The sequence below is a fragment of the Streptomyces sp. SID13726 genome, from assembly GCF_010548375.1.
Classification (GTDB): Bacteria; Actinomycetota; Actinomycetes; order Streptomycetales; family Streptomycetaceae; genus Streptomyces.
On sequence record NZ_JAAGLY010000018.1, the window covers coordinates 57,672 to 115,342 of the forward strand.

Below are 57,671 nucleotides of genomic sequence, written 5' to 3' on the forward strand. Positions count from 1 at the left end.
GACGTCATCGTCACCGCCACCGGACTGAAGATGCTCCCGTTCGGCGGGATCGCCCTGCAGGTCGACGGGCGACCGGTGGACCTCACCGACCGCCTCATGTACAAGTCGATGATGGTCAGCGGCGTACCCAACTTCGCTTTCGTCATCGGCTACACCAACAACGCGTGGACGCTGAAGGTCGACCTGGTCGCCGATCACGTGTGCCGGCTGCTCGCCCACATGGACCGGCACGGCTACGCCACCGTCACACCGGTCACCGACGACCCGTCGCTCATCCGGCGGCCGTTCCTCGACATGGACACGGGATACGTCAACCGGGGAGCGCACCTGTTCCCGAAGCAGGGCTCGCACGGGCCCTGGACGGTGGACCAGAGCTACACCAAGGACCGGGCCAGGCTGCGCACCGTCGAGGACGCCGCTCTGAAGTTCACCGCCGCCGTGGTGAACACGACGGCACCCCCCAGAAAAGCGGCGGCATGAGCACTCCCGCCTTCGTCTCCGTCAACGGCCGGCTCACGCGCGTCCGCGTCGAGGGCGACCCCGCCGACCCACCCGTGCTCCTGTTGCACGGCATCGGCCGCAGTCTCGAGGACTGGGCACCGCAGTACCCTCTCCTGTCCCGCGCCCACCGGGTGATCGCCCTCGACCTTCCCGGCTTCGGGTTCTCCGCCCGCGCCGTCGAGCCCACCACGCTGGAGGTGCTCGCCCGCGGAGTGATCGAGACTCTGGATGTGCTGGGCGAGCGGCGGCCGCTGTACGCGGTCGGCAACTCCCTCGGTGGCGCGATCGCCCAGCAGTTGCTCGTCCTCGCTCCGGAACGAGTGGCCGGGCTGGTGCTGGTCAACAGCGCCGGGTTCGGCCCCGAGGTCGCGCTGCCGCTGCGGCTGCTCGCCGTCCCCGCCCTCGGCCGCCTCGCCACCCGACGCACCACCCGCGCCGGTGCACGGATGGCCGAGCGCCTGCTCGTCGTCGACCCGGCACTAGCCACCAAGGAACGGATCGACCACGCCTTGGCCATCGCCCGCCGACCCGATCCGGGCGCCGTGATGCTCGAGACCCTGCGAGCACTCGCCACCGCGCGCGGCACCAAGCCCGGCTGGCAGGCGGAGCTGTCCGCCGCCGTGGTGAAGCACCCCCGCCCCACTCTGGTCATCTGGGGCGACCGCGACCGGGTCCTGCCTGTCCATCATCTGGAGGCCGCACGCCGACTCCTCCCCCACGCCGAATCCCAGCTCTTCACCGGGATCGGTCACATGCCGCAGATCGAGTGCCCCGACGAGTTCGCCTCCCGTGTCCTGACGTTTCTCGCCGATTCGGAACGTGTCGTCAGCACCTCGCCCCAGAGCTCGGCGACCACGCCCTGATCGCTCCGATCACCACACGAGAAATGGAGGACCTTTCATGGTTTTCGCCAGCCCGTTCCCGGACGTGCACATTCCCCAGGTGAATGTGTTCGACCTCCTGTTCAGAGACTTCAGCCAGACGGATCTGGACCGGGTCGCGCTCCTCGATACCGCCGACGGCACCCGGACCACCTACCGGGAGCTGATCGGACGGATCAACGTGACGGCCGGCGCGCTGGCCGCTCGCGGTATCGGCGCCGGGGGCGTGGTGGGCCTCCTGGCACCGAACTCGTCCCTGTTCGCCGTGGCCTTTCACGGCATTCTGCGGGCCGGCGCCACCGCGACCACCATCAACGCGTTGTTCACCGCGCAGGACATCGCCAAGCAGCTCACCGACGCGAACGCGAAGATGCTGATCACCGTCAAGGCGCTGCTGCCGCAGGCGCAGGAGGCGGCGCAGACCGTAGGGATAGCGCAGGAGAACCTCATCGTCCTGGACGGCGACGGGCAGGCCGCGACCGGCCACGCGAACGCCGACGACCTGTTCGCCCTGAACGCCCCGGCACCCGAGGTCGACTTCGATCCCGCCACGCACCTGGCGGTACTGCCCTACAGTTCCGGAACCACCGGCAACCCCAAGGGCGTCATGCTCACCCACCAAAACCTGGTGGCCAACATGGCGCAGATCCGCCCGCTGTTCGCGATGAGCCCCGAGGACAAGATCCTCGCGGTGCTGCCGTTCTTCCACATCTACGGCATGACCGTGCTGCTCAACGCCGCCTTGCAGGCGCGAGCCACACTGGTCATCATGCCCCGATTCGATCTGACCGCGTTCCTGGACACCATTCAGGGACACCGGATCACCTACGGCTTCATCGCCCCGCCGGTCGCGCTGGCGCTGGCCAAGCATCCTCTGGTCGACCAGTACGACCTGTCGTCACTGCGCGTCATCCTGTCCGGCGCCGCACCGCTGGACGCCGAACTCGGGGCCGCCGTGGCCGAGCGGTTGGACGTGCGGGTGACCCAGGGCTTCGGCATGAGTGAGCTGAGCCCGGTCAGCCACTGCATGCCCGTGGACGGCGGCCAGGAACAGTTCGGTGAGGCCGCGCCGCTCAACTCCTGTGGATGGCCCGTCCCCAACACGATCAACAAGATCGTCGACCCCTCGACCGGAAACGAAGTCCCCTACCCCACAGAAGGGCTGAGCGAGCCCGGCGAGTTGTGGGTCAAGGGACCGAACGTCATGACCGGCTATCTGGGCAACCAGGAAGCGACCATTGCCACCATCGACGCCGAGGGGTTCCTGCACACGGGCGACCTCGCTCAAGTCGACGCCGCCGGCCGGGTGTTCATCGTCGACCGGCTCAAGGAACTGATCAAGTACAAGGGCTACCAGGTCCCGCCCGCCGAACTCGAAGCCCTGCTGCTGACCCACCCGGCCATCACCGACACCGCGGTCATCGGGGTCACCGACGACGACGGCGAGGAAATCCCCAAGGCCTTCGTCGTCCGCCGGCCCGGCACCGATCTCACCGCGGACGAGGTCATCGAGTTCGTCGCGCGCCGGGTCGCCCCGTACAAGAAGGTCCGACGGGTCGAGTTCATCGACGTCATCCCCAAGTCCGCGTCGGGCAAGATCCTCCGCAAGGACCTGCGCTCCCCGACCGGGTGACACACGGTCGGGGACCAGAGGGGACGGGGCTCACTGCGCGGCTCTGTGGCGGGCCGCCCCGAAGTGTCGTCCCCCGAGCGCGGCGACAGGCCGGGAAGTGCCTTGCCGGTGCTCTGCTCAAACCGCAGATCAGGCGTTGCCGCCCCGGGGCAGAAGCGCCTCGCCGAGCAGGCGCCAGTACGGCATCGCGGACTCGCCCGGCTCGATCCCGATCACCTGCACCGCGACGTGATCGGCGCCGGCCTCGACATGAGCTCGGAGCTTCTCGACGATGGTGTCCAGGTCGCCCCAGAACACAAGGTCGTCGACGATGCGGTCGGCGCCACCGGCGATCTCCTCCTCCGAGTAGCCCAGCCGGAGGAACTTCGCGACGTTGTAGGGGGTGTTCAGATAGATGTGCAGATGTTGCCGGGCGATCGCGCGGGCCTTGTCGGGGTCGGACTCGAACAGCACCGCGTGCTCGACGGCCAGGAAGGCGTCCGGTCCGAGGATCTCCCGCGCCTGTGCGGTGTGCGCCACGTTGACGTGATAGGTCTGCGCGCCGGCGGTGCGTTCGCCGGCCAGTTCGAGCATTTTGGGCCCGTACGCGGCCATGATGCGGCGCATCGGAGTCTTCGGCAGGGGGTTGGGCGTCCGGGTCTGGAGTGCGTCCATCTCGTCGAGGTACGCGGTCATAGCCGCCAGCGGCTTGGTCCCCGGCCCCTGTCCGCCGCCGAATCCCAGACCGAGCACATGCCGGTCGGGGTAGGCGTCGGCCAGCAGGAGGCCGGCGCCGTACGCCCATTGGGCTCCGCGTGACCAGATCTGCGCAATGCCGTTGACGACACGCAGCTGATCGGTGCAGGAGAGCAGATAGCCCGCGTGCGTGAACGCGTCGCGCCCGAGCAGCTCGGGAATCCACAGCGCCCGCCAGCCCTGCTCCTCGAGTTCCTGGACCGACTCGCGTATCCGCGCCGCCGGCTGGACCTCGAAGTCGAAGGTGTAGACCCCGAACTTCCCGAGATCCAGACCGTCAATGCTGCCCATAAACATCTCCTCGTGTACGCGGTCGAGCACATCGTCCGCTTGCAGTAGACAGACCTGTCTGTTAACTTACATCCCATGAACACCACGGCCAAGCGACGCCCGGCCCGGGATCGCATTCTCGAAACCGCCAGCAAGCTGTTCTACGCCCATGGCATCCATGCCGTGGGAGTGGACCGGCTGGTCGCCGAGTCGGGAGTCGCCAAGGCCACGCTGTACGCGCACTTCCCCAGCAAGGACGACGTGGTCGCCGCCTACCTGCGAGGGATGGACGACGACTGGCGGCGCCACCTGCGCTCCGCGGCGCTCGCGGCCGGAGAGGACCCGCGTGAACAGCTCTTCGGCATCTTCGTCGCGCTGGAAAAGACGGCACGAGAGGGCCGGCTGGGCTGTGCGTTCATCAGCGCGGTGGCGGAATACGAGCCCGGCAGCGCCGTTCACGACGTCGCCGCCGAGCACAAGCGCACCGTCCGGGCCTGGGTGCGCGGCCTGGCCGCCGCGGCCGGGGCCGCGGATCCCGACACGCTCTCATTCCAGCTGACGCTGCTCATCGACGGCACACTGGCGGCGACACGCGTCGAACACGCCGGCGTCACCGCCGAGGCCGCCAAGCAGGCGGCACGCGCCCTGCTCGACGCCGCCTGCCCCCGATAGTTCCTGGAGCTGGTCGTTCGCGGCTCGCTCCCGCACCTGCAAACAGACTTCTGCGTTCACTAAACAGACCTTTCTGTACACCATACCCGGAGCACCACCTCCCCACCGAAGGGACTTGATCCACATGTCCGAGCAGACCCTGCCCACCACCGCACGCGCCTGGCACCTGGACGCCCGTCCGGCGGGCATACCGGTCCCGTCCGACTTCTCGCTGCGTGAGGTGGAGCTCCCCACGCCCGGCCCGGGGCAGCTCCTGGTCGCCAACGAGTACCTCTCGGTCGACCCCTACATGCGCGGCCGGATGAGCGACAAGAAGTCCTACATCGAGCCCTACGAGGTCGATGCACCGCTGGACGGCCCCGCGGTCGGCCGCGTCCTGGCGTCCAACGCTGAGGGTTTCGCGCCCGGCGACCACGTGGTGCACGTCCTGGGCTGGCGCGACCACGCGGTCCTCGACGCGGCGACCGCCCAGAAGGTTGACCCGAATCTGGCGCCCCTCACCGCCTACCTGGGCGTGCTCGGCGTCACCGGCCTCACCGCGTACATCGGGCTCGAACGGTTCGCGAAGATCAAGGAGGGCGACACAGTCTTCGTCTCCGGCGCGGCCGGCGCGGTCGGCAGCGTGGCCGGCCAGATCGCCAAGCTGAAGGGCGCCGGACGCGTGATCGGCAGCGCGGGCTCGGACGACAAGGTCAAGCTGCTGGTCCAGGAGTACGGCTACGACGCGGCGTTCAACTACAAGAACGGGCCGGTCGCCGAGCAGCTGGCCCAGGCGGCGCCCGACGGCATCGACGTCTTCTTCGACAACGTCGGCGGCGAGCACCTGGAGGCGGCGATCGGCGCACTCAAGCTGCACGCACGGATCGTCCTGAGCGGCATGGTCTCCCAGTACAACGACGAGAAGGTCGTGGGACCGCGCAACCTGTGGAACCTGTCCGTGACGCGTTCGGACATCCTGGCGTTCATGTTCAGCGAGGAGCTGGATCTCCAGCCGGACTTCGTCCGCGAGGTCGGCGGCTGGCTTGCCACGGGCAAGCTCCACTACCGCGAGACCGTGAAGGAAGGCCTCGACAACACCCTCGACGCCTTCCTCGCGATGATGCGGGGCGAGAACGTCGGAAAGATGATCGTCAAGCTCTGAACCTGCCGCCCAGGCAGCTGACCGAGGGCCCACCGAGCACACGGCGGGCCCCTCCACGGCCACGAGCTCCCGCTCGGGCCCAGCGCGTCGTGCCGCAGTCCCGTTCGTCGCCCACCGCACCGCTTCCGACCCGACGGATCCCGCCTGTCCCCCGCCTCGCCGGCCCTGGCGCATCGTCCTCGGCAGAGCACGGACTGCGGCGGGCGACCGGGCACGGGCCTCGCCGGCCTCACGGGTGCGGTCGGCCCGAGATCCTTCCTTCCCACTGAGTGACCTGCTACCGGCCCGGCCCGGTTCTCGTACCGGCGCGACGACCAGACGCGCGCGAATCACCTCCCGTCCGCCCTTCCCGGCACAGGAAGCAGTGAGAAATGACAGGCAACACCGACAGTGACAGCGCCATCCGCCCGTTCCGCATCGACATCGCGCAGGCCGACCTGGACGACCTCCGCGACCGTCTCGGCCGCATCCGGCTGCCCGACGCGATCCCCGGCACGGGATGGGAGATGGGCGTCCCGGTCGACTATCTGACCGAGTTGGCCGCGTACTGGCGCACCACCTACGACTGGCGCGTCTGGGAGCGGCGGCTGAACAAACTGCCGCAGTTCACCACCACGATCGACGGCCAGAACATCCACTTCCTGCACGTACGCTCCCCCGAGGCCGACGCGACCCCGCTGGTCCTCACTCACGGCTGGCCCGGCTCGTTCCTCGAGTTCCTGGACGTCATCGGCCCCCTCACCGACCCTCGCGCGCACGGTGGCGACCCCGCCGACGCCTTCCACCTGGTCATCCCGTCCATCCCCGGCTTCGGGTTCTCCAACCCGGTCACCGAACGCGGCTGGGACCCCACCCGGGTGGCCGGTGCCTGGGCGCAGCTGATGGCCCGCCTCGGCTACGACCGCTACGGCGCCCAGGGCGGCGACTGGGGCTCGTTCGTCTCCAGGGCACTCGGCCTCGTCGACGCCGGCCACGTCATCGGCGTGCACGTCAACTTCCTGGAGACCGCCCCCTCCGGTATGCCCGGGGAGCTGGATCGCCTCAGTCCCGAGGAGCAGGCCCGGCTCGACCGCAACCTCCCACTCCAGGCCGACGGCGGCGGCTACTTCGCCCTCCAGGCGACCCGGCCGCAGACCATCGGGTTCGCGCTGGCCGACTCTCCGGCCGGGCAGCTCGCCTGGATCGCCGAGAAGTTCCAGGAATGGACCGACAATCCCACCGGTCGACCCGGGGGCGCAGTCGACCGCGACCGTGTGCTCACCGACGTCATGCTGTACTGGCTGACCAACAGCGCCGCCTCTTCGGCCCGCTTCTACTACGAGGTCACCCACTCCACGGTCTCCCCGGAGCGGTCACCCACCCCGCTGGGCGTCGCGGTCTTCCCGCACGACGTCCTGCCCATCCGCACCTTCGCCGAAAGCGCCGCCCACATCGTGCACTGGACCGAGTTCGACCGCGGCGGCCACTTCGCCGCCATGGAACAGCCCGAACTCCTCGTCGGCGACATCCGCGCCTTCTTCCGAGAACTGCCCCGCTGATCGACTCGACGACGCCTCCCGCCCGCGGACCATGGGCAGCTTCGAACCCTGTCCACAACAGCGTTTCTCCGGCGCAGCCCGCTTGCGATCACCGAGCCATCCCTCTTAAGATTATGACCATACTTCAATGACTCACTTCACCGGGAACCGTCCATGGACCTCTCCACCAGCACCGCCCTAGTGACCGGAGCCAACCGGGGCTTCGGCCGAGCCCTCGCCGCCGAACTTCTCAGCCGCGGCGCCACCGTCTACGCCGGCGCCCGCAACCCCGGTCAGGTCGACCTGCCCGGCGCGAAACCGATCGCGCTCGACATCACCGACCCCGCCTCCGTCGTCGCCGCCGCGGAGGCCACCGGCGACGTGACCGTCCTCATCAACAACGCGGGATCCTCCACCGGCGCCGACCTGCTCGCCGCCGACCTGGACGACATCCGCCTGGAGATGGACACGCACTACTTCGGCACCCTGTCGGTGGTCCGTGCGTTCGCACCCCAGATCGCGGCCAACGGCGGCGGAACGATCCTCAACATCCTGTCCGGCCTGTCCTGGGTCAGCTTCCCGGAGCTCGGCGCCTACAGCGCCGCCAAGTCCGCCGAGTGGTCGCTCACCAACGCCATGCGTGTGCAGCTCGCCGACCAGAACATCCGAGTCGCGGGACTGCACGTCGGCTACATGGACACCGACATGGTCCGTGACGTCGACGCCGCCAAGTCCGATCCGGCCGACATCGCCCGGATCGCCGTCGACGGCATCGCCGCCGGCGCCTACGAGATCCTCGCGGACAACGCCGCCCGCCAGGCGCAGGCGGCGCTGTCCGGAGGCGTCTCCGTGCTCTACCCGCAGCTCCCCTGAGGGCCGGCCACACAGCAATCCGCACCGAGCCGGTGGATGCCGGTGATCGCCACCGCACACCGTGCCCTCGCCCGCCGGCATCCGCGTCCATTGATCCATCGCCCAGCACGTCTGCCAAGGAAACGTCATGAACCAGCACAGCAAGCAACCGGCTCGGCGCGGCAACGCGGTATGGGCCGTGGTCATCACCAGCATCGCCGGATTCATCACCGCGCTCGACAACCTGATCGTCACCACCGCCCTCCCCTCCATCCGCAAGGACCTCGGCGGCGGCCTCGAAGACCTCGAATGGACCGTGAGCGCCTACACCCTCACCTTCGCGGTCCTGCTCATGTTCGGCGCCTCCCTCGGCGACCGCTTCGGCCGCCGCAGACTCTTCGCCATCGGACTCGCGATCTTCACTGCCGCCTCGGCCGCGGCCGCACTCGCCCCCGGCATGGGTGAACTGATCGCCGCCCGCGCCGCGCAGGGCGTGGGGGCCGCGATCGTGACGCCGCTGACGCTCACCCTGCTGGCAGCGGCCGTCCCCGCCGAGCGACGCGGCGCAGCCTTCGGCATCTGGGGCGCGGCCAGCGGCATAGCCGTCGCCACCGGACCGCTCATCGGCGGCACGCTCACCGAGCACCTCTCCTGGCAGTGGATCTTCTGGGTGAACGTCCCGATCGGCCTGGCGCTGATTCCCCTCGCCCTGCTGAGGCTGGACGAGAGCCACGGCCCGAACCCGAGCCTCGACCTGGCCGGAACAGTCCTGGCCAGCGGCGGCCTGTTCGGCATCGTGTACGCCCTGGTGCGCGGCAACGCCGACGGCTGGACCAGCACCCTGGTGCTGGGCGGCTTTATCGCGGGTACGGCTCTGCTCGTCGGCTTCGTCCTGTTCGAACTGCGGGCCGAGCACCCGATGCTGCCGATGAGGCTCTTCCGCCACCGTTCCTTCAGCGCCATCAACGCCGCCAGTCTGCTGATGTTCCTGGGCATGTTCGGGGCGATCTTCCTGCTCAGCCAGTACCTGCAGACCGTGGGCGGCTACTCGCCAATGGAGGCCGGCGTACGGATGCTGCCCTGGACCGCCATGCCCATGATCGCCGGACCGCTGGCCGGGGCCCTGTCCGACCGCATCGGCGGCGCTCCCGTCGTCACGGTGGGCATGGCCCTGAACGCGATAGGCCTCGGGCTCTGGGCACTGGCGGTCGAACCGCAGGTGTCGTACACCTCTCTGCTTCCGGCGCTGATCGTCTGCGGCATCGGCATGGGCATGTTCTTCGCCCCCAGCGCCAACCTCGTCATGAGCACCGTCCGCCCTCAGGAACAGGGCATCGCCTCCGGCGCCAACAACGCGATCCGCGAGGTCGGCGGCGCCGTCGGCGTCGCGTCGCTGGCGGCCGTCTTCTCCGCCCAGGGCGGCTACGGCTCCGCGTCGCTGTTCGTGGACGGACTGAGGCCCGCGCTCTGGGTCGGGGCCGGTGCCGTCGCCCTGGCCGCGGCCCTGGCGTTGCTGATGCCCCGACAGCACAAGGCCGATGAATCGGCCTCCGACCTCGGCGGCGAAATCCCGGCCGCCGTCTGATCCCGCGCCAGATTTCGAGGTTCGGGTGGCTTGTCGGTGGCGCCCCTGCCGATCCCGCCCACTGAGTCCCGGACGTCACCAACACCGCAGCAGTGATCGGCCTCGACCTACCGCACCAATTCACCGACGGACGACCAGAAGGAGTAGAGCGATGAGAGGCACAGTCACCATCATCGACAAGGGCAACGTGCGGGTGCACAGCTACATGGCTCCCGACACCGCCCTGAACGTAACCACCCAGCTGATCGAGACCCCGAGCCGGCTCATCGCGGTGGACGGCCAGGTCACGGTCGCGGACGCCGACGAGGTCGTCGAATACGCCAACGGGCTCGGCAAGCCGCTGGACCGGCTCATCATCACCCACGCGCACCCGGACCACTACCAGGGCGCACACCGCTTCAACGCACCCATCCACGCGCTGGCGGTCACCCGTGATGAGATGGCGGCACGGGGCGACCTCAAGGACCCGACCGGCATCCCGGTCCCGGCAGCAGAGACAGCCCCCACCGACCTGATCACCCCCGGCACCGAGGTCATCGACGGTGTCCCTTTCGTCTTCGAAGCCGTTTCCGGCGGTGAGACCACCGACCAGTTGCTGATCCGGCTGCCCGAACACGGCGTGCTGGTGGCACAGGACCTCATCTACCACCACACTCATGTGTTCGTCGGAAACAACGACATCGCCCGCTGGCAGGACATCCTGCAGGAGCTCGTCGACCCGGCTTACGACACGGTCCTGCCCGGACACGGGCTGCCCGCAGGACAGGCTGTTTTCGCCGAGATGGCCGAGTACCTGGAGGCCGCCCGCGAGCTCCTCGGCGACGACGGCGAGGCCTACAAGCAGGCCATCATCGAGCGCTTCCCCTCCTACGGAAGCCCATTCGTGATCGACATCGGCAACTACTACCTGTTCGGCACCCCCTTCTAGACCGGTGCAGATCGCGGGCCGTCGGCGGGCTACCGAAGAGTGCCGCAGCGCGGTAGTCCTCGATAGCCCGCCGCCCTCCCTGTTCGTGGACGGGCTCGTCCCCGCACTCTGGGTCAGAGCCGCGGTCGCCCGGTCGCGGCCCTGGCGCTGCTGATGCCCCGACAGCACACGCCGATAACCCGGCAACAGGCCTCGCCGCAGGGGACGCTCCGGCCGACGCCCTGATTGCTTTTGTGTCCGTCCTCAGGGTGAGCTCGACCGAAACCAACCCGCACTCGTGGGCACCTGATCGGTGCTCGGCCACTGGTGTCCGTCGGCCTTCGCTCCGGCGTTTTTGACCTGATTCCTCCCGCTTGGCGGGGTATCGGAGTCGCCGCCGGCGCAACTATGGCGGCGCTTGCCGCACTGGCGGAGGGTGCCTGTGCCCATGCCACCTCCCGGCCTCCCGCGGAGACACAACGGTTGTCACATGACACATCGAAGCCCTCGGGCCAGGGTCTCCGCCGTTCAGTCCCGCATCCGGAAGAGACGGGGCATTACGGTGATCGCGTGGACATCCGCGCTCTCGTATTCGATGTGTTCGGCACCGTCGTGGACTGGCGCTCCGGCGTCGCGCGCGACATCCGTCAGCTGGGATCCGGCGTGGACGCCGAGGCGTTCGCCGACGCCTGGCGCAGCCGGTACCTCCCGTCGATGGATCGGGTACGGGGTGGCGAGCTGCCCTGGACGAATCTCGACGACTTGCACCGGGCGTCACTCGACGAGCTGCTCGTCGAGTTCGAGGTGCCAGATGTGCCCGAGGACATGCGCACCGACCTTGTGCTCGCCTGGCACCGGCTCGATCCCTGGCCAGACTCAGTCCCTGGCCTGGAACAGCTGAAGAGGCGGTTCATCATTGCGTCGCTGTCCAATGGCAACGTCGCACTACTCGTGGACATGGCCAAGCACGGCAGGCTGCCCTGGGACACGGTGCTGTCCGCAGAGCTCTTCGGGCACTACAAGGGGGACCCCGAGGTCTATCTGGGCGCCGCGCGGCTGCTTGGACTCCAGCCTCAGCAGGTCATGATGGTCGCCGCGCACATCGACGACCTCGCCGCGGCTCGGGCGTGCGGCCTGCGCACCGCCTACGTACACCGTCCGCAGGAGTACGGCCCGGCGGCTGCCCCGCCACCGGTTACCGATCCGGAGGCCGACATCTCTGTGGACTCGATGACGGAACTGGCCGAGCGCCTGGACACCTGAAGGTCTTGCCGCAGACCAACCGGCACAACGGCACTGCAGGCTCAGTCCGTTGTCGCTCTCCAGTCGTTGCCACCCGTCAACAGGGTAGGCCCATCCCGGGTCAAGCTACCGGCAGGAAGGAGCAGTCACGCTGGGGCGGCTCCCTGGTCCAGGACCTTGCGAGGACGTGCAGACCAGCCGAACAGTCGCACCGGGTTGGCGCACAGGATCCGCTGAGCTTCGGTGGAGCTGACTTCCGCCGTGAGCCATGCCAAGGCCGTGCCGTAGTCACGGCCCTCCTCGTGCCGGGTCCAGGGCCAGTCACTCCCCCACAGCATCCGCTCGCCGCCTCTGGCGCGTAGCAGGTTTCGCAACATTGCGGTGGCCGCCTGCGGTGCCGAACGGTACGGTGCGGCCGCCTTCACCCACACATGCTGCGCGGCCAGCAGTCGGGAGAGCGCGGCGGAGCCGGGGTAGGACAGCGACGCGGCCGCAGGCAGGCCCAGGTGATCGACGACCACCGCGCCGGGCCAGCGGAGCAGCCACGATTCCAGCTCCTCCCACTGTCGTTGTTGTGCCTGCACTTCCAAGTGGAGTCCACGGGCGGCGAGTTCGTGTGCCAGTCGCTGCCAGAGCCGCCCGCCCAGCGGGGGCACCGGGCGGCTTATCAGGTTGAGGCGGATCCCGCACACGCCTGACTCCGCGAGCTGGTCGAGTTCCTCTCCCGTCGTCCGGGGGTCGATGACGGCCACGCCACGGAGGCGTTCCGGCGCCTTGCCGAGAGCTTCCAGCAGGTAGGAGTTGTCCGTGCCGAGGAAGCTCGGCTGCACCAGAACCCCCGCCGCAAGGCCATGCGCGTCCAGCAGAGAGAGATAGGCGTCTACCGCGGCGTCGTAATCCGGGCTGTACCTCCGCTCGCGCGCCAGCCGCAGTCCTTGCCTGAAGACGTGGGCGTGGGTGTCGAAGGCCGCGGTCGGCTGCTGAGGGTCGATGGAAGTCACGAACTAAAGAATAGTCCTATGAAGGACTAGACGTCAGTAGGAATCGCGGCCATGCTTTCTCGCCATGCAGTCCATCTCGCCCACGCCAGAGAGTCCTGGAGCGGCCGACCTTGCTCGGACCGACCCGCGCCTACCGCTGCACGCCCGGCTCCGGGAGGTGCTCGCCGAGCGCATCCGCTCCGGGGAGTGGTCTCCCGATCAGCCACTGCCCGCCGAGTCCGCCCTGGTCGAGCACTACGGGGTGTCCCTGGGGACGATGAGGCGCGTGTTCCGCGATCTCGTGGACGAGGGCCTGCTCGAGCGACGCCAGGGAACCGGGACGTTCGTCCGGAGGGCGTCCCTGGACGCCTCTCTCTTCCGCTTCTTCCGGTTCGGGACCGCGGGGAGCGGCTTTCCCCAGAGCCGCATCCTCTCCGCCGCCCGGCAGGTGAGTACGCCGGCCATCGCGTCCGCCCTCCGCATCACCACCGGAAGCGAGGTCCTTCACTTGCACCGGCTGCGGCTCTACGAGGAGCAGCCCGTCCTCGTCGAGGACATCTGGCTTCCGCTGCCCCTGTTCGAGCCGCTCGAGGGGATCAGCACCGACGACCTCGGTGACCTGCTGTATCCGACGTACGAACGCTGCTGCGGACAGATCGTCGCAGCCGCCACGGAGGAACTCACCATCGAGACCGCCACCGCGGCCGACGCACTGCTCCTCGGCTGCGGACGCTCCGAGCCCGTGGTCGTGGTCGAACGAGTTGCCCGCTCCCACGACGCGAGCCCGCTGGAGTACCGCCGCTCACGCGGCCTCGCGCACACCTTCCGCTACCGCATCGACATCCGCTGACCCGCCAGCGTTCCCCGCACACGAAGAGAGCCGCTTCATGTTCGCTTGGTACAAGGACACCGACAAACCGCAGAAACGAGCGTTCTGGGCCGCCTTTGGAGGCTGGACTCTCGAAGCCGCCGACGCCCAGATGTTCGGGCTCGTCCTGCCGACCCTGCTGGCCACCTGGCACCTGAGTAACGGAGCCGCCGGCACGCTCGCCTCCGTCACCCTCATCTTCACCGCGTTCGGCGGCTGGCTCGCGGGCTGGGCCTCCGACCGCTACGGACGCGTCCGGGTCCTGCAGTGGACGATCATCGTCTACTCCACCGCCACCGTCCTCATAGGGTTCACCACCGACTACTCCCAGCTGATGGTGCTGCGCAGCATTCAGGGCTTCGGTTTCGGCGGCGAGTGGGCAGCCGGAGCCGTCCTGGTCAGCGAGTACATGGGGACCCGCAACCGCGGCCGGGCGCTGGGCACCGTACAGAGCGGGTGGGCGCTGGGCTGGGGTCTCGCCCTGGCGACGTACACCGTCCTGTTCAGCCTGTTCCCGGAGGAGTGGGCCTGGCGGTCGATGTTCTGGCTCGGCGCGCTGCCCGCCGCCCTGGTCATCGTCATCCGCCGCAAGGTCACCGATCCGCCGCTCTACCGGCAGCGGGCCGCGAAGGCCGAGAACCGGGTGTCCCTGCTGCGGATCTTCAAGCCGGACCTGCTGCGGGTCACCCTGCTCGGCGCCCTGCTGGGCCTGGGCAGCCACGGCGGCTACTACGCGCTGACCACCTTCCTGCCCACGTACCTGCGCACCACCCACGGCCTGTCGGTCCTCAAGACCAGCGGCTATCTGGCCGTCTTCATCGTGGCCGCGTTCTTCGGGTACCTCACCTCGGGCCTCCTGGCCGACCGGATCGGCCGCCGGAGGAACATCATGTTCTTCGCGGTGATGTGCCTGGCCTCGGTCGTGACCTACCTGTTCCTGCCGATCAGCGACACCCAGATGTTCTTCCTCGGCATTCCGCTCGGTTTCTTCTCCGCCGGTATCCCCGCCGGACTCGGCTCGCTCTTCGCCGAGCTGTACCCGACCGCGATCCGGGGCACCGGGCAGGGCTTCTGCTACAACTTCGGCCGCATCGTCGCGGCGGCGTTCCCCGCCCTCGTCGGCTTCCTCAGCGACAGGCTCGGCATGGGCGCAAGCATCGGCCTGTTCGCGGGAAGCGCCTACGGCATCGCCGTCCTCGCCGTCGCCCTTCTCCCCGAGACCTCGCACAAGGAACTTGACACCCCCGTACTCCCCACGGACGAAGAGACCGCGCCGTCGGTCACATCGGCTCGCTGAACCAGTCCGCCTCGGTATGACCCGCACGCCTGGTCGCTGCTGCTGATCCCGACAGTGGTGATCATGGCGTTGATCGCTCTGCTCAACTCCCGACTTCGCACCCATCCGTTCATCGCGCTGGTCGTCGTCACCGTCGGCGGTGCCATGTTGCACCGGGAGCCATGCTCGCCCGCCCGCTGTCCGACTCGGGCGCGACCGTGCGATGACCAGGGATGTGAACAGCGACCTTTCTGAGCAGGTCGACGGGCTGACCGCGCGCTACAGGTGTCGGAAGTCGCAGTTCCGGTGCTTGTTGAGCACGATCGCGGTGGCCCTGGCCGGCCGGACCGGAGAGCGCCCCGCGGCCGGCTGCCGGTGCCGTGGATGCTCGCCAAGGCGATCGCCGATGCGCTCACGGACCGAACCCGCGCTAACCAGCCCTCCCGTCAGCCAGGAAAGGCCGCAGATGCGCCAGCATCGCGGTCGGCTGCTCCTCCGGGATGAAATGGCCGCACTCCGGGATCTCGGCGCCGGTGACGTCGTCCGCGTACTCGCGCCAGATTCCCAGCGTCGGCAGGCGGGAGGGCAGCCCCACGGAACCCCACAGCGCCAGGACCGGCATGGTGAGGCGCCGGCCCTCGGCAGCATCGATATCGTCGAGGGCGACGTCCTGCTCCATGGCGCGGTAGTCGTCGAAACTCGCGCGCAGGGCACCCGGACGGGAGAACGCTCGGACATAGCCGTCGACCGCTTCGGGGGTCAGTCCGTGGCGGTTGTAGGTCCACCGCTCGAAGAAGTACTCGAGGTATCCGCGGATGTCGCGTCCCACGAGGCGCTCCGGAAGGTCGGGTTGCATCTGGAACAGCCAGTGCCAGTACCCGGAGGCGAGGGAGGCGTCCAGGCGGCGGAACATCTCCCGGGTGGGCACGATGTCGAGTACGGCCAACCGCTCCACCTGCTCCGGGCGGTCCAGCGCCCACCGGTGTGCCACACGGGCGCCGCGGTCGTGCCCCACGACCGCGGCCTTCTCGAAGCCGAGCGCTTCGACGAGACCGGCGATGTCGGCAGCCATCCGACGCTTGTCGTAGCCGGTCGTGGGCTTGTCACTCAGGCCGTAGCCGCGCAGGTCCGGGGCTACGACGGTGTGGTCGGCCGCGAGATCCGCCAGCACCGGCCGCCAGCAGTCGGAGGTCTGCGGCCAGCCGTGCAGCAGCACGAGCAGGGGGCCGGATCCCGCTCGGGTGTAGTGCAGGCGAACCCCATCCACCTGCGTCACCCCGGTCGTCACTGTCGGCAGTCCCATAGATGCGCCTCCCCGGCATGACTAACCGTCTTAGGCAGTTAAGTTAACGTGCAGAATGGAGGCGTGGCAACGGACAACATGTGGATCTGGGACGGCGGGCGGGTGTGCCTGGACTTCACCAACACCCTCCGCTACCGGTGGCGGACCGCTCCGGAGGAGACTCTCCGGGATCCGGGCGACCTGGTTCTCTGGCTTCAGCGGGCCGGCCTGCTCGCACCGGGCATCCCGGACCCCGGCACTGCCGCGGTCCTGGCGTCGGGCCGACGACTGCGCGAGACGGTCGACCGGGCCGTACTCGCGGTCGCCGACGGCCGAGTGCCCTTGTCCGGCGACGTCACCACGCTCAACCGATCAGCGGCGGAGGCTCCCCGGCCCGCCTTACAGATCGCCGTCTCGGAAGGGCGCCTGGAGCCCGCCGGAACCGCGAGCGTCGCCGCCGATGCCTCAGCCGCGCTGGCGCTGATCGCCCAGGACGCCGTGGAGCTGCTTCTGTCCGCCGAGATCCGGCGCGTCCGCGTCTGCGGGGCGGACCACTGCGCCCTGCGCTTCGTGGACCGCTCCCCCGCCCGCAACCGCCGCTGGTGCTCCATGTCCCGCTGCGGCAACCGCACAAAGGCCCGCCTCCACCAGGCCCGAGCCCGGCGTAGTGAGCGCCTCTTGGACGACTGACGGAGGAGTTCGTGCGGCTCATACGGAACGACAACGCTCCGCCTGCTCGGCGGACTTCACACGAAACGCAGGGCCTGAGTCAGCCTCGATGCCCTGCACCCGCGCAGGGTGACCGGATGGCCACCGCATTCCACCCGGCACGCGGCAATTCCGTCGAGCGGGCACTCAGACGCAACGGCCATACGACGGACCGTCCGGTATGACGGGCAGCCAACCGGCCACGTCTGACCCGGCGGCGAACCGTCAAGCTGGCTGCTGCGACCGTGCACCACCAAGGCATCAATGCCGACTTACGACGGGGTCCCGCCAAGACGCGCGTTCACCGCACCGTCGACCTAGCCATCGACAGGTCAACCCGCCAGCTCCCGACTGTCCTACGCCGCGCTCACAGTGCCGGAATCGGGAGAGGCACGGACATCGCCCCCGATTCCCGAACCGGCGCGAGGCTCATGGCCCGCACGGCGGTCCGGGGGCGGCCACCGGCGAAGACGAACAGGCGCAGCACCAGGAAACGCCCGATACCAGCGAGCCCGGCGGCGCCAAGGTAAACGGCCTGCTCGGAGAGCAGGCCGGCCGACGGCTGCATCATGTGCAGGGCGAGCATCGCGACAGAGGTCGCAGCGTAGGCGGCCACAGCCGACCCGGCGGACTGCCAATGCTGGCGCCATCCGGCACGCCCCGTTCCAAAGGTGAAGCGTGAGTGGAGTTCCGTGCCGACGGCAGTTGCGATGCCGGTGATGAGCGCGTTCGCCGCGATCCAGGGCATGGGTCCGGTGAGCAGCGACACGGCACCGCTGGAAATGACCCCGACACCGCCGCCGAACAGAACGAACCGAGCGAATGAGGCAAGCGGCTCGGGAACACCCGGAGTCCGTCGCACCGCGGCCGTATCCGCCTGCGCCCGTTCCGCATCCGGCACCTCGTCCACCGTCGCCGACTTCGGCGAGAGCAGCGGCTTCATGGGAGGCCCTTTCGAATGAGCGATGACCTGTCGGGCGGCAGGGATCACAGAGCGCCGGCGCCCACTCTCAGGATTTAAATTATGACCATATGACAATAGACAGAGGGGTGACGTCCGGGCAAGGAGTCTCGCCAGTTTTAGATTATGACCGTACTCACATAGTCGCGGGAGCTGTGGCCCACGATGACGCCTCTACCCTCGGGGCCGACAACCGCCCAGTTGCTTGTGGGCGGGACTGCGGCGCGGCCAGGCGGCGCAGCGATGTAACGACTGCTGCCGGACTCCCAGGCGCCGGGCTGCGATCATCCGGGCGCCCACATACATGTGCGGCGTCGGGCGAACGTGAATGAGGCCTGGTCGAAGTCGCGGCAGGCTTGGGTGGGGCCGCTGGACTTGCTGACGGCTTCACCGTTTCACCGGGGCCGCCGGTGGTCGTCGGAGCCACGCAGAGGCTCGCCAACCAGCGCCTCCAGCATCCGGCATAACCCGCGCATTCCTTTACCGCCGCTGTGATCGGCTCGCCCTGGTTCACGCCGCCGGCTCTGATTCGAGCAGACAGGGCTCCGCGGAAGAGAACCCGGCGAGTCGGTCCAACCCCAGGTGGACCCTGCCGGTGCTCAGCCCGCGACACATGCTGGCTCCAGAACCCGATCACCTGCGAGCCGTGATCAACCTCCGCGTTCCCTGCTCGCTCACGACTCAGCCGACTCCGACATATACGCCGCCGCAAACTGATGTTCCAACGCCTTGATCACACCACCGCGCCAGCTCTCCGCCACTGATTGAGAAAGGGGATCGGGGAAGATGTCCTCGTCCCCGGCCTCCACTCCGTCGAAGATGCTTTGCGCGGCGGCCTCTGGGGTCTGCTTCGGTATGTCGAAGGTGCTGGTCATGTCCGTGTCCACGGGGCCGGGCAGGACGGCGTGTACGCTCACGCCCCGTTGTGCCAAGAGCGCTCGCCACGACTGCGACAGCGAGAACAGGGCCGCCTTGGAGATCGAGTAGCCCGCGGAGGCGGGCACGGCGGCCCAAGCCGCCATGGACGCGATATTGACGATGGCACCCCGGGAAAGGGTCAGCATCGGCAGGAAGACCTGGGTCACGTCGTACGTGCCGAAGAGGTTGACGGCGAGATGCTGTTCGAGCAGGCCGCGATCGCTCAGGTCGTCGGCGAGCCCGATGCCTGCGTTGTTGACGAGGACATCGAGAGACGCGACCTCCTCGGCGGCCGCGCGTATCTGCACTGGGTCGGTCACGTCCAGGACCAAGGGCCTGACCCGCTCGTCTTCGTGGGCGATGGGTCGGCGCGTCCCGGCGTACACGCGCTTCGCGCCCCTCCGCAACGCCTCCTCGACCAGTGCCTGTCCGATACCTCGATTGGCCCCGGTGACCAGAACCGTCGCGTCTGCGATTTTGGACATGCGATCTCCTCACTTGAGTGTGTATGCGAGCTGGGTGTCGCCCCGAGCCCCGAGCCCCGGTCGACGAGCCGGCAGGCTGGCACGGTGGCCCCGGCGTTCCGGCGGAGCACCGTCGGTGAATTCGGCGGCGCCGGTCGGTTCGGGGCGGGCGCGGCGGACGGCCTGTGGCCGAGAGGCGAAACCGCGGGGCCCTTATCGCGCCATCAGGTCTCGAAGCTCGGCCAGTCGCTGACGGTACGTCTCGACGTTGCCGAGCTTGATGTGCTCGTAGCCGCGCACCAGGTCGGGCAACTCGGCGATCTGTACGGCCAGTTCGTGGTTTGCCGGGGTCAGGGTGCTGATGAGTTCCTCGATCACCGTGGTGTACTCGGCGATCAGGTCGCGTTCGACGCGGCGGACCTTGGCGTAGCCGAAGAGGTCCAGCTTGGTGCCCCGGGTCCACTTCGCCCAGCGCAGGATGACGTAGAAGACGGTGAACCAGCGGCCGAGGGAGAGCTTGTTCTTCATGCCCATGGCCCGCAGTACGGGCGGGTGCAGCTTCCACCGGACCTTGGCGCCCTCGCCGAACTCCGCGGTGATGCGGGCGCGCTCGGTCTTGTCCAGCGAGAGCCGGGCGACCTCGTACTCGTCCTTGTAGGCCATCAGCTTGTGCAGGCAGAAGGCGACGGCCTCCGCGAAGCCGGTCCGGCCCGCAACGGCCTTCTGCTCCGCCCGGTGTGCCTTGGCGACGAGGTCGGTGTAGCGGGCGGCGTAGATCTCGTTCTGGTAGTCGATCAGGTCGGGTACCCGCACCTTCAGCGACGCTGCCAGCTCGCTGTCCGTCCCGGCGCCGACCGCCTCGATCAACTCGGCTGCACGCCCGGTCGGTTCAGGGGCCGCGGCCGGCCTGGGCCGCAAATCCTCGAGTGCGGTGGCCAGCGCCTCCGGGTCGGCGACGGCCTGACGGCCGCGCCGGAAGGCTTGGATGTTGGCCTCGACCGCGACGCCGTTGAGCTCGATGGCGCGCTCGATCGCCTCCTCCGTCAGCGGCAGGGCGCCGGCCTGATACGCGGCTCCGACGAGGAGCATGTTGGCGAACTGGTCGCCGCCGAGCAGTGCTGCGGCGAGGGCCTTGGCGTCGACGTAGGCGTTGCGTCCGGGGCGGGTCTTGGCGTCGATGGCCGCGGTGATCGGGTCGTGGTCCGGGAAGGCGGTCTCGGGCCGGCGGACCATCGCCCCGCTGGGCACGTCCGCAGTGGACACGATCGCCACGGTGCGGTCGCGATGCGCGGTCGCGAGGTTCTTCGGGTCGCCGCCCACGAGCACGTCGCAGCCCAGGTAGAGGTCACAGCCGGCGGTGCTGAGCTTCGGCGACAACGGCCGCTCCCCCACCGCGAACCTGAGGTCGGACACCACCGGACCGGCCTTCTGCGAGAGGCCGACCTGGTCGAGCCCGCGGGGGCTGAGTCCGTCGACGAAGCCGGCGGTGGCCAGCACCTGGGCGACGGTGACGATGCCGGTACCGCCGATTCCGGTGATCCGGACGGTGAATCCGTCCGGGGCGAACATCTGCCGGGGCTCGGGCAGCGCCGACGACTCCAGCGCGGGCGCGCGCCTGGCCTTGCGCTTGGTGACCGGGCCCGGGATGACCTCCATGAAGGACGGACAGTCTCCCTTGAGGCAGCTGTAGTCCTTGTTGCAGGACGCCTGGTCGATATGGGTCTTGCGGCCGAAGACGGTCTCCACCGGGGTCACCGACAGGCAGTTGGACTTCTGCCCGCAGTCACCGCAGCCCTCGCACACCCGCTCGTTGATCATCACCCGCATCGCCGGGTCCGGGGCCTGGCCGCGCTTGCGCTTGCGCCGGAGTTCGGCCGCGCACGGCTGGTCGTGGATCAGCACCGTGGTGCCCTTGATCGTCCGCAACTCCTCCTGCGCGGTCATGAGCGCGTCCCGGTCGTGCACCGAGGCGACCTTGGGCAGCCGCACCCCGCGGTAGTTCTCCGGGTGGTCGGAGGTGATGACGATCTTCCTGACGCCTTCGGCCTCCAGCGTCCGGGCCAGTTGCGGCACGGTGTAGCCGCCGACCGCGTCCTGTCCGCCGGTCATCGCCACCGCGGAGTTGTAGAGGATCTTGTAGGTGATGTCGGTACCCGCCGCGACGCTGGCCCGGATGGCCAGCAGCCCGGAGTGGGCGAGGGTGCCGTCGCCCAGGTTCTGGAAGCTGTGTCCGTCCGTGACGTAGTCCTGCTGGCCGATCCACTGGGCGCCCTCCCCGCCCATCTGCGTCAGCCCGGTGACCGTTCCGGTCTGGCTGGGCTCCATGAAAACGGTCATGGCGTGGCAGCCGATGCCGCCGCCCATCAGCGAGCCCTCCGGCGCCTTGGTGGAGGTGTTGTGCGGGCAGCCAGAACAGAAGTACGGCGTGCGCTTCACCGGCGTCAGCGTCAGTGTCAGCGGGCTGCGCGTGGGCGCGGTCAGCACGTCCAGCCGGGCCCGTACCGACGGCCGGTCGCCCAGCGCCAGCAGCCGGGGCGCGACCGCCTTGGTGATCGCGTCGGCGTCCACCGCCCCGAAGCTGGGCAGCAGCGGGGCACCGTCGGTGTCCCGGGTGCCGACCACGGCCGGCCGACGGGCCGAGTTGAACAGTTCGTCCTTGACCAGCTGCTCCAGGAACGGACCCTTGTCCTCGACCACGACGATCTCGTCGAGCCCGTCGGCGAACGCACGGACGATCTGCGGCTCCAGCGGCCACACCAGGCCGACCTTGAGCACCCGTACCCCGGCGGCGGCGAGCTCGTCGTCAGTGACGAGACCCATGTCGGCCAAGGCCTGCCGCACCTCCAGGTAGGGCTCGCCGGTGGCCACGATGCCGATCCGGTCCTGCGGCCCGCGCGCCACGATCCGGTTCAGTCCGTTCAGGCGGGCGTACTCCAGCACCAGCGGCATCCGCACCTGGTGCAGGTTCTGCTCCATCGCCTCGGCCAGGGCCGCGCCCAGCTTGGTCGCCACCTGGTGCTCGTAGGGCCTACCTTCGTGCAGCGGCTGCCGGGGAGCGAACCCGTCGACGTCAAGGTGCACCACGCTGGAACCGTCGGCCACGTTCGTGGCGATCTTGACGGCCGTCCACAGCCCTGACGCGCGGGACATGGCGATCCCGTGCAGGCCGTAGTCCAGCACGTCCTGGCTGTCCGCCGGGGCGAGGGTCGGGATCAGCGCGGCACGCAGCACCGTCTCCGAGCCGCACGGCACGGTCGAGGACTTCGCCGTCGCATCGTCACCGCAGAAGGCCACTACGCCGCCGCTGGCGTGTGTGCCCATCAGGTTGCCGTGCCGGATGGCGTCCAGTGCCTGGTCGACGCCCGGCGCCTTGCCGTACCAGAAACCGGCGACACCGTGCAGTTCGGAGCCGAGCTGCGTCACCGCCTGGGTGCCCAGTACGGCCGTGGCGGCCATCATCTCGTTCATCCCGGGCCGGAAGTCGACGCCGTGGGACTCCAGCAGCTTGGTGATCGGCCGCATGGCGAAGTCCACCGTGCCCAGCGGTGAGCCCTGATAGCCGGTCATGAACGCCCGGGTGTCGAGGCCCCGGCGCTCGTCGACCCGCCGCACGTCCAGCGGGACCCGGCACACCGCCTGTACTCCGGTGAGCAGGGCGGGTCCGTGGGTTGCGGTGTAGCGCTCCTCGAGCCGGAACTCCCGCCGTGGGACCGGACGTTCGCTGGCGATGGTCATTTCTGGTGTCCTCCGGCGGTTTCGGGAACGGGCGTGAGGAGGGACCCGTCGGTCAGGTAGCTGTCGAGATTGCGCAGCGCGAGCTCGAGCATCGCCGTGCGGGTCTCGGTGGTGGCGCTGCCGATGTGCGGGAGCAGCACGACGTTGTCCGACTTGCGCAGTGCCTCGGGCACGTGTGGCTCGTCGGCGTAAACGTCCAGGCCCGCGCCGGCCAGCCCGCCGCCGGACAGCAGGTCGATCAGTGCCTGTTCGTCGACGACGCTGCCGCGGGCGACGTTGATCAGATAGCCCTGCGGCCCGAGTGCCTCGATGACCGCCCGGTCGACCAGGTTCTCGGTGCCGGCGCCGCCGGACACGGCGACCACCAGCACTTCGACCGCCCGCGCGAGGGCGAGCGGCGATTCTGCGTAGGTGTAGGGCACGTCCGGAACCGGGCTGCGGGAGTGGTAGGTGATCGGGCAGCCGAAAGCGGTGAGCCGGGTGGCGATCGCCGCGCCGATCCGGCCCAGGCCGAGGATGCCGACGCGGCGGCCGCTGACCTTGGTGGCCGGCGGGAACTGCGGCTGCCTGGGCCAGAGCCCGTCGCGTACGAACCGGTCGGCGGCCGGGACGCGGCGCAGGGTGTCGATGAGCAGGCCGACGGCGGTGTCGGCGACACAGTCGGTGACCACATCAGGGGTGTTGCTCACGACGATGCCGTGCTCGGTCGCGTAGCCGACGTCGATGGCGTCGTAGCCGACGCCGATGTTGATCACCGCGCCCAGCGTGGGCAGCCTGGCCATCAGCGTGGCGTCGAGACCCGACACGCTCGTCGTCACCGCGGCCGTCACCGTCTCGGCGTGCTCGGCCAGGAAGCCGTCACGATCCGGGCCGCCGGGCAGTTCGACCACGTCGTAGCGGCTGCGCAGAACCTGCACGGCTGCGCTCGGCAGCCCGGCGGTGAGAACCCGTCCCGTCACGTCTCCTCCACCAGTTCCTCGGGCCAGACCAGGGCGCCGCTGTGCGTGACCGCCCCCTGATGGGCGGGCCGGACGAGCCTGGCGTACTTCTCGGCGGCCCCGGCCAGCGGAACAGGACGCTCGGGCGGCTTCCACGCGTCACGCCTGCGGGCCAGCTCCGCCTCGTCGACCAGCAGGTCGACGGTGCCGGCGTCGGCGTCGATCCGGATGCGGTCGCCGTCCCGCACCAGGGCGATCGGGCCGCCGTCGGCCGCCTCCGGGCAGACGTGCCCGACGCACAGCCCGCGCGTGCCGCCGGAGAACCGGCCGTCGGTGACCAGAGCGACCTTGTCGCCCATTCCCTGCCCGACGATCGCCGAGGTGGTGGACAGCATCTCGCGCATGCCCGGCCCGCCCCGCGGCCCCTCGTTACGGATGACGATCACGTCACCCTCGGTGTACTGCCGCCTGCGCACCGCGCGGAACGCGTCCTGCTCGGTGTCGAACACCCGCGCCGCGCCTTCGAACTGCCGGACGGCGGCCGCCGACACCTTGATCACCGCGCCGTCCGGAGCCAGGCTGCCCCGCAGGACCACCAGTCCGCCACTGGCGCTGATCGGGTCGGCCGTGGGCCGGACGACCTCGCCGTCCGGGGCCGGGGTGTCCGCGAGCGCCTCGGCCAAGGTGCGCCCGTCGAAGCTCAGCGCGTCACCGTGCAGGTAGCCGCCGTCCAGCAACGCCTTGAGCACCACCGGGGTGCCGCCCACCTGGTGCAGGTGGTGCGGTACGTAGGGGCCGCCCGGGGCGAGCGCCGCGATGTACGGAGTGCGGGCGAACACCTCGCCCAGGTCGGTGAGGGTGAACTCGACGCCCGCCTCATGTGCGATGGCCGGCAGGTGCAGCGCGGCGTTGGTCGAGCCGCCCGTCGCCGCCACCACCGCCGCGGCGTTCTCCAGGCTGCGCCGGGTGACCAGCTCACGGGGCAGCGGCCCTCCGCGTTCCAGGTTGACCATCAGCTGCTCGGCCGCCGAGCGGGCCACGGCCTGCCGCTGCGAGTAGGGCGCGGGAATCGTGGCGCTGCCCAGCGGCGCCAGCCCCAGCGTTTCCGCGTAGGCGCCACCGGTGCCGGAGGAGAACTGTCCCGGACACGAGCCGAGCGTGCTCGTCATGTGCCGGGCGAAGTCCTCCAGTTCCGCCTCACTCATCTCTCCGGCCTGGACCTTGCCGACCGCCTCCAGCACGCCCAGCGGGTTGGTCTCCTTGCCCTGCCAGAAGGGCAGCAGCATGGTGCCGCCGTGCAGGAACAGGCTGGGCACGTTGAGCCGCACGATCGCCATCAACAGTCCGGGGATGGTCTTGTCGCACGCGCCGACGCCTACCAGCGCGTCATAGTTCTGGGCGCGCATCACGATCTCGACCGAGTCCGCGATCGCCTCCCGTGACATCAGCGAGAACCGCATGCCCTCGTGGGCCTGGGTCAGCAGATCCGACACCGAGATGGTGGAGAACTCCCGCGCGGTGCCACCGCCCACCTCCACGCCGACTTTCGCCGCCGCCACCTGCGGCTGCAGCGACTGCGAGCACGGGGAGACCTCGCCGTAGGTGTGCGCCACGCCCACGAACGGACGCTCGATGGCGGCATCGGTCAGGCCGGTCGCGCGCAACTGCCAGCGGTGAATGGTCCGGTGCAGGCCGGTGGTCACGATGCGGGACCGACGGTCAACCACTGCGGCCTCCAGTTTCGATAGGAAAATCTATCGGATAGGAAAAAGTATTGGATGCTAAAGTGGGCTCGTCAAGGGAGGAATCTCAAATGCCGAAGGGGCCCACGAAGCGGCGACCGCAGACGAGGGCACGGCTGCTCGAGGCGGCAATGGACGCGTTCGCCGAGGCCGGCTTCGGCGCGACCTCGATCGACGAGATCTGCCGCCGCGCCGGCTATACGACCGGCGCCTACTACTCCAACTTCTCCAGCAAGGACGAGTTGTTCTTCGCCCTCTTCGACGAGCATGCCGCCCAGGCCCTGGACCGGCTCGTCAGCAAGGTGGCCGGCCTGGCCGACGGGAACCTCACACCGGAGGAGATAGCCGGCATCCTGGCCGACCTCAGTCCGGAGGAGCGCCGCTGGTACCTGGTCAGCACCGAGTTCACCCTCTACGCGATGCGCAACCCCGAGGCCGCCGGGCTTCTCGCCGACCACGATGCCAGGGCCCGCGCCGAACTCGTCCGGATTCTGACTGCCTACCTCACGCGCATGGGACGCGAATCCGCTGTCGACCTTGACCTGCTCGCACGTCTGATCATTGCCATCCGCGAGGGCGCACTCCTGCAAAGCCTGGTCGAACCCGACGCCCTGCCCACCGGAACGCTCGAAGCGGCCTTCCTGCCCACCCTGCTCCGATCCCTCTTCCACGCGTAGGAATGCCGGTCTGAGCCACCCCGGGTTCGCGAAGTCCGCTGATCTTGTTTCAGGCGGACTGAGGGGTTTGCTCCTCGGTCCGCCGGGAGGCTTCCTCGTACTCGGCCGGCGATATGCGGCCGAGGGCGGAGTGGAAGCGTTCTTCGGTGTACCACGTCATCCTGGAAGAGCGCCCGCTCGACCTGGTCGACGTCCTTCCAGGGACCTGCGTCTCGATCAGCTCGGCCGTGAAGCTGCCGTTCAGCGCTTTGGCCATGGCGTCGTCGTACGAGTCCGCCGCGGAACCGACCGACGCAAAGGCGCTGACGTCGGCGAGCCGGTCGGCATACCGAATGGACAGGTTTTGCGACTCGCGGACGCTGCTGTGATGAATGAGCCCGGAATCCTCCACAGCTCCATCTCCAGGGCATCCGGCGGGAGTTCGGTCCTCATGTGGCCGGCGATCTGCCAGCCGGCGATCATCAGCGAGTACACGTCCAGGACAAAGGCCATAGGCCCATCTCGACCAGGTGCGGCGGGCGCTGGGCCGAGGGCTGCGGGACCGTCGCGCGGTGGCGCAGCCCTCGGATGACGGCCGCCTCTGCACCCCTTGCGCCTGAGCGCGCGGGCGATCCGGCGCGCCCCATAGGCGCCGCCGGACTCGGCGTGGATCTCCTCGATCACCGGCATGAGCTGTTCGTCGCGCAGCCGGCGGGTCGGCTCCGGCCGCTTCTTGCGGTGACCACGCCATCCTGGATCCGCGCTGGGGAGGGTCCTCCCCAGCGGCGGTGTCAGCTGTTCGCCTTGCCGGCCAGGAAGTCGCGCAGATGAGCCAGCAGTGCCGCCGGCTGCTCCTCCGCGATGAAGTGGCCGCATTCGGGGATCTCGGCGCCGGTGACGTCGTCCGCGTACTCGCGCCAGATCTCCATGGCGGGAAGCCTGGCCGGTCCTCCTGCGGAACCCCACAGCGCCAGCACCGGCATGGTCAGACGCCGGCCCTCGACGGCGTCCGTCTCATCGAGCGCGATGTCCTCTTCCATGGCGCGGTAGTCGTCAAGGCTGGCACGCAGGGCGCCGGGGCGGGTGAAGGCACGAACGTAGCCGTCGACCGCTTCAGGTGGCAGACCGTGACGGTTGTAGGTCCACCGCTCGAAGAAGTACTCGAGATACCCGCGGATGTTCGGCCCCACAAGGAGTTCGGGCAGGTCGGGCTGCATCTGGAACAGCCAGTGCCAGTACCCCGAGGCGAGCGATGCGTTCATCCGGAGGAACATCTCCCGGGTCGGCACGATGTCGAGCACCGCCAGCCGCTCCACCTGGTCCGGACGGTCCAGTCCCCAGCGATGCGCCACCCGGCCGCCGCGGTCGTGACCCACGACCGTGGCCTTCTCAAAGCCCAGTGCCTCGACAAGCCCAGCCATGTCAGCAGCCATCCGCCGCTTGTCGTACCCCGCGGTCGGCTTGTCACTCAGCCCGTACCCACGCAGATCAGGAGCCACCACCGTGAACTCTGCGGCAAGCTCCGTCAGCACCGGCCGCCAACAGTCCGAGGTCTGCGGCCACCCATGCAGCAGCACCATCAGCGGCCCAGACCCCGCTCGGAGATAGTGCAGGCGAACCCCATCCACCTGCACAACCCCCGTCCCCACCGTCGGCTGTCCCATGATGTCTCCTCGTCACATGAGCTAACCATCTCAGATGGTTAAGCTAGCCTGCGGAATGGACGCGTGGCAACGGACGGCCTGCGGCTCTGAGATGGCAGCCGGGTCACCCTCGGCTTCGTCAACACCTGCCGCTACCGGTGGAAAACCGCCGCGCGAGTCGTTCTGGGAACCGGACGGCGTGGTGACCCGCAACCATGCGGCGCTCGCCAGGACCGCAGACGCCGAGATCCGTCAGAAAGGTCCTGTTGTGTGTGCGCCTGCACCCGCTGCTCGCGCAGGCAGTACTTCCGTACGACCTCAAACGCGCACCCCACACGTCAGGCGGAATGCGCCCGGCCCAAGCAGGCCACCCGGTCAATTCCGGGAGGCCGCCGGTCACCCCATGAAATGCGAACCGCCACCGGAGTCGAGGCGCGCGAGGCCGACGCACAAGACGATCCCGCTGCAGGGGAAAGGTCCAGGGCCAGCCTGATGTCAGCGGTTGTCGGGCGCCATCGACACCACGACCTTGCCGGCCTTGGTGCGGCCCTGCTCGACGTGCGCCATCGCCTCCAGCGTCCGGTCGAACGGGAAGACCTGGTCGATGACCGGGCGGAGCTTCCCGCTGTCGTACAGGGCGCCGAGCTTGCGCAGCTGGGAGCCGTTGGCCTCCATGAAGAAGAACTGGTAGCGCACACCCAGCTTCTTGGCCTGCTTGCGGATCTTTCGGCTGAGCATATTCATGACCCCACCCATGAACCCCGGGGCACCGAGCTGCTTCGCGAATCCGGAATCCGGCGGGCCGACGACGCCGACGGCGAGGCCGCCGGGCTTCAGTACGGTCAGCGACTTCTCGAGGTTGGCCCCGCCAAGGGAGTCCAGCACGAAGTCGTACCCGGACAGGACCTTCGAGAAGTCCTCCTTGGTGTAGTCGATGACGACGTCGGCGCCGAGGCTGCGCACCAGTTCCTCGGTCGGAGTGTCCGTGGTCGTCGCCACCGTGGCACCGAGGTGCTTGGCGAGCTGAATGACCGTCGACCCGAGGCCACCGGCACCGGCGTGGATGAGTACCTTCTGGCCCGGCTTCACGCGGGCACGCTCGACGAGGATCTGCCAGGCGGCCAAGGCCACCAGCGGCACTGCGGCAGCCTCCTCCAGGGTGAGCGATGCCGGCTTGGGCGCGACGTCCTCCTGGTCGATCGCGATGAACTCGGCGAAGCCACCGATCCGCAGGTCGCGCGGACGGGCGTACACCTCGTCGCCGACCTTGAAGCTGCGTACGGCGGAGCCGACCCGCGTCACGACGCCGGCCACGTCGTGGCCGAGCACGAACGGAGCCTTGTACTTCAGGAGCTGCTTGAACTCCCCGTTGCGGACCATCTTGTCCAGCGGGTTGATGCTCGAGGCACTCACCCGTACCAGGACGTCGCGGTCCCCGACGGTGGGCTCGGGTACGTCGGCGGCGGACACGCCGTCCTTGCCGTACTTCTCGACGACGAATGCCTTCATGTCAGCCAGCCTTCTGCGTGATCTTGTCGGGTCGTTTTCTCAGCGGTCGAGGTGAGGGGCGGTACGGATCTTCCCGTCGAGCCTCAAGCCGCCGCGGGAGCGGCCGGGAATTCACCCGGCAGCCGCGCATGGGGGCGCGCGGGTGGCAATGCCGTTCACGACTCGGCGACCGCCGGTCAGATCAGCATTGGCTGCGCAAGCCTCTGCACCTCAGGACTCACAGCCATCGCGAGACCGCTCAGGCTTGCCGTCCTCAGGAGAGGAGACTATAGGCTGAGTATAGAAAAGTAAACTCAACCGGGCGGGTCATGTCGCAGACACCTTCCAGGCGGGAGCGCGGTCCTTGTCGACCAGGGCTGCGCGGACGCCCTCCAGGAAGTCCGGTGTGCGGATGATCGTGCGCGTGAGGGCGAGTTCGATGTTGAGACACTCGCGCAGCGTGTACTGCCTCCCCCGGGCCAGCAGAGCGTGAGTGATCTTCAGGCTCTGCGGTGAGGCCGCTTGCAGGGTGTCCAACGTGTCTGCCGCCCACGGGGTGTCGAGGTGGTGCAGGCGCTTCTCGATCTCGCCGAGGGTCGGGGCGCCGAATGCCCAGTCCACGTCTCCGCGCGCCTTCGCAAGCCTGCTGTCGGCCACTGGGGAGGGATCGGCGAGGCGGTTGAGGACGACGTCCACCGGGTCGCCGGGATTGTCGGACAGGGTGTCCCCGACCAGGTCGAGCTTGTCTCCGGGGACGAAGTGTGTGGCCAGCCCCGTGTACAGGGCGTCGGCCGCGTCGAGCCGGTGTCCGGTCAGGCCCAGGTACATGCCGATGGCGCCGGGCAGCCTGGGCAGGAAGTAGCTGGACCCGACATCCGGAAAGAACCCGATTCCGGTCTCGGGCATCGCCAGCACCGCGTTCTCGGTGACGACGCGAAAGCTGCCGTGCACGGACAGGCCGAGGCCGCCGCCCATGCACAGGCCGTCGATGAGCGACACGACAGGGACGGGATACTCGGCGATCCTGGCGTTGAGCCGGTACTCGGTGGCGAAGAAGCGCTCGCTGGCCTCGGCGTTCCCGGCGAGGCTGTGCTCGCGGACCGTGCGGATGTCTCCGCCGGCGCAGAACGCCTTCGTGTTGGTGCTGGCGAACACCACGGCCGACAGTGGTGTCCCCTCCCATGCGGTCAGGGCGCGGTCGATGGCGGCGATCATGTCTGTCGTCAGGGCGTTCAGCGCCGTGGGGCGGTTCAGCAGGATGCGGCCGACGCCCCGGTGGACGTCGGCGAGAACCTCGACCGCAGCGGTGTCAGCCATAGGTCGGCATCGCGTATTCGGCGCGGACCTGGCTGTCGTTCGGCCAGCGTGTGGTCGCTGTCTTGTAGCGGGTGTAGAACCGCACACCCTCGGGACCGTGGATGTGGTGGTCGCCAAAGAGGGACCTCTTCCAGCCGCCGAAGGAGTGGAAGGCCATGGGGACCGGGATGGGCACGTTGACTCCGACCATGCCCGCCTTGACCTCGGCCAGGAAGGTGCGGGCGGTGTTTCCGTCGGCGGTGAAGATCGCCGTACCGTTGCCGAACTCATGGTCGTTGACCAGCTTCAGGGCTTCGGTGAACGACTGCGCCCGGACCATGGCGAGCACCGGGCCGAAGATCTCCTCCCGGTAGATCCGCATCTCCGGGGTGACGTGGTCGAAGAGCGACGCGCCGAGGAAGAAGCCGCCTTCGTGGCCGGGGAACGCGGTCTGCCGGCCGTCGACGGCCAGCTCGGCGCCTTCGTCCGTGCCCACCTCGAGATAGCCGGCCACCTTGTCTCTGTGGGCTTTCGTGACGAGCGGTCCCATCTCGACCCCGTCCTCGGTGCCCGGCCCGACCTTGAGTTCGGCGAGGGCGGCGACGAGCCGCTCGCGCAGGGCGTTCGCGGTGCCCTCGCCGACGGGCACGACCACCGAGATGGCCATGCAGCGCTCGCCGGCAGAGCCGTAGGCGGCGCCCATGAGCGCGGCGACGGTCTGGTCGAGGTCGGCATCGGGCATGACGACCATGTGGTTCTTCGCACCGCCCAGGGCCTGGACGCGCTTGCCGTTCGCGGTGGCGGTCCGGTGGACGTACTCGGCGATCGGGGTGGAGCCCACGAAGCTGACCGCCTCGACGTCGTCATGGGCAAGGAGGGCGTCCACGGCCGTCTTGTCGCCGTGCACCACGTTGAACACGCCCTTCGGCAGACCGGCCTCGGTGAGCAGCCGGGCGAGTTCGACGCTGAGCGTGGGGTCCTTCTCCGACGGCTTCATCACGAACGTGTTCCCGCAGGCGAGCGCGACGGGGAACATCCACATCGGCACCATGGCAGGGAAGTTGAACGGCGAGATACCTGCGACCACACCGAGCGGCTGACGCAACGACACCGCGTCCACTGCGCGGGCGACGTTCTCCGAGAACTCTCCCTTCAGCTGCTGCGGGATGCCGCACGCGAACTCGACGACCTCGAGCCCGCGGGTGATCTCGCCTTTGGCGTCGGAGAGCACCTTGCCGTGTTCGGCGGTGATGATCGCGGCGAGCCGGTCCGCATCCCGTTCGACCAGATCGCGGAAGCGGAAGAGGATGCGGGCACGGATGTGCGGCGGGGTGACGGACCAGGTCTCGAATGCGTCGGAGGCGGCCCGGACCGCGGCGTCCACGTCCTCGGGGGTCGCCAGTGCGACGAGGCCGGTCACCTGGCCGGTGGCGGGGTTGTAGACCTCGCTGCGGGTCCTGGCCCCGCGGTCGTCGACGCGGCCGTCGATGTAGTGGTCGATGTGCGCCGGGGTGGCGGCTGTCGTGGTCATCAGGGTTCCTTGCTCGCCGGTGTCAGGCGTAGATCTGCGCGTAGAGATCGTGGATCTCGTCCGCGGTGGGTACGACGGGGTTGTTGGCGGGCGATCCGGACGCGAGGGCCTGCTCGGCCATGAGGGGCGCCAGGCGGAACCACTCGTCCTTGTCGATGCCGTGGGCCTGAGGCGTGGGCACCTCCAGGTCCTGGCACAGGATCCGCAGCTCCTCCACGAGCCTGTCGGCGGCCGTGGCGTCGCTGTCGTCGTCGGTAGCGACTGCGAGTGCGCGGGCACAGTCGGCGTACCGGCTCTCGGCGCCGGGCACAGAGAACGCGGTCACCGCGGGGAAGAGCATCGCGTTCGACAGACCGTGGGCGACGTGGAAGTGGGCGCCGATCGGGCGGCTCATGCCGTGCACAAGCGCCACGCTGGAGTTGGAGAAGGCGATGCCTGCCTGGGTCGCGGCAAGCATCATCGCCTCGCGGGCCTCGACGTCTCCCCCATCCGCGTAGGCGCGGCGGAGGTGCCGGCCGATGGTCCGGATCGCGTTCAGCGCGAGACCGTCGGAGAACGGATTGGCCTTGCGACTCACATAGGCCTCGACGGCGTGCGTGAGCGCGTCGACGCCGGTGTCGGCGGTCAGCCGGGCCGGCATCGACAGGGTCAGTTCGAAGTCGACGACGGCGGCGACCGGCAGGAACGCCGGCCCCAGGCAGAGCATCTTCTCGTCCGTGGCGCTGTCGGTGATGATGGTGAACTGGGTGGCCTCGGAGCCGCTGCCCGCGGTCGTCGGGATCGCGATCACCGGAAGCGCCGGACCGAGGTTGATACGCGGGGCCTTGTAGTCCCGCATCTGCCCGCCCTGGACGGCCAGCAGGCCGAGCGCCTTGGCGGTGTCCATCGGGCTGCCGCCACCGAACCCGATCACCGAGTCCGCCCCGTGCTCCCGCAGCGCGGCCAGACTTGCGCCGAGCGAGTCGGTCGTCGGATCCGGGACGGTGCCGGCGAACAGGCGTGGTCTCAGGCCGGCGTCCGTCAGCGCCGTCATCAGTCGTTCCGCGGCACCGGTTCCAGCGAGATAGGCATCCGTCACCAGGAGGGGGCGGCGCAGGCCCAGCCCGGTGATGACATCACCCAGCTCACCGACAGCGCCACGGCCGACGCGCAGGATCCGCGGGAGGGAAAGGCTGGCAACCATGGAAGGCTCTTTCAGCAGGAGTAGCGGGGCATGTCGCGCCCACCGCCCTCGACTGTGCGGCCCTTTGCCATGTGCAATCAATCACCAATGACGCACACCCACTGTGCAGAAACGCAGATACGCATATCGTGACATGATGCGTCCTCGGTCCCCGGACGAGAGTCCCGGCCCGCAGCCGGCCGGCCCTCATCGCGCCGTCGATCCGCGCAAACTCCGTGCGGACGACCTGCGTTACCTGCTCGCGGTGGCCCGGACCGGGCGCCTCGTGGCAGCCGCCGACGCACTGGGCGTGGATCACACCACCGTGTCACGCCGTATCACCGCGTTGGAGAAGAGTGTCGGCCAGCGCCTCATAGAGCGCGGCAGGGACGGATGGACTCTGACGGACACCGGAAGAGCCGTCTCGGAGAACGCCCGCGCGATCGAAGAAGCCCTCAACCGCGTCGCCGACACCGTGGCCGGACAGGACTCACCGTCCCTGCACGGCACGGTACGCGTCACCGCGCCCGACGGCTTCGGCACCGCCTTCGTCACGCCGGCCCTGGTGCAGGTGCGCCGCCGGCACCCCCAGCTCCAGGTCGAACTCATCACCGCGACACGGCAGCTCGCCCTGCGCCCGACCGGATTCGATCTCGCTCTCGTCATCGGCGTTCCCTCCAGCAGCCGCCTGGTGACCGAACACCTCACCGAATACACGCTGGGGCTCTATGCCTGTGACGACTACCTCGCCCGGCACGGCCGGCCGCGGACGGTGGCCGAGCTTCGGGATCACGCCCTCGTCTTCTACATCGAGTCGATGCTGCAGGTCGGCGATCTCGACATCGAACGCCACCTGCCCGGAGCGGCCCCGGCGTTCTCCTCCACAAACGTCTTCGCCCAACTCGAAGCAACCTGTCAGGGGGCCGGCATCGGTGTTCTGCCGGCTTTCCTGGCTCAGCGGACACAGCTGCGCCGACTGCTCGCCGACGAGATCGACATCCGGCTTCCCATCACCTTGGCCGTCCGCCGTGAGGCGGTGACGCACCCAGCCGTACGCGCCGTGTGGACCGCCCTGCGGCAGGAGGTCGCTGAGCGGAGCGCCGAGCTGATCCCGGGTTGAAGGCCATGGAATGCCCGGTGGCGTGAGCGCACACCGTCAGCTGAGGCACACGTAGTCGGATGGTTCTCGCGGCGGCATCTGCGAGACGCACGTCCTGGAGCGCACCGCGGTACACCACCGTCAGGAACGCGGCCGTGTACCGCTCACCCGTCTCACTCGACTGGCTTCGTACGAAATCCAGGGCCAGGGAGGCGGTCCAGCTCCTCCACAGGCACAGCGTGACCTTCCTCGCAGCGCAGCTGGACGTCGACGCGCGCGCCGCACGCGTGATGACGCATCAGCACCGGTGGCCCGTCCGGGGCAGAGCAGTATTGATCGCCCCACTGCATGAGCCCCATCACGGCCGGCACCAGATCCATGCCCTTGGGAGTGATCACGTACATCGGCCGACTCCGCGAGCCGGGCTCCTTGTACATCTCAGTGGCCAGGATCCCTTCCTCGACCAGCATCCGCAGCCGCGCCGCGAGCAGGTTGCGAGGGCATCCGAGGATGCGTTCGAAGTCACTGAACCGGGACGAACCGTACCAGATCTCCCGAAGGATCAGGATCGTCCACTTCTCCCCAACAATCTCCAGAGTCCGCGCGATCGTGCAGTTCGACATATCCCGCTCGAGACCAGGGGCCAAGTTGGCATCCGCACGAGCTTCATTCCACACATCCATAGGAGCGATACTAACCGAAGTTGAGTTTACTTTCCGATACTCAGGGGGTAGCGTCACCGGCACATCGATCCGGCTGCCGCACGAACACCCGTCACGGCACCCATCTGAGAAGGAGCGCCACCATGGGCGTCAGCAAAGAAGCACACGAGTTCGCGGAGTTCCTCGCCAGCGTGAGTGCGAAGTCGTCGACACCGGGCCTCGACCTCGCCGTCATCCGAGACATCGTCGACTCGAACCACAAGGCGTCGACCGAGCCGGAAGGCGTCACCTACGCCGAGGTCGACGCGGACGGCGTACCCGCCCTCTGGGCCATCCCCGAGGGCGCCGCCCCCGACAAGGCGCTGCTCCACTTCCACTTCGGCGGATCGGTCACCGCCTCGATGCACTCCGACCGCAAGGCCGCCGGCCACATCGCGAAGGCCGCCGGCGTCCGCTCACTCGTGGTGGACTTCCGCCTGGCGCCGGAGCACCCCTACCCGGCGCAGCTCGACGACGTCGAGACGGCCTACCGGTGGCTGCTCTCCCAGGGCTACGAGCCCCACAACATCGGCAGCACCGGCCACTCCATCGGCGGCACGCTCGCGATCCTGCTCCCGCTGCGTCTGCTGGCCAAGGGCGAGCCCACCCCCGGTGCGATCGTCAGCGTCTCGCCCTGGACCGACCTCACCCTCCAGAACCCCGCAGTGGACGAAAACGAGACGAACGACAAGATGCTCAGCCGCACCACCCTCGAACTCTTCCGCGGAGCCTGGGTGCAGGACCCCGCCATCGACCCCGCCGACCCCCGGGTCAGCATCGCCAACGCCGACCTGACCGGCCTGCCTCCCACGCTCGTCTACTACGGCGAGTACGAGACCCTTGCCGACGACGGTGCCGAACTCGGGCGCCGGCTCGCCGACTTCAAGGTCACCTCCGAGACCCACGGGGTTCCCGAGGGCCAGCACTCGTTCGTCCTGGGCGCAGGCCGCGTGCCCGAGGTGAACGAGGCGATCGGGCGGATGGGGCAGTGGCTCCGCACGCACCTCGGCGCCTGACCAGGACCTGAGGGCGGGGCCTGCCGACAGGGCTCGCTGACACCTCCGCGATGCCGGTGACCGGGAATCCGGTCTCCGGCATCCTGCTCGGCCATTCCGGCCAACCTGAGTATGCGTTTGGACAGCATGCTGCACGCCGCCCCCTCCCCCGGTCCCTGGATGCCACAAAGGAGTGCGCAATGGGAATGTACGAGGACGTCTTCCGCGCCAGTACGGAAGACCCGGAGAGCTTCTGGCTGACGGCGGCGGAAGGCATCGACTGGGATGTCGCTCCGCAACGCGCCCTGGACGCCTCCGGCGCACCCTTCTACCGCTGGTTTCCCGACGGGCGGCTGAACGTCTGCTTCAACGCGCTCGACCGGCACGTCGAAGCGGGGCGCGGCGATCAACCCGCGCTCATCTACGACTCCCCGGTGACCGGCACCCGGCGCACCTACACCTACGCCCAGCTGAGGGACGAGGTCGCTGCCTTCGCCGGAGGGCTGACGCAACTGGGCGTGGAACAGGGCGACCGGGTGGTGATCTACATGCCGATGGTCCCCGAGGCCGCCATCGCGATGCTGGCCTGTGCGCGGATCGGCGCGGTCCACTCAGTGGTCTTCGGCGGGTTCGCCCCGCACGAACTCGCGGTCCGAATCGACGACGCCGCTCCCAAGGTGGTGGTCTCCGCCTCCTGCGGCATCGAGGGCAAGCGGGTCATCGCGTACAAGCCGCTGCTCGACCGGGCCATCGAACTCGCGGTCCACAAGCCTGAGAAGAACGTGATCCTGCAACGCCCACAGGAGCGGGCTGAGTTGGGGCCCGACGATGTCGACTGGGCCGATCTGGTCGCCACCGCACCGTCGGCCGACTGCGTTCCCGTTCCCGCGAACGACCCCTTGTACGTCCTCTACACGTCCGGAACGACCGGAAAACCCAAGGGAGTCGTGCGTGACTGCGGCGGCTACGCGGTAGCCCTGCACTGGTCGATGGGTGCCGTCTACGACGTGGGCCCGGGCGAGACGATGTTCACCGGCTCCGACGTCGGCTGGGTCGTCGGCCACTCGTACATCGTCTACGGCCCGCTCCTGGCCGGCGCCACGACGGTCCTGTACGAAGGCAAGCCGGTCGGCACCCCGGACGCGGGCCAGTTCTGGCGGGTGGCCGCCGAGCACCGGGCCAAGACCATGTTCACCGCGCCCACCGCCTTCCGGGCCATCCGCAAGGAGGACCCGAAGGGAGCGCTCACCGCCGACTACGACCTGACCGGCCTGCGCTACCTCTTCCTCGCCGGCGAGCGCCTCGACCCCGAGACGTACCACTGGGCGAGCACCCTTCTGGACATCCCGGTGATCGACCACTGGTGGCAGACCGAGACCGGCTGGCCCATCGTCGCCAACCCCATGGGCATCGAAGCCGCACCCGTCAAACCCGGCTCCCCGACCCGCCCGCTCCCAGGCTGGGACGTGCGCGTCCTCGACCGGTCAGGCGATCCGGTGTCCGCAGGCGTCGACGGCGCCATCGTCGTGAAGCTGCCCCTGCCGCCCGGCGCGCTGCCCACCCTCTGGAACGACGACGACCGCTACATCGCCTCCTACCTCTCCGCCTTCGACGGCTACTACCTCACCGGCGACAGCGGACACGTCGACGACGACGGCTACGTCTTCGTCATGGGACGCACCGACGACGTCATCAACGTCGCCGGGCACCGGCTGTCCACCGGCAGCATGGAGGAAGCTCTGGCGGCTCATCCCGATGTCGCGGAATGCGCCGTCATCGGGGTCTCCGACGCCCTGAAAGGGCAAGTACCGCGCGGTTTCGTCGTCCTCAAGGCCGGCATCAGCCGCGAGGCGACCGAGGTCGAGGCCGAACTCGTCCAACTCGTACGCGACCGCATCGGAGCCGTCGCCTCACTCAAGAGCGTCGCGGTCGTTGCCGCCCTGCCCAAGACCCGCTCGGGAAAGATCCTGCGCAAGACGATGCGCGGCATCGCCGACGGCCACGACGAACCCATCCCCTCCACCGTGGACGACGCGAGCGTCATCGAGGCTCTTCGCCCTGTGCTTCGACGCGAAGATCTCACCCCATGACCGTCGGCTGACGGCCGCCTGGTCGCCGGTGGTGCAGCGGTGCCGGTGCACCACCGGGCCCCGGGGCCGGCCAGACCCTGGACGGCAGGTTCGGTTCAGGGACGTCGCCGCCGCGACAAGCAGGCGGAGTCGGCTCCGTCCGTTGATCACCACCATGATCCACTGACGGGACCCGACATGCCGCTTCACCGCGAACGTCCTGTGCCGTCGACCAACAGATCCGGCGCATCACGGTCTCCCTGCCCAACACGGATCGTGCTTGCCTTCACCGCTCAAGGAAATTAGATTACGATCACAATTCTAATGAGTTGCCGTCCCGGCCGCCCACGCCCACACGATGCCCGACCCATCCATGGCTGTCAGCCACCCAGATCCTGAGGAAACACCCATGCTCAACGCCCTGTGGAACCCGACCGTCGCCGGCGAGATCCCCCTGCCGCACCGCCTGGCCATGGCCCCCCTGACCCGGAGCCGGTCCACCCCGGACGGCGTGCCGACCGAGCTGAACGCCGAGTACTACGCCCAGCGCGCCTCGCACGCCCTCATCATCACCGAAGGCACCCAGCCCTCCGACGACGGCCAGGGCTACCCCGTGACCCCGGGCATCTACACGGTTGAGCACATCGACGGCTGGCGCAAGGTCACCGACGCCGTACACAAGGCCGACGGACGCATCGTCATCCAGCTCATGCACGCCGGACGCATCTCCCACCCGGACAACACCCCCCACCACCGGCAGCCGGTGGCTCCCTCGGCCATCAAGCCGCAGGGCCTCACGTTCACGCCCTCCGGGCCCCAGGAGATGCCCGTGCCGCGCGAGCTTTCCACCGAGGAGGTCGCCGAGACGGTCGACGACTTCCGCAGTGCCGCCGCGGCCGCCATCGCGGCCGGCGCCGACGGCGTCGAGATCCACGGGGCCAACGGCTACCTGGTCAACCAGTTCCTCTTCCCCAGCGCCAACCAGCGCACCGACCAGTACGGCGGCTCCCTCGACAACCGCATCCGCTTCGCGGTGGAGGTCGCCACCGCCGTGGCCGACGAGATCGGCCCCGGCCGCACCGGCCTCCGGATCTCTCCCGGCAACCCGTTCAAGCTCAACGACCTCGTGGAGGACGACCCGCACGAGCTCTACCCGCACCTGCTGCGCGCCCTCGCGCCCCTCAACCTCGCCTACCTGCACATCGGCCACGACGGCGACGACGAACTCCTGTACACCCTCCGGAAGCTGTGGCCGACCACGCTGCTCCTCAACCGGGCCGGCACGGACATAGCCACCCGTGCCAAGGACATCGAGGACGGCCTGGCCGACGTCATCACCGTGGGCTCGATGGCACTCGCCAACCCCGACCTGGTCGAGCGCGTACGCGCCGACGCCCCGTTGAACACCCCCGACCCCGCCACCTTCTACGGCGGCGGCGCCGCGGGCTACACCGACTACCCCACCCACACCGCCTGAGGAGAGCGTCAGGTGCCCGAGGAATCACCTCCCTCGGGCACCTCGACGTGCCTTCGGCGCAGGTGGCCCCGAGAAGTCACGGGGCCGCCGCTGTCCTCGACCTGGACATCAGAAGGCAGGCATCCAGGACAGGCATCCTTCCTGCCCGCCTCGTCGACTGCGCCGGGTCCGCGTACCGACAGTCACGGGAGTAACGAGCACGGATCACCGCGAATCTGGACCCCGGCGGAACCACGGCGGCTACCCGCAGGCCCGTGGCCCGCTCGAAAGCTCACATCGGCAGCGGCACGCCGGCGGTGAAACGCGAAGTCCCGCCACTCGGCCCCCGAACGGGGAATTGCCGCACCGAATGTGGACGCGGACGAACCATCCATCCCCATGGCGGAAGACGAGGCATCGGCATGACTGCATACGAACTCGCCGGCAAGGTCGTACTCATCACCGGTGGCACCGGCGGGCTCGGGAGCGCGACGACCCGGGCTCTTCTTTCCCGCGGCGCGCGCGTCGGCATCGTGGATCTGCATCCGCACACGCCGGAGCTCGCAGAACGCATCTCACCGTCCGGCGTCGTCGGTTTCACTGCGGACGTCTGCGACCGCGACGCACTCGACGATGCCGTAGCCCACATCTGTGAGCGGTTCGGGCGGGTCGACGTCGTCATCGCGAACGCCGGCATCATGGGGCGTGGCTCCACCTTTCGCACCATGCCCGCACCCGCGATCGAAAAGGTGCTGGCGGTGAACGTCAACGGTGTCATCAACACCGTGAACGCGGCGATGAAGCAGATCGTGGAGAACCAGGGTCAGGTGGTGCTGATCAGTTCGGTGTTCGCCTTCGCCAACGGCATGGGGGCGATTCCCTACGCGATGAGCAAGGCCGCGGTCGAGCAGCTCGGACGCGGGCTCCGAGTGGAACTCGCCCAGCACGGTGCCTCCGCCACCACTGCCTACTTCGCACTGATTCAGACGGACATGATCAGAAACGGGGTCGACGAGGACCCCACGATCGCCAAGCTCCTGTCCAGCACAGCGCCGCGACCACTGCTCAAGCGCCTCAAGCCGGACGAAGCCGCCCAGGCCATCGCGCGTGCCATCGAGCAGCGTTCGCCTCGGGTGATCCGCCCGACTCGCTGGACACCGCTGTCCGTGCTGCGAGGAGTGATCAACCCGGTGCTCGACGCGCGTCTGGCACGTGACCTCAAGGTCCGCGCGCTACTCGGCGAGCTCGAAGGACGTGCCGTCCTGTAGCAAAGGGTTCACGGGGCCGGGCCGGAGGGAACGTCCTGGCCCGCGTGTTGGCCTGTCGGCGTCGTCAGTAAGGTGGAGGAGCGGTACGCAGGTACGGTCAGGCCTGTCCACTCGCAAGGGCGATGGACGTCCTTGGCGAGCGCTGGACCGTACTCATCCTGCGCGAGCTGTTGCTGGGGCCGAAGCGGTTCACCAAGATCCTCGGCAGCATGGCGTCGATGGGACCGAATCGCCTCGCCGACCGGCTTCGCTCACTGCATACGATCGGTGCGGTCTCCAGGAGCGAGCCGACGCCGGAGTACTCCCTGACCGACTTCGGCGCAGGGCTGAGAAGCCTGGTCATCGGGCTCGGGCTGTGGGGCCTGGGGCTGATGAGCGAGGGTGTCGGTCCCTTGACTTCGGAAACGGACATCCGTTGTGCATGACCGTGGCGATCGCCCCCGGTCGGCTGGCCTGCCTGACTCTTGACTGCGAGGTCGGCGCCGACGAACGGGGCCGGTCGCCTCGCGGTAGACGGCGATGCCGAAGCCGTCGATCACCTCTTCGCGGTCTTCGCCGAGGCAGCCCGGCGGCTCATCCCCAATGGCCGGTCTGACCAAGCACCGGCGAGACAGCTGATACCGCTCGCGGCGATCCTGAGATCGCCGCGTGAACCCCCGGTGACCTTCAGGCCCCGCGTTTGCGGCGGAAGGACGTCCTGCCGTTGCGCCGCACCATCGAGATAGTGGTGGCCAGACGTCCGCGGCGCAGGTCGGGTTCGAGGCCGGCACCCAGTCGGTGCAGCTGATCGGCGTGCCAGCTGAGGTCGAGTACGCCGTCGAGTGCCTTGAGGTCGGCGACCTTGCCCAGTACGCGACGCATCCCGTAGCGCAGCTGGTGTGCGACGACCGCTTCGGCGCGCCCCGTGAGGATCACGTCCGCGGCATCGGGCGTCGTGGCAGTGGGCCGCCCGATACCGACGACGTCGCACTCCTTCTCGGTGACGGCCTCCGCCATCGCGTCACGGGAGCGGAAGCCGCCCGTGACCGCCAGCGGGATGTCACCCACTAGGGCGCGCACTGTGCGGGCGTAATCCAGGAAGTAGGCCTCGCGGGCACGCGTCGACACCGCTGAGGCGCCTGTCATCGCGGGCGACTCGTAGTTGCCGCCACTGACCTCGATCAGGTCAAGCCCTTCCTGCGCCAAGGCCGCGACCACTTGGCGGGACTCCGTCTCCGTGAAGCCTCCTCGCTGGAAGTCAGCCGAATTGAGCTTGACCGCGACAGCGAAGATCGGCGACACCCGTGACCGTATGCGGCGCACGACCTCGAGGACGAAGCGCATCCGCCGCTCCGCATCACCGCCCCAGTCGTCGTCACGCTGGTTCGACAGCGGGGACAGGAACTGGTTGACCAGGTAGCCGTGAGCCCCGTGGACCTGCACTCCGGCGAAGCCCGCCGCTTCACACACCTCGGCCGCGGTCGCGAACCGCTCGATGATGTCCTCGATCTGCGCGGACGTCAGCTCACGGGGCTTGGTGGCGCCGGGAAGTGAGAGCGGGATCGGGCTGGGTGCGACCGGGGTGTGCCCGAGTGCGAGCAGGTTGGCCTGGCGGCCAGGGTGGTTGAGTTGCACCCAGGTCGGAATGCCGGCGTCCTTGGTCGTCGCGGCCCATCGGGTGAGCGCGGGGAGGTCGCGGTCGTCCTCGATGACGACGTTGCCCGGCTCGCCGAGCTGGTTGCGGTCGACCATGACGTTGCCGGTGATGATCAGGCCGTAGCCGCCCTTGCTCCAGGTCCGGTAGAGCTGTTCGAGGCGACGGTCCGGGGCGTTGTGCTGGTCGGCGAGTCCTTCGCTCAACGCGGACTTCATGATCCGATTCGGCAGAACCTGGCCGTTGGGCAGGGTCAGGTGGTTGTGAAGAGACGTCACGGGGGGAGATTTCCTTCAGTCGGGACGGGTTCGACGGCACAGGCGCGTGCGGGCGTTTTCGAGCAGAGCGGCATCGGCCGGATCGTTTGGCGGCCGAATGGGCCGAGCGCCGTCAGGCGAACGCCGGGGGCGGTACAAAGCCCTCCACTTCGCGGCCGAGCAGGGCGGCGAACTCGATGGTGGTGAGATCGCCTGCGCTCGGTCCCAGGGCCTGCAGCCCGATGGGGAGTCCGCTCCTGCCCTTGCGCACCGGGATGGTTGTCGCCGGGCCGCCGGAGATGTTGGCGATGGCGTTCCACTTGACCTGGTCCCAGTAACTGCGTCGCACACCGTCCACGGCGAATGACCGCCCGAACCGGTCGATGAGCTTGTTGTGGTGGGCCGGGGCGGCAGTGGGGGTGACCGGCATGAGGACGACGTCGAAGTCCTGGAAGAACTCGCACCATCGCTGGCGGATTTCGTTACGCGCCGTGTGGGCCTGCAGCCACTGGTAATGGGTCTGGAAGGTGCCCCGCAGAGCGGGTCCGGCGTCGCCGCGTGGGTGCTGGACGAGCCGGGCCAGCAGCGCGGCGTTGGAGGCGGGGGTGAGACCGGTCCGGTCGTAGGTGAATGCGCCGTAGACCAGGGGGAGAAAGGCCTTGTGATGGTTGGTCGCGATGTCGACGGGAAGGCTCGCCGGCTGGATCACCACCTTGGCCCCCGCTGCCCTGAGTACCGTGACCACCTCCGACACGGCTTCCGCCACGTCGTCGTCGATGGGACACGACGGGTCCTCGCTCCATACGGCGACCCGGAAATCGGCGAGCTCGGTCGCGCGCGGAGGTGCGAGCGTGTAGGTGAAGCCGGCGTCGTAGTCCGCCGGCCCGACGACCGAGTGCAGGATCGGAACCAGGTCGCGTGGGTCGCGGACCTGTGCGCCGCCGCAGGCCATATCGGCCTCTGTCCACCGGCCCGGGCCCGGGCCGTAGGGGACATGTCCGATGAGCGGGATCGACCGCCACGTCGACTTGTGCCCGTACAGGCCGGTGAAGTGGGACGGGATCCTGGTCGATCCGCCGATCTCCGAACCGAAGTCGAACGACGTGAGACCGGCAGCGGTCGCGACGGCGCCGCCTCCGGCGGACCCGCCCGAGGTACGGGTTCTGTCCCACGGATTCGATGAGGGGCCGAACACCGGGTTGTCGGCCTGGACGTCCTGGTTGCCCGGCGGCATGTTGCTCTTGCCCATGATGACGGCGCCCGCCGAGCGCAGCCGTCTGACCGCCTCGGCGTCCTGGTCGGGTATGTGGTCCTTCAGATCCGTGCGACCGCAGACGGTGCGCATCCCTGCCGTCTCGAAGCTGTCCTTGACCGTGACGGGTACGCCGTGCAGCGGGCCGAGGCGCTGGCCGGCCGCCCGCGCGGCGTCTGCTTCTGCGGCCTCACGTCGGGCGCGCTCGGGGTCGAGCGTGACCACCGCGTTCAGCGCGGGGTTGTGGGTGGAGATTCGCTCAAGGTAGAGCTCGACGAGTTCTTGACTCGAGACCTCGCCCGAGGCCATCGCGTGTGACTGATCCACAACGGATCTGAAGGCGACGTCGCCCACGGCATGCCTCATCTCTGACGGCGACACTATGGCCCCCAAAATTACCTGCCGATCGTAATATTACACACGTCAGACAATAGATTAGTATGGGCTTGCGTGGCAATGGCCCCGCGGAGCGAATGGAGGGAAACCCTGTGGCGCGCTACACCAAGGAGCACAAGCAGGTGACGCGGCAGCGGATCATCGAGAGGGCCGGCCAGCGGTTCAAGCTGGACGGGATCGACGGATCCGGTGTCTCCACGCTCATGTCGGATGCCGGGCTGACCAACGGAGCCTTCTACGCCCACTTCGAGTCCAAGGACGACCTCGTCGCGAACGTCGTAGCAGACCAACTGCGCACACAGGTGGAGCAGTACGGCACGCTGCAGCCCGGCCGTGCAGGGCTCGAGGACCTCGTTCGCGAGTACCTGTCGCCCGAACACCGGGACCACCCCGGCACCGGCTGCCCCTCCGCCGCCCTGCTCGACGAGATCGGCCGCTGCGAGGACGGAGCCAAGCAGGCCTATACCGATGGCGCGAACGCCATCATGGATGAGATCGCCGCCCGCCTGACGCCAGGTGACCCGCGGTCGGCGCGCGGCAAGGCGATCGCCCTCTACACCATGCTGGTGGGGACGTTGCAGCTGTCCCGTGCGCTCTCCGACCGGAAGTTCGCCGATGAGGTCCTTGAACAGGGCATTGAGAACGCCCTCACATTCCTGCGGTGAGCGTGTCGGCCCATCCCCGGAGGGCCGGTCGACGGCTGCCTGAGCCGGGCCATGCGCGAGGGCGCCGAGTTCAAGAGCGCAACCCCGGGTGACAGCTCGCGGTCTCCCCTGGGTTCGCCCGGTGGGCTTGAGCAATCCCCGCGTCTGGCGCATCCCGCCCGGTCGGCGGACTGGAAGACCCACGGCCCCACCGCCGCATTCTTGTGACGGGGAAGCCCAAGGCGTCACGACTCAGCAGCGTCCTCGGTTCAAGCAGCAGCCGTACTCCGCGCTTACTGCCGTGCAAGGAACTCGAGAGCCGTGTCCACGAACTGCTGGTGGAACTGGAAGATGCCACCGTGGCCGGCGTCCGGATAGATCACCAACTCGGCGTTCGGCACTCGCTGCGCCAGGTCGTACGAGTTCTTCGACGGCACCATCCGGTCGCTCTCGCCGTTGGCGACGAGCACGGGCTGCCGGATGACGGACAGGTCCTGGGGCTGCTCCAGTCCCCAGCGGTGAATGGCCTTGAGCTGGGACCTGTACGCGGTGAGGGAGATGGCCTTGTCCCGGTCCTTGGTGCGCTCCTTCAGCCGGGCCAGGAACTCCTTGCCGGCCCGCCGCCCGTTCGCGGTGCGGGTGAAGAAGAGGAACTGCTTCGGGTCCTGCAGGGTGAACAGCGCTCGGACGGTGTCGATGTTGGACAGCCGGGTCACGTTCTTGATGCCCTCGCCACCCGCAGGACCGGTGCCCGTGAGGATCAGCCGGCGGACCAGCTGCGGGTCGGTCTGCACGACCACCTGAGCGATCATGCCGCCCATCGAGAAGCCGTGGATGTCCACGAGTTCAAGCCCGAGGGCCCGGATGAACGTGACGGCGTCCTTCGCCATCTCCTGGATGGTCTTCGGGGTGGAACCGCTGGTGGCACCGACCCCCCGGTTGTCGAACGTGATGACCCGGTGCTTCGCCGCGAAACCGTCGACGACGCGGGGGTCCCAGTTGTCGAGGACTCCTGCGAGGTGGTTGAAGAAGACCACCGGCGTACCGGTCCTGGGGCCGAGATCGCGGTAGGCGAACGTCAACCCGCCGGCGGTCACGGTGCGGTTCGGCGCGAGCTTGTACGACGTCACCGCGTCGCCTCGTACACCCTGTGCGTCGTTCATTGTCGCCTCTCAACATGCGGTTGCTGCGACGACTGCGGCTGCAGTCTGCGGGGTCGACGATCGAAGACCGGGAAGGCGGGCACCTTGCGTGGCCGAGCCCCTCGGAAACGCGCCGACCATTGAAGTATGACCATAATTTCATTGGGGCGCAAGCGGCGAGCGGAACGCATCGGCGTCGACATGGGCAGCGGACTGGCCGGCGGCAGTCGATTCCCCGTCGTCCGGGACGGGCGATCACCGCCCCAGCGGCTGCGGACCCGGACGCGGACGCCGCCTCGGCCGCACAGAGAAGACCGAGGGGCCAAGCATCTTCCGGCAGCAAGAGAGCCGTCATGCGGCGCGACGGCGAAGTCCGGTTCGACCGCAGGAGAGTCCGACACCAAGGGATACAAGGCCGACCGGGACGAGCCCCTCGCGAACGGCGACCGCCCACCCGCATCATTGAATTACATTCGAAATACAATACAGTGAGGGAGCCGGACCAAGGGCGAGCGGCCCTTCCGGCCATGAAGGAGCGCGTGATGCGATACAGGAGTGAGCACAAGCAGGCGACCAGGCAGCGGATCGTCAAGACGGCCGGTCGCCGGTTCAAGCGACACGGCATCGACGGGTCGGGTATCTCGGCACTGATGAAGGACGCAGGCCTGACCAACGGCGCCTTCTACACGCACTTCACATCCAAGGACGACCTCGTCGCCACCGCGGTCGCCGACCAACTGCAGGCACAGAACGCGACCATCGTCGCGCACGCGGCTCCCGGTCGCGCCGGGGTCGAACAGATCGTGCGCTGGTATCTGTCCCCCCAGCATCGGGACAGCCCGGATGACGGTTGCCCCTCCGCCGCCCTGCTCGACGAGATAGGGCGCTGCACGGACCCGATCAAGCAGGCGTACACCGACGGCGCGCTCACGGTCACCGACGGCATCGCCGCCCGCCTCGCACCGGACGATCCACTGTCGGTCCGCACCAAGACGCTCAGTGCCTACGCCATGATGGCCGGGACGCTGCAGCTCTCCCGAGCCCTCGCCGACACGCAGCTCGCCGATGAGCTCCTCGAGCAGGGCATCCACAACGCATTCGCACTGTTGGGCGTCGAACACGAACACGCAAGGCAGTGAACGGACGCACCTGCAGGCACGCCTGAGCGGGGCGCCTTCGCACGACCCCCAGAAGTGACAGATCGGCCGGCCCGGCCTGGCGATCCCCGACGTCCGGCTCGAGGCGGTGCCGCTCCCCGCCGTCCCCACCGTTGGGACCTCTCTGCGGAATGGGTCACTGAGCGGGCCGCCGAAGTGCCCCGAAGCACCGAGGAATTGCCAGTGTCATGAGCACCCGCCGGGCAAGCAGACCCCGTTCGACCAGCTGGCGGTCAAATCCACTGGGCAGGTGGAGAGTCGGCGAGCACGCTCACAAGGCATGGAGCACTGACGCACCTGGACCGGTGGAGGCCCTGGTTGGCGCAGTCCGAGAATGCGCGCGGTCTCGGACGGCTTGCGCGTCCCGAAGTCTGGTTGGCATGCAGTGACATGTCGCACACATCTCACAGGCTGTTGACAGGCCATCACAGAGTCCGTGATTCTCCTGATCACAACATGGCGCATCACGGCAACAGCGGCTTGTAGGTACGCGCACGCTTTCGCGAGGTCCGGCTGGAACCTCACGGTCCGTGCCCAGCTCTTCGTCCGCGTTGGTCCGCCAAGCCCCCGACACAGCACCCTGTGCATCGAGTGGCAACGGATGCGAGCAGCCCCCATGTGCTGCGTGCCGTACTTCGCCTGGGCGCCACACCCGTTGGCCCTTGCTCACCACCGTCATGCCGTGGCCGGCGGGATCCTCCTGCCGGCATCGGACGCTGCGCGCTGCGCCGCTACCCACCCTCAATGCCCGGAGGTCCCGTGCACTCGCATGTCCCCCCGAATCCCCCTGGCCGCCCGCCGGCGCCGCTCCAAACGCACCATGCCGGACGCTCACAGCACGTGAACAGGCTCCGCGAGACCGCGCATCGTGCGCAACGCGACTTCGTTGTCGTCAACGGGATCCCCTTCGCCGTCGGCATCACGCTGTCCTGCTTCACCGACGTGCCCGCAGTGCAGGTGTACGGCGAGCTCACCCTGGGACTGGTATGGGGCGTTCTGCAATGCGCCCTGTTCATCGCCACTGCCTGGTTGTACGAGTTGCGGAGCACCCGGTCGGCCGACCCCCTCGAACAGGCTCTGACCACCGACGTACGCCACACGGATATCTCCGATGGTGCCTCCGTCGACGGTTCCCGGTGGTGACACGGTGACCATGGACATCCTGGGCTCGGGCGTACTCGACCCGATCGGTTCGGACGCGAGACGCCCCGTGATCATCGCCTTCCTCATCTTCATCGGGGTGGCCCTGCTGTGGCTCTTCACTCTCGCCACAGCGGAGGAGGAGAATCCGGAGCGGCTCTATGTCGCCAACCGGTCCCTCTCCCCGGTCGTCAACGGATTCGCCATGGCCGGCGAGCAGATCTCTGTCGTCACTCTGTTGACGGTCTCCGGTGGTGTCGCGCTGTTCGGTTACGACGGGTTCACGTACGCCCTCGACGGCCTGCTCATGCTCGGCGTACTGCTGCTCCTCGCACAGAAGATACGTACCACCGGTCGCTACACCCTCGGTGACCTCTTCGCCTTGCGGGCGCCAGGACGGGGGCCCCGTATCGCCGCGACCGCGGTGACGCTGGCCATCACGGTCCCCCTCATCGTGATCCAACTGCGTGTCGCAGGCACCAGCACGGCTCTCCTGATCGGCACGACGACCGACGGGGCGCAGGTGGTGTGCACGATCCTGATGGGCTGCCTCGTCGCCTGCTTCGCCGCGGTGGCGGGCCTGAGAGGCAACAGTTTCATGCATGTCGCGAAGGTGCCGCTGACCTTGGTGACGCTGGCGGTCATCACGCTGCTGGCCGTCAGAAAATTCGACTGGGATCCCGGATCTCTGCTCTCGGCCGCGGAGGACAACAGCATGGCGCCGGACAGATATCTGGAGCCGGGGTTCTGGCCGTACACGGCGAGTTTCGGCTCGCTCAACACCTTCGGCAATCACATCGTCTTCATCCTCGGCACGGCCATGATGCCTCACCAGATCCTACGCATCAGCGCGTCCCGAACCGGACGCACGGCACGGCGATCCATGAGTATCGCCACGGGACTGGTCGGCGCCTTCGTCCTCCTGCTGATCGCCACCGGCTTCGCATCAGCGGCCGTGTTGGGCGCGGCCGGTATCGGCGCGGTCGATGGCACCGGGCAGTTGTCCCCGATCCAGCTGGCCTCGGGCGTACTCCGTGACGGTTCAGCAGGTCGCGTCGTGCTCATCACCGTCCTGGCGTGCGTCGTGTTCCTCACTGTGCTCACAACCGTGACCAGTGTGACCTTCGCTGCCGCCGTCTCTCTCACCCACGATGTGCTCGCGCGAGGCAAGCGCCGTCGCACGGAAACCGGAGAGGTGCGGGCACTGCGCGTGGCCGCCGTCAGCGTGTGCGCGGTGGGCCTGTCACTGGCTGCTGCCATCCACCGGTATCCGACTGAATTCCTGGTCGCCTTCTCGATCAGTGTTGCGGCTACATGCGTCTTCCCCGCGTTGATCTACTCGTTCTTCTGGAGTCGCTTCAACCGTCGAGGACTCCTGTGGTCCGTCTACGGGGGACTACTGCTCTGCGCCGTCCTCACGGTCTTCTCGCCCATCGTCTCGGGAACCGCGTTCGCGCTGTGGCCGCAGGCGAGTTTCAACTGGTACCCGTTCCAGACCCCAGGCCTGGTTTCCGTGCCCGCAGCCTTCGCACTGGGGTGGTTCGGCAGCATTACCTCGCCTGGAGCCTCCGGAGTCGATTTTCGGCACGTGCAACAGGAAATCCTGGTGGGACAGACAGTCGGACGACTGGGTGCTGATCCGCATCCCGGCAGGTGAGTTGACTGACGGGAGTTTCTTGCGTCGTCGTCAGAATGGGCACCGATGCGCAGGTCGGATCAGCCGAGCAGATGCGGATGAGAGTGATCGCGCCGCATGGGCATCTCGAAGGGACAGGGCACGAGTTCTGTGTCCGTTGGACGATCCAGCGGTGGCGCACGGTGAACTCGCCGTTTTCATCGTGCGTTTGACATCTGACGGGTGAGGTCGGGCTTGCCGGCCACCCAGTGGACGAAGTGCCGGCAGCCTCGGCCCACGGATACCTGCGGTGACGCCACCGCTCCCCTGAGTTTACATACTCATACTCAGATGATAGCGTCGCGGTCAGCGCATCTGCCCGATCGCACACAAGAAAGCGGGCCCGCGCCGAGTTGCCGCACCCTTCTGGCAGCTGCACCCACCGCTCCCGGTGCAAAGCCGTCCAGGCGAATCCGTCGATCACCTCACGGCGAGACCGTCAGGGCCCTCCCGCTCAGTGTCCGAACCAGCCACGGACGCTCAACACGGGCACCCACTGCGTGTGAGCCAATGATGCAAACGGGACAACAGCGATCCACACCGAACGGCCCAACTGTCGTGCCAAGCCCATGCGGTGGCCACCCGACTTCTTCAGCTGACTCGCCACGGGCACTTCGCGAACACCGCCCGTCGCGGACATCCAGGCTCTACTGAGCAGGAAAGGCCGAGTGGCGTCTGATGGGGACTGCACGACAGAGGGAGATCGGAAATCGGCGTACGGTCAACTATTATGATCGGCGCCAATTGAGGACGCCCATCGTCCTTTGGGTTCGTCAATCAGCGCAAACAGGAACGAGGCTCTCTGTACATGCTCTTCTTCCAGTCAGCCGCGGATCAGGGCTTCGGCGCAGTCGCGTGACGTCCAGTTCGTGACGATCTGCAGGTCCACCAGATCTCCGGGTGTGGGACAGGCGCGGCTTCCAAGATCATGCGGTTCTCGACGCTCCATGATCCGAGTGGAAGACCGGGTGTTCCTTGGGTTGGTACCGGTGGTTCAGTCGGCGAGGCCGATGGTCACGGGGCCTGCGTTCCAGTCCACTGTGCGGAGCGGTCCGGAGGGAACGCGGAACACGCGTCCTGGTGCGGCCGGCCGCCGAATCCGCCGGCGGGCCTCGATCCTGCCGTGCTGGCGCAGGACGAGTTCGACTTCTGCGCCGCAGAAGAAATCCTGGCAGCGGCCGTTGCGGGCGCGGGTCCTGCGCCGCAGGCCTTCGAGGGTGGCGGGGGGATGGGTGAGGTGAAGGTGTCGCGGATCTCGTCCGCGGTGAAGCGTTCGCAGACATAGACGATCTTGCCGTATGCGGGGTCGGCGGCAATCCGGTCGGCGTCCTGGTAGGGGCGCGGGAATGCTTCACCGATGCTGGGCATGCGGGGTGGTGGTGGCAGCTCTTCCCGTTCGGCGAGCTTGATCCCGCCGGAGCCTTTGAGCAGCCGGTGCACGTGTTCGGCTAGCGCCATGCCGGACGTCAGACCGGTCGAGCGAATGCCGCCGACCACGACGTACTGCTGCTCGGTGTCGACCTCGATGAGGTAGTCGGGGTGGTCGCTTGCCGCGCGCAGGCCTGCGTAAGCAGCGGTGACCTCTTCATCGAGAAGCTGGGGGCATGATTCTCTCCGCTACGCCGGTCGCCGACGTCATCAACTGCGTGCCCAGGTCAACCGGGCGTCTCTCCCGCCGGACGCAGACCTCCGTGCGGCCTACGCGGAATACGCGGACTCACTCACGTGGCCGGGATTCCAGGAGCGTGTGCCGCGATTCGGTCAGGTCGCCGCGGAAACAGGTCCCGAGTTCGCGGAGCTCCGCATGGGCGAATTCCTCGGCCTCGTCAATCAGCAGCCGTAGTTCGAGCTAACCGCCTCCGGCGCCGTCGCCTCCTCAAGGGGCGGCATGAAGGACGTCACGGTCGCTCGGAAGGATCCTGCGCAAGACGTGCGCGGACCGCCGCCGGACACGACGGACCCACCCCTCTCAACGGTGGACGACCCCGGCGCCAGAGGACCTGCGCCCTGTCTCCGCCACGCCGGTCACACCGTGAACGGCTGCCCCACACCCCTGGCCGAGGGCGGGCGAGTGAGCCCGATGGACTCCGCGATCACGGCCCGTCGACCAGGGCGGGGGTACCTTGTGATTATGGGTACCGACGCCCGTGCCTTCCTCAGCGATCTCGCTCGGGGCCTCGCACCCCGAGCGGATCAATTGGTCGACGTGATATTGGAGCACCTGCGCGACGAGCTTCCCGATGTGTGGCAGTACGAGGACGTCGCCGCCCAGGCGCCAGTGGGGTTGTCCGAACACGTCGCGGCCAGTCTGGATTTCCTTGAGCGCGGTCTCGATATGGCCGAGGTCAGGACGCCACCAGGTGCCATCGAGTTCGCCTGCCGGCTCGCTGAGCTCGGGGTGCCGATCAGCCAGCTCCTTCGCGTCCATCGGCTCGTGCACGCGGGTCTGCTTGATCAGCTCTATGCGGAAATTGCCCGGGTCGCCGGGTCCCAGGAGCTGAGGAACTCGGCGACGGTCACCCTGAGCGCGATGGCCTTCGAGTACGTCGATCGCACGTCGGAACAGACTGTCGCTGCATACCAGAGTGCGCGCGACCGCTGGCTGCAGCGGCGGCTGCTGGTGATCAACGAGGCCGGGACACGGATCGGGACCACCCTGGACATCACCCGCACGGCGCAGGAACTGGCGGACGTGGGTGCCGACCACCTCGCGGACCTCGTCACCGTCGACCTCCTTTCTTCCGCCTTCCAAGAGGAAGGAACGTACGCGGTGGACGGTCCTGCGACGCTCCGCCGCACCGCCCAGGCGGTCTCGGACGGCTGTCCGGATCCAGCACCCGGTACAGGGCAGACGCACACCTACCCGGAAGGCTCGGAGCCGGCTCGCGTTCTGGCCACCGGACAGCCCCTCCGGCTCCGCGTCACCGCCGACGACGTCCGGCTGGGGAGGTCGGCGGGCCATGACCCCGCCCTGGGCGCCTCGGGCCTGCGCTCCATGCTCCTGGTCCCGCTGTGGGCCCGCGGAAGCCCGCTGGGACTCGCACAGTTCGTCCGCCGTCAAACGGACCCCTTCGACGACGACGAACTGCTGCTCGCCCAGGAGATCGCCTCCAGAGCAGCGGTGAACATCGACAACGCCCGGCGTTACACCCAGGAGCGCTCCACCGCCCTCACCCTCCAGCGCAGCCTGCTGCCGCATCACGTGCCAAAGGAGACCTCTGTCGAGACCGCCTCTCGCTACCTGCCCAGCGGGTCAAGAGCGGGCGTGGGAGGCGACTGGTTCGACGTGATTCCGCTCTCCGGGGCCCGCGTCGCACTCGTCGTGGGCGACGTGATCGGTCACGGCCTGCATGCCGCGGCCACCATGGGCCGGCTGCGGACGGCCGTGCGCACCCTGGCGGACATCGACCTGACCCCCGACGAACTGCTGACCCACCTCGACGACGTGGTCATCCGCCTGCAGCGCGAGGAGGAAGGCGACACGGACGAGATCAGCGCCACCTGCCTGTACGTGATCTACGACCCCGTCTCCCGCACGTGCTCCCTGGCCAGCGCCGGGCACCTTCCGCCGGCCGTGGTGACTCCCCCGGCCGCCGTCGGCGACAACAGCCCCGCCTCCCGGGCGGTCGATTTCCCGGAGCTGCCGATCGGCCCGCCTCTGGGGCTGGGCGGGCTGCCTTTCGAAACCGCCCAGTTCGAACTGCCACCAGACAGTCGACTGGTTCTGTACACCGACGGCCTCATCCAAAGCCGCTCTCGTGACGTCGAGCCCGCCCTCGCCCTGCTGCGCGACGTGCTTAGCCGGGCGCCGGCGTCGCTTGAGGAGACCTGCGACGAACTGCTGTCCGCGCTGCTGCCCAGCCGCCCCTCCGACGACGTCGCCCTCCTTGTGGCACAGACCAGAGCTCTTGACGCCGATCACGTCGCCACGTGGGACCTCCCCAGCGACCCGGCAGTCGTCTCCAAAGCCCGCCTCCACGCATCCGATCAGCTAACCGCCTGGGGACTGGAAGAACTGGCCTTCACCACCGAACTCGTGGTCAGCGAGCTGGTGACGAACGCCATCCGCTACGGCAAGAGCCCCATCCAGCTACGGATGATCCTTCAATCCGCTCTGACGTGCGAAGTGTCAGACGCCAGCAGCACGGCCCCGCATCTGCGCCGCGCCCGGGTCTTCGACGAGGGCGGCCGCGGCCTGCTCCTCGTTGCCCAGCTCACCGAACATTGGGGCACACGGCACAACCGCGAAGGCAAGGTCATCTGGGCAGAGCAACTGATTCCGGACTCCCCGGACGGATCTCATCTGCTCTGACGTGAGGTTCTGCGCGAGATTCAGGGAGTTCAACGGTCCAAGGTCTGGACGGCGCAGCCCGCACGCTGGATCGGGCACGGGCGAACTGCGGTGCAGAGTCATCGTGCGGCAGGGCGACCGGTCGCGATACTCGGTGATTGCGACTTGTGCGCCGTAGTTCGCCAGAACGTAGGCGAACTCAATGTCCATGGGGCCAGCGCCGACGTACACGATCGCCCCCGGTAGCTCGCGGCTCTGTGCCTCGCAGGTGACGATGTGCTCGCTGAGTTCGACGCGGGCAGCAGACGCATGATGCTTCGCTCGTGAAGCGAGTGATCATGGGGCGCGGTGGTGGGGCGCCAGGATGGTGCGGATCTGGTCACGGATGTCGGAGAGGACGGCTTCGTCGCTGCGGTGCAAGTACACGGTGGCGGTGGTGCTGATGTGGATGATCGCGGTGATCACCCTCGCCAGCGTTGCCGCGTCAGCGGTGTCGATGTAGTCGTCGCGGGTGAGTAGGCCGGTGATGCCGTCCTCGAGGCTGGCGGCAAGGGCGAGGCCCATACGCCGGTAGGGCTCGGCCGGGTCGCCGAAGACCAGCTCGTGCAGGTACGTGCGGCCGTTCTCGATCTGCTCCCTCACGCACGCCACCACGGGACCGATGAGAGCGATGACTCCCTCGAGTACACCGCCCCGCCCGGCGGCGGTGTTCGCGGCGGCGAGGCCGTCGTGGATGGCGGCGGCGAACTTCTCGTTCTGCACCATGATCAGCAACTCCGCCTTCGTGGACGCGTACCGGTACAGGGTGCCGATCGCTACGTCAGCCCGGTCGGCAATCTGCTGCGTCGTGACCCCGCTGACACCGTGTTCGGCGAACTGCTCACGGGCTGCGGTCATGATGCGCTCACGCTTGTCCTCCTTGGCCCGCTCCCGGCGTCCGATCGGTATGCGACCGCGTCCCATGGACAACCTCCCCTTGCGAAAAATTCTGAGTGGACTCATAATTGAGCTTACTCGGATTCACTGAGCGAGGCGAGACCCCGACTGGTCAGCCGAACTAGCCAATCTGCCTACAAACACGGCTGACCAGGATGAAGACAAGGAGAGACGCCTCATGAGAGCGTTCGTCGTCGCCAAGTACGGGGCGCCGCTGCAGGTGGCGGACGTTCCCGAGCCCATCGTCGGAGAGCACGACGTGCTGGTGCGGGTGGAGGCCGCCGGGCTGAACCCGCTGGATGAGAGGATCCGCGCCGGCGAGTTCAAGCAGGTCCTGCCCTACAAGCTGCCGCTGATCCTGGGCAACGACGTCGCGGGCACCGTCATCGGCGTCGGGACAGGAGTTCGGGGCTTCAAGCCCGGAGATGAGGTCTACGCCCGGCCCGGCAAGGACCGCATCGGCACGTTCGCCGAGCGCATCGCCGTCGCGGAGGGCGACGTGGCGCTCAAGCCCGCGTCGATCAGCATGGAAGAGGCGGGCTCGCTGCCGCTGGTGGCTCTGACGGCGTGGCAGGCGCTGGTGGAGCGCGGGAGGGTGCGGCCGGGGCAGAAGGTTCTCATTCACGCCGGCGCCGGCGGGGTCGGTTCGATCGCGATCCAGCTCGCCTCGCACCTCGGTGCGAGCGTCGCCACGACCGCCAGCGGTTCCAACGCAGAATTCGTGCGCGCGCTAGGCGCGGACACGGTGATCGATTACCGCACCCAGGACTTCGAGCAGCTCCTGACCGGCTACGACTTGGTGCTGGACAGCCTCGGCGGGACGAATCTCGAGAAGTCCCTGCGAGTGCTGGGGCCCGGCGGCAAGACCATCGGGATCGCCGGTCCTCCGGACCCCGCGTTCGCCCGCGAGGCCGGTCTGAACCCGCTGGTGCGCCTGGCGGTCGCCGGCCTGAGCAGCAAGATCCGCAAGCAGGCGAAGCGGCTCGGCGTGACGTATGAGTTCCTGTCCATGCGCGCCAGCGGCGACCAACTCCGCCAGATCACCACCCTCGTCGACCAGGGCGTGGTGCGCCCGGTCGTGGGGAAGGTGGCCGGCTTCGACCAGATCCCGCAGGCGCTGCAGTCCCTGTCCCAGGGCGGCATCCGCGGTAAGGCCGTCATCGGCAACAGCTGACCCGCCGCGACCGCGACGGGCGATACGAAATACACAAGGAGAATCCATCATGGGCAGCACCGACACCCCGAATGAAGCCGTCATCACCTCCTACGCGAAGGCCCCGGCCCGTACCGTCAGCGCCGGTGGCGTCACCTACGCCTACCGCGAGCTGGGCCCGAAGGGCGGCATCCCCGTCGTCTTCTTCGTCCACCTCGCCGCGACCCTGGACAACTGGGACCCCCGCATCATCGACCCCATCGCGAAGGGCCGTCACGTCATCGCCTTCGACCAGCCCGGGGTCGGGGCCTCCACCGGCCGGGTGCCGGACAGTGTCGAGGCGATGGCCGACGACGCCTACGCCTTCGTCAAGGCCCTCGGGTTCGACAAGATCGACATCTTCTCCTTCTCCCTCGGCGGCATGGTCGCCCAGGCCCTGGTGGTGAAGCATCCCGAACTCGTCCGCAAGCTCGTCCTCACCGGCACCGGGCCCAAGGGCGGCAAGGACATCGACAAGGTCGCCGGCACCACGTACGCGGACATGCTGCGCGCCGCCCTGACCCGGTCGGACCCCAAGGAGTTCCTGTTCTTCAACCGCAACGCCGCCGGTAAGCCCGCCGCGCGTGCGTTTGTCGGCCGACTGAAGGAGCGCACCGCCGACCGCGACGCGGAAATCAAGGTCAAGGCGTTCCAGACGCAGCTGAAGGCGATCAAGAAGTGGGGGCGCTCCGCCCCCGACGACCTGTCGAAGATCACCCAGCCCACTCTGATCGCCAACGGCGACAACGACCGCATGGTCCCCTCGGTCCTGTCGGAGGATCTG

General features: G+C 68.4%; 46 protein-coding genes and 1 pseudogene (2 of these 47 cut by a window edge). 27 read left to right on the forward strand and 20 right to left on the reverse strand.

The window, feature by feature from the left end; all coding sequences use genetic code 11:
- The 3 genes in view from G3I78_RS34700 to G3I78_RS34710 are tightly spaced (at most 37 nt apart) and all read left to right on the forward strand, a layout consistent with a single transcriptional unit that may run on beyond the window.
- A protein-coding gene (locus G3I78_RS34700) for an NAD(P)/FAD-dependent oxidoreductase (protein WP_164432084.1) crosses the window boundary here: on the forward strand, positions 1-480 show its end. 1,035 nt of this gene lie to the left of the window's left edge; the window shows 480 of its 1,515 coding nt (coding positions 1,036-1,515); the start codon falls outside the window, past its left edge; it ends in the stop codon at positions 478-480.
- A complete protein-coding gene (locus tag G3I78_RS34705; protein ID WP_164432086.1) occupies positions 477-1,364 on the forward strand; it encodes an alpha/beta fold hydrolase in 888 nt (295 codons plus the stop codon). The genes G3I78_RS34700 and G3I78_RS34705 overlap by 4 nt, the downstream gene beginning before the upstream one ends.
- 37 nt (positions 1,365-1,401) lie before the next feature.
- On the forward strand, positions 1,402-3,015 hold the full coding sequence (locus G3I78_RS34710) for a 4-coumarate--CoA ligase family protein (protein WP_164432088.1): 1,614 nt from the start codon (positions 1,402-1,404) through the stop codon (positions 3,013-3,015).
- 129 nt (positions 3,016-3,144) lie between these two features.
- Here G3I78_RS34710 and G3I78_RS34715 read toward each other — a convergent pair whose 3' ends face one another.
- A complete protein-coding gene (locus G3I78_RS34715; protein ID WP_203615922.1) occupies positions 3,145-4,041 on the reverse strand; it encodes a TIGR03620 family F420-dependent LLM class oxidoreductase in 897 nt (298 codons plus the stop codon).
- 75 nt (positions 4,042-4,116) lie between these two features.
- Here G3I78_RS34715 and G3I78_RS34720 point away from each other — a divergent pair, with 75 nt between their 5' ends.
- The 7 genes from G3I78_RS34720 to G3I78_RS34750 all read left to right on the forward strand — a co-directional run bounded on the left by G3I78_RS34720 (position 4,117) and on the right by G3I78_RS34750 (position 11,957).
- Positions 4,117-4,692 carry a TetR/AcrR family transcriptional regulator gene (locus G3I78_RS34720; RefSeq protein ID WP_164432090.1) on the forward strand — a complete coding sequence of 192 codons (576 nt, stop codon included), beginning with the start codon at positions 4,117-4,119 and terminating at the stop codon, positions 4,690-4,692.
- A gap of 124 nt (positions 4,693-4,816) precedes the next feature.
- Positions 4,817-5,833: an NADP-dependent oxidoreductase gene (locus tag G3I78_RS34725; protein ID WP_164432102.1), complete on the forward strand. Its 1,017-nt coding sequence runs from the start codon at positions 4,817-4,819 to the stop codon at positions 5,831-5,833.
- 371 nt (positions 5,834-6,204) lie between these two features.
- Positions 6,205-7,371 carry an epoxide hydrolase family protein gene (locus tag G3I78_RS34730; protein ID WP_164432104.1) on the forward strand — a complete coding sequence of 389 codons (1,167 nt, stop codon included), beginning with the start codon at positions 6,205-6,207 and terminating at the stop codon, positions 7,369-7,371.
- Positions 7,372-7,524: 153 nt separating this feature from the next.
- The gene (locus tag G3I78_RS34735; RefSeq protein WP_164432106.1) at positions 7,525-8,223 is read left to right on the forward strand and encodes an SDR family oxidoreductase; all 699 of its coding nucleotides are present in this window, start codon (positions 7,525-7,527) and stop codon (positions 8,221-8,223) included.
- A gap of 127 nt (positions 8,224-8,350) precedes the next feature.
- Entirely contained in the window at positions 8,351-9,787 is a 1,437-nt protein-coding gene (locus G3I78_RS34740; protein WP_164432108.1) for a DHA2 family efflux MFS transporter permease subunit, read from the forward strand.
- A 151-nt stretch (positions 9,788-9,938) separates the two neighbouring features.
- Positions 9,939-10,715 carry an MBL fold metallo-hydrolase gene (locus G3I78_RS34745; protein WP_164432110.1) on the forward strand — a complete coding sequence of 259 codons (777 nt, stop codon included), beginning with the start codon at positions 9,939-9,941 and terminating at the stop codon, positions 10,713-10,715.
- Between the two features lie 549 nt (positions 10,716-11,264).
- Positions 11,265-11,957, forward strand: coding sequence for a haloacid dehalogenase type II (locus G3I78_RS34750; protein WP_203615923.1), 693 nt, complete (start codon positions 11,265-11,267; stop codon positions 11,955-11,957).
- 125 nt (positions 11,958-12,082) lie between these two features.
- On the opposite strand, the gene G3I78_RS34755 is transcribed toward G3I78_RS34750, so the two are convergent.
- The gene (locus G3I78_RS34755) at positions 12,083-12,937 is read right to left on the reverse strand and encodes an amidohydrolase family protein (RefSeq protein ID WP_203615924.1); all 855 of its coding nucleotides are present in this window, start codon (positions 12,935-12,937) and stop codon (positions 12,083-12,085) included.
- Positions 12,938-13,001: 64 nt separating this feature from the next.
- Between G3I78_RS34755 and G3I78_RS34760 the strand changes: the two genes are divergently transcribed.
- Both G3I78_RS34760 and G3I78_RS34765 read left to right on the forward strand, forming a co-directional pair.
- Positions 13,002-13,766 (forward strand): GntR family transcriptional regulator, encoded by a 765-nt coding sequence (locus G3I78_RS34760; protein WP_164432122.1) that lies wholly within the window; start codon positions 13,002-13,004, stop codon positions 13,764-13,766.
- A 37-nt stretch (positions 13,767-13,803) separates the two neighbouring features.
- Positions 13,804-15,081 (forward strand): MFS transporter, encoded by a 1,278-nt coding sequence (locus G3I78_RS34765; protein ID WP_164432124.1) that lies wholly within the window; start codon positions 13,804-13,806, stop codon positions 15,079-15,081.
- A 409-nt stretch (positions 15,082-15,490) separates the two neighbouring features.
- Here G3I78_RS34765 and G3I78_RS34770 read toward each other — a convergent pair whose 3' ends face one another.
- Entirely contained in the window at positions 15,491-16,363 is an 873-nt protein-coding gene (locus G3I78_RS34770) for an alpha/beta hydrolase (protein WP_164432126.1), read from the reverse strand.
- A gap of 63 nt (positions 16,364-16,426) precedes the next feature.
- Here G3I78_RS34770 and G3I78_RS34775 point away from each other — a divergent pair, with 63 nt between their 5' ends.
- Positions 16,427-17,032: an ABATE domain-containing protein gene (locus tag G3I78_RS34775; RefSeq protein ID WP_343243935.1), complete on the forward strand. Its 606-nt coding sequence runs from the start codon at positions 16,427-16,429 to the stop codon at positions 17,030-17,032.
- Positions 17,033-17,417: 385 nt separating this feature from the next.
- Here the strand turns inward: G3I78_RS34775 and G3I78_RS34780 are convergent, their stop codons facing one another.
- The 5 genes from G3I78_RS34780 to G3I78_RS34800 all read right to left on the reverse strand — a co-directional run bounded on the left by G3I78_RS34780 (position 17,418) and on the right by G3I78_RS34800 (position 25,793).
- Complete coding sequence (locus tag G3I78_RS34780) at positions 17,418-17,993, reverse strand: GtrA family protein (protein ID WP_239158235.1); 576 nt, start codon at positions 17,991-17,993, stop codon at positions 17,418-17,420.
- A gap of 692 nt (positions 17,994-18,685) precedes the next feature.
- Positions 18,686-19,414, reverse strand: coding sequence for an SDR family NAD(P)-dependent oxidoreductase (locus tag G3I78_RS34785; RefSeq protein WP_164432128.1), 729 nt, complete (start codon positions 19,412-19,414; stop codon positions 18,686-18,688).
- A gap of 192 nt (positions 19,415-19,606) precedes the next feature.
- Positions 19,607-23,128, reverse strand: coding sequence for an indolepyruvate ferredoxin oxidoreductase family protein (locus tag G3I78_RS34790; protein ID WP_164432129.1), 3,522 nt, complete (start codon positions 23,126-23,128; stop codon positions 19,607-19,609).
- Complete coding sequence (locus G3I78_RS34795; protein WP_343243936.1) at positions 23,125-24,087, reverse strand: 2-hydroxyacid dehydrogenase; 963 nt, start codon at positions 24,085-24,087, stop codon at positions 23,125-23,127. The genes G3I78_RS34790 and G3I78_RS34795 overlap by 4 nt, the downstream gene beginning before the upstream one ends.
- On the reverse strand, positions 24,084-25,793 hold the full coding sequence (locus G3I78_RS34800) for a dihydroxy-acid dehydratase (protein ID WP_164432131.1): 1,710 nt from the start codon (positions 25,791-25,793) through the stop codon (positions 24,084-24,086). Before G3I78_RS34800 ends, G3I78_RS34795 begins: the two co-directional genes overlap by 4 nt.
- A gap of 86 nt (positions 25,794-25,879) precedes the next feature.
- Here G3I78_RS34800 and G3I78_RS34805 point away from each other — a divergent pair, with 86 nt between their 5' ends.
- On the forward strand, positions 25,880-26,485 hold the full coding sequence (locus G3I78_RS34805) for a TetR/AcrR family transcriptional regulator (RefSeq protein ID WP_164432133.1): 606 nt from the start codon (positions 25,880-25,882) through the stop codon (positions 26,483-26,485).
- 49 nt (positions 26,486-26,534) lie between these two features.
- On the opposite strand, the gene G3I78_RS52325 is transcribed toward G3I78_RS34805, so the two are convergent.
- From G3I78_RS52325 to G3I78_RS34840, 6 genes are all read right to left on the reverse strand, one after another.
- Positions 26,535-26,876 (reverse strand): hypothetical protein, encoded by a 342-nt coding sequence (locus G3I78_RS52325; RefSeq protein WP_239158236.1) that lies wholly within the window; start codon positions 26,874-26,876, stop codon positions 26,535-26,537.
- 379 nt (positions 26,877-27,255) lie between these two features.
- On the reverse strand, positions 27,256-28,128 hold the full coding sequence (locus G3I78_RS34820; protein ID WP_164432139.1) for an alpha/beta hydrolase: 873 nt from the start codon (positions 28,126-28,128) through the stop codon (positions 27,256-27,258).
- Between the two features lie 474 nt (positions 28,129-28,602).
- Positions 28,603-29,616, reverse strand: a complete 1,014-nt coding sequence (locus tag G3I78_RS34825; RefSeq protein WP_164432141.1) for an NADP-dependent oxidoreductase — start codon at positions 29,614-29,616, stop codon at positions 28,603-28,605.
- A gap of 306 nt (positions 29,617-29,922) precedes the next feature.
- Positions 29,923-30,912, reverse strand: coding sequence for an enoyl-CoA hydratase/isomerase family protein (locus tag G3I78_RS34830; RefSeq protein WP_164432143.1), 990 nt, complete (start codon positions 30,910-30,912; stop codon positions 29,923-29,925).
- Positions 30,905-32,422: a CoA-acylating methylmalonate-semialdehyde dehydrogenase gene (locus G3I78_RS34835; protein ID WP_164432145.1), complete on the reverse strand. Its 1,518-nt coding sequence runs from the start codon at positions 32,420-32,422 to the stop codon at positions 30,905-30,907. Before G3I78_RS34835 ends, G3I78_RS34830 begins: the two co-directional genes overlap by 8 nt.
- Before the next feature lie 22 nt (positions 32,423-32,444).
- Positions 32,445-33,605 carry an iron-containing alcohol dehydrogenase gene (locus G3I78_RS34840; RefSeq protein ID WP_164432147.1) on the reverse strand — a complete coding sequence of 387 codons (1,161 nt, stop codon included), beginning with the start codon at positions 33,603-33,605 and terminating at the stop codon, positions 32,445-32,447.
- A gap of 136 nt (positions 33,606-33,741) precedes the next feature.
- Here G3I78_RS34840 and G3I78_RS34845 point away from each other — a divergent pair, with 136 nt between their 5' ends.
- Positions 33,742-34,704 (forward strand): LysR family transcriptional regulator, encoded by a 963-nt coding sequence (locus G3I78_RS34845; protein WP_164432149.1) that lies wholly within the window; start codon positions 33,742-33,744, stop codon positions 34,702-34,704.
- Between the two features lie 152 nt (positions 34,705-34,856).
- Here G3I78_RS34845 and G3I78_RS34850 read toward each other — a convergent pair whose 3' ends face one another.
- Positions 34,857-35,366, reverse strand: a complete 510-nt coding sequence (locus G3I78_RS34850) for a helix-turn-helix domain-containing protein (RefSeq protein WP_239158237.1) — start codon at positions 35,364-35,366, stop codon at positions 34,857-34,859.
- Positions 35,367-35,488: 122 nt separating this feature from the next.
- Here G3I78_RS34850 and G3I78_RS34855 point away from each other — a divergent pair, with 122 nt between their 5' ends.
- The 5 genes from G3I78_RS34855 to G3I78_RS34875 all read left to right on the forward strand — a co-directional run bounded on the left by G3I78_RS34855 (position 35,489) and on the right by G3I78_RS34875 (position 41,597).
- Positions 35,489-36,400 carry an alpha/beta hydrolase gene (locus tag G3I78_RS34855; protein ID WP_164432151.1) on the forward strand — a complete coding sequence of 304 codons (912 nt, stop codon included), beginning with the start codon at positions 35,489-35,491 and terminating at the stop codon, positions 36,398-36,400.
- Positions 36,401-36,579: 179 nt separating this feature from the next.
- Positions 36,580-38,469, forward strand: a complete 1,890-nt coding sequence (locus tag G3I78_RS34860; RefSeq protein ID WP_164432153.1) for a propionyl-CoA synthetase — start codon at positions 36,580-36,582, stop codon at positions 38,467-38,469.
- Positions 38,470-38,857: 388 nt separating this feature from the next.
- Positions 38,858-39,925, forward strand: coding sequence for an alkene reductase (locus tag G3I78_RS34865; protein ID WP_164432155.1), 1,068 nt, complete (start codon positions 38,858-38,860; stop codon positions 39,923-39,925).
- A gap of 401 nt (positions 39,926-40,326) precedes the next feature.
- A complete protein-coding gene (locus tag G3I78_RS34870; protein WP_164432157.1) occupies positions 40,327-41,172 on the forward strand; it encodes an SDR family NAD(P)-dependent oxidoreductase in 846 nt (281 codons plus the stop codon).
- A 122-nt stretch (positions 41,173-41,294) separates the two neighbouring features.
- Positions 41,295-41,597, forward strand: coding sequence for a helix-turn-helix domain-containing protein (locus G3I78_RS34875; RefSeq protein WP_164432159.1), 303 nt, complete (start codon positions 41,295-41,297; stop codon positions 41,595-41,597).
- A gap of 241 nt (positions 41,598-41,838) precedes the next feature.
- Here G3I78_RS34875 and G3I78_RS34880 read toward each other — a convergent pair whose 3' ends face one another.
- Together G3I78_RS34880 and G3I78_RS34885 are read right to left on the reverse strand one after the other, a co-directional pair.
- On the reverse strand, positions 41,839-43,083 hold the full coding sequence (locus G3I78_RS34880) for an NADH:flavin oxidoreductase/NADH oxidase family protein (RefSeq protein WP_164432161.1): 1,245 nt from the start codon (positions 43,081-43,083) through the stop codon (positions 41,839-41,841).
- A gap of 112 nt (positions 43,084-43,195) precedes the next feature.
- Complete coding sequence (locus G3I78_RS34885; RefSeq protein ID WP_164432163.1) at positions 43,196-44,680, reverse strand: amidase; 1,485 nt, start codon at positions 44,678-44,680, stop codon at positions 43,196-43,198.
- A gap of 122 nt (positions 44,681-44,802) precedes the next feature.
- On the opposite strand from G3I78_RS34885, the gene G3I78_RS34890 reads away from it, so the two are divergent.
- Positions 44,803-45,375, forward strand: coding sequence for a TetR family transcriptional regulator (locus G3I78_RS34890; RefSeq protein WP_164432165.1), 573 nt, complete (start codon positions 44,803-44,805; stop codon positions 45,373-45,375).
- Between the two features lie 272 nt (positions 45,376-45,647).
- On the opposite strand, the gene G3I78_RS34895 is transcribed toward G3I78_RS34890, so the two are convergent.
- Positions 45,648-46,517: an alpha/beta hydrolase gene (locus G3I78_RS34895; protein ID WP_164432167.1), complete on the reverse strand. Its 870-nt coding sequence runs from the start codon at positions 46,515-46,517 to the stop codon at positions 45,648-45,650.
- Positions 46,518-47,035: 518 nt separating this feature from the next.
- Between G3I78_RS34895 and G3I78_RS34900 the strand changes: the two genes are divergently transcribed.
- The 3 genes from G3I78_RS34900 (at position 47,036) to G3I78_RS34910 (ending at position 50,450) form a co-directional block, all read left to right on the forward strand.
- The gene (locus G3I78_RS34900; protein WP_164432297.1) at positions 47,036-47,635 is read left to right on the forward strand and encodes a TetR/AcrR family transcriptional regulator; all 600 of its coding nucleotides are present in this window, start codon (positions 47,036-47,038) and stop codon (positions 47,633-47,635) included.
- An 858-nt stretch (positions 47,636-48,493) separates the two neighbouring features.
- The gene (locus G3I78_RS34905; RefSeq protein ID WP_164432169.1) at positions 48,494-48,796 is read left to right on the forward strand and encodes a DUF485 domain-containing protein; all 303 of its coding nucleotides are present in this window, start codon (positions 48,494-48,496) and stop codon (positions 48,794-48,796) included.
- A gap of 10 nt (positions 48,797-48,806) precedes the next feature.
- On the forward strand, positions 48,807-50,450 hold the full coding sequence (locus G3I78_RS34910) for a transporter (RefSeq protein WP_164432299.1): 1,644 nt from the start codon (positions 48,807-48,809) through the stop codon (positions 50,448-50,450).
- A gap of 1,012 nt (positions 50,451-51,462) precedes the next feature.
- On the opposite strand, the pseudogene G3I78_RS34915 reads toward G3I78_RS34910, so the two are convergent.
- Positions 51,463-52,070: pseudogene (locus G3I78_RS34915) on the reverse strand (FAD/NAD(P)-binding oxidoreductase); the annotation flags it as partial.
- 529 nt (positions 52,071-52,599) lie between these two features.
- Between G3I78_RS34915 and G3I78_RS34920 the strand changes: the two are divergent.
- Entirely contained in the window at positions 52,600-54,780 is a 2,181-nt protein-coding gene (locus G3I78_RS34920; protein ID WP_164432171.1) for a SpoIIE family protein phosphatase, read from the forward strand.
- A gap of 315 nt (positions 54,781-55,095) precedes the next feature.
- On the opposite strand, the gene G3I78_RS34925 is transcribed toward G3I78_RS34920, so the two are convergent.
- Entirely contained in the window at positions 55,096-55,722 is a 627-nt protein-coding gene (locus G3I78_RS34925; protein ID WP_164432173.1) for a TetR/AcrR family transcriptional regulator, read from the reverse strand.
- A gap of 151 nt (positions 55,723-55,873) precedes the next feature.
- Here G3I78_RS34925 and G3I78_RS34930 point away from each other — a divergent pair, with 151 nt between their 5' ends.
- Both G3I78_RS34930 and G3I78_RS34935 read left to right on the forward strand, forming a co-directional pair.
- Positions 55,874-56,869 (forward strand): NADP-dependent oxidoreductase, encoded by a 996-nt coding sequence (locus G3I78_RS34930; protein ID WP_164432175.1) that lies wholly within the window; start codon positions 55,874-55,876, stop codon positions 56,867-56,869.
- A gap of 49 nt (positions 56,870-56,918) precedes the next feature.
- On the forward strand, positions 56,919-57,671 hold the 5' portion of the coding sequence (locus tag G3I78_RS34935) for an alpha/beta hydrolase (RefSeq protein WP_164432177.1). Its footprint extends 114 nt past the window's final position; the window shows 753 of its 867 coding nt (coding positions 1-753); the start codon lies at positions 56,919-56,921; its stop codon lies off the right edge, out of view.

Excerpts from the sequence above, each read along its gene's own strand:
- G3I78_RS34705 (WP_164432086.1), top strand. The coding sequence starts at position 477 with ATGAGCACTCCCGCCTTCGTCTCCGTCAACGGCCGGCTCACGCGCGTC.
- G3I78_RS34710 (WP_164432088.1), top strand. The coding sequence starts at position 1,402 with ATGGTTTTCGCCAGCCCGTTCCCGGACGTGCACATTCCCCAGGTGAAT.
- G3I78_RS34715 (WP_203615922.1), bottom strand. The coding sequence starts at position 4,041 with ATGGGCAGCATTGACGGTCTGGATCTCGGGAAGTTCGGGGTCTACACC.
- G3I78_RS34720 (WP_164432090.1), top strand. The coding sequence starts at position 4,117 with ATGAACACCACGGCCAAGCGACGCCCGGCCCGGGATCGCATTCTCGAA.
- G3I78_RS34725 (WP_164432102.1), top strand. The coding sequence starts at position 4,817 with ATGTCCGAGCAGACCCTGCCCACCACCGCACGCGCCTGGCACCTGGAC.
- G3I78_RS34730 (WP_164432104.1), top strand. The coding sequence starts at position 6,205 with ATGACAGGCAACACCGACAGTGACAGCGCCATCCGCCCGTTCCGCATC.
- G3I78_RS34735 (WP_164432106.1), top strand. The coding sequence starts at position 7,525 with ATGGACCTCTCCACCAGCACCGCCCTAGTGACCGGAGCCAACCGGGGC.
- G3I78_RS34740 (WP_164432108.1), top strand. The coding sequence starts at position 8,351 with ATGAACCAGCACAGCAAGCAACCGGCTCGGCGCGGCAACGCGGTATGG.
- G3I78_RS34745 (WP_164432110.1), top strand. The coding sequence starts at position 9,939 with ATGAGAGGCACAGTCACCATCATCGACAAGGGCAACGTGCGGGTGCAC.
- G3I78_RS34760 (WP_164432122.1), top strand. The coding sequence starts at position 13,002 with ATGCAGTCCATCTCGCCCACGCCAGAGAGTCCTGGAGCGGCCGACCTT.
- G3I78_RS34765 (WP_164432124.1), top strand. The coding sequence starts at position 13,804 with ATGTTCGCTTGGTACAAGGACACCGACAAACCGCAGAAACGAGCGTTC.
- G3I78_RS34770 (WP_164432126.1), bottom strand. The coding sequence starts at position 16,363 with ATGGGACTGCCGACAGTGACGACCGGGGTGACGCAGGTGGATGGGGTT.
- G3I78_RS34780 (WP_239158235.1), bottom strand. The coding sequence starts at position 17,993 with ATGAAGCCGCTGCTCTCGCCGAAGTCGGCGACGGTGGACGAGGTGCCG.
- G3I78_RS34785 (WP_164432128.1), bottom strand. The coding sequence starts at position 19,414 with ATGTCCAAAATCGCAGACGCGACGGTTCTGGTCACCGGGGCCAATCGA.
- G3I78_RS34790 (WP_164432129.1), bottom strand. The coding sequence starts at position 23,128 with ATGACCATCGCCAGCGAACGTCCGGTCCCACGGCGGGAGTTCCGGCTC.
- G3I78_RS34805 (WP_164432133.1), top strand. The coding sequence starts at position 25,880 with ATGCCGAAGGGGCCCACGAAGCGGCGACCGCAGACGAGGGCACGGCTG.
- G3I78_RS34820 (WP_164432139.1), bottom strand. The coding sequence starts at position 28,128 with ATGGGACAGCCGACGGTGGGGACGGGGGTTGTGCAGGTGGATGGGGTT.
- G3I78_RS34825 (WP_164432141.1), bottom strand. The coding sequence starts at position 29,616 with ATGAAGGCATTCGTCGTCGAGAAGTACGGCAAGGACGGCGTGTCCGCC.
- G3I78_RS34830 (WP_164432143.1), bottom strand. The coding sequence starts at position 30,912 with ATGGCTGACACCGCTGCGGTCGAGGTTCTCGCCGACGTCCACCGGGGC.
- G3I78_RS34835 (WP_164432145.1), bottom strand. The coding sequence starts at position 32,422 with ATGACCACGACAGCCGCCACCCCGGCGCACATCGACCACTACATCGAC.
- G3I78_RS34840 (WP_164432147.1), bottom strand. The coding sequence starts at position 33,605 with ATGGTTGCCAGCCTTTCCCTCCCGCGGATCCTGCGCGTCGGCCGTGGC.
- G3I78_RS34845 (WP_164432149.1), top strand. The coding sequence starts at position 33,742 with ATGCGTCCTCGGTCCCCGGACGAGAGTCCCGGCCCGCAGCCGGCCGGC.
- G3I78_RS34850 (WP_239158237.1), bottom strand. The coding sequence starts at position 35,366 with ATGGATGTGTGGAATGAAGCTCGTGCGGATGCCAACTTGGCCCCTGGT.
- G3I78_RS34855 (WP_164432151.1), top strand. The coding sequence starts at position 35,489 with ATGGGCGTCAGCAAAGAAGCACACGAGTTCGCGGAGTTCCTCGCCAGC.
- G3I78_RS34860 (WP_164432153.1), top strand. The coding sequence starts at position 36,580 with ATGGGAATGTACGAGGACGTCTTCCGCGCCAGTACGGAAGACCCGGAG.
- G3I78_RS34865 (WP_164432155.1), top strand. The coding sequence starts at position 38,858 with ATGCTCAACGCCCTGTGGAACCCGACCGTCGCCGGCGAGATCCCCCTG.
- G3I78_RS34870 (WP_164432157.1), top strand. The coding sequence starts at position 40,327 with ATGACTGCATACGAACTCGCCGGCAAGGTCGTACTCATCACCGGTGGC.
- G3I78_RS34875 (WP_164432159.1), top strand. The coding sequence starts at position 41,295 with ATGGACGTCCTTGGCGAGCGCTGGACCGTACTCATCCTGCGCGAGCTG.
- G3I78_RS34885 (WP_164432163.1), bottom strand. The coding sequence starts at position 44,680 with ATGAGGCATGCCGTGGGCGACGTCGCCTTCAGATCCGTTGTGGATCAG.
- G3I78_RS34895 (WP_164432167.1), bottom strand. The coding sequence starts at position 46,517 with ATGAACGACGCACAGGGTGTACGAGGCGACGCGGTGACGTCGTACAAG.
- G3I78_RS34910 (WP_164432299.1), top strand. The coding sequence starts at position 48,807 with ATGGACATCCTGGGCTCGGGCGTACTCGACCCGATCGGTTCGGACGCG.
- G3I78_RS34920 (WP_164432171.1), top strand. The coding sequence starts at position 52,600 with ATGGGTACCGACGCCCGTGCCTTCCTCAGCGATCTCGCTCGGGGCCTC.
- G3I78_RS34925 (WP_164432173.1), bottom strand. The coding sequence starts at position 55,722 with ATGGGACGCGGTCGCATACCGATCGGACGCCGGGAGCGGGCCAAGGAG.
- G3I78_RS34930 (WP_164432175.1), top strand. The coding sequence starts at position 55,874 with ATGAGAGCGTTCGTCGTCGCCAAGTACGGGGCGCCGCTGCAGGTGGCG.